At 45.6% G+C, this 57,671-nt stretch carries 51 protein-coding genes (1 of these 51 running past the window's edge); 38 read left to right on the top strand and 13 right to left on the bottom strand.

Features of this window, described 5'->3' with window-relative positions; genetic code table 11:
- Positions 1–420: the end of a bifunctional 2',3'-cyclic-nucleotide 2'-phosphodiesterase/3'-nucleotidase gene (locus BLT53_RS20920; RefSeq protein WP_090238239.1), read on the top strand. It extends 3,078 nt beyond the left edge of the window; the window shows 420 of its 3,498 coding nt (coding positions 3,079–3,498); the start codon falls outside the window, past its left edge; it ends in the stop codon at positions 418–420.
- Positions 421–550: 130 nt separating this feature from the next.
- On the top strand, positions 551–2,137 hold the full coding sequence (locus tag BLT53_RS20915) for a two-component system sensor histidine kinase NtrB (protein ID WP_170834459.1): 1,587 nt from the start codon (positions 551–553) through the stop codon (positions 2,135–2,137).
- A gap of 42 nt (positions 2,138–2,179) precedes the next feature.
- Here the strand turns inward: BLT53_RS20915 and BLT53_RS20910 are convergent, their stop codons facing one another.
- On the bottom strand, positions 2,180–2,749 hold the full coding sequence (locus tag BLT53_RS20910; RefSeq protein ID WP_090238233.1) for a beta-class carbonic anhydrase: 570 nt from the start codon (positions 2,747–2,749) through the stop codon (positions 2,180–2,182).
- A gap of 381 nt (positions 2,750–3,130) precedes the next feature.
- Here BLT53_RS20910 and BLT53_RS20905 point away from each other — a divergent pair, with 381 nt between their 5' ends.
- Together BLT53_RS20905 and BLT53_RS20900 are read left to right on the top strand one after the other, a co-directional pair.
- On the top strand, positions 3,131–3,364 hold the full coding sequence (locus tag BLT53_RS20905) for a hypothetical protein (RefSeq protein ID WP_090238230.1): 234 nt from the start codon (positions 3,131–3,133) through the stop codon (positions 3,362–3,364).
- Between the two features lie 315 nt (positions 3,365–3,679).
- The gene (locus BLT53_RS20900) at positions 3,680–3,958 is read left to right on the top strand and encodes a YwdI family protein (protein ID WP_090238227.1); all 279 of its coding nucleotides are present in this window, start codon (positions 3,680–3,682) and stop codon (positions 3,956–3,958) included.
- Positions 3,959–3,997: 39 nt separating this feature from the next.
- Here BLT53_RS20900 and BLT53_RS20895 read toward each other — a convergent pair whose 3' ends face one another.
- A complete protein-coding gene (locus tag BLT53_RS20895; protein ID WP_090238224.1) occupies positions 3,998–5,617 on the bottom strand; it encodes a glycoside hydrolase family 13 protein in 1,620 nt (539 codons plus the stop codon).
- A 150-nt stretch (positions 5,618–5,767) separates the two neighbouring features.
- On the opposite strand from BLT53_RS20895, the gene BLT53_RS20890 reads away from it, so the two are divergent.
- The 3 genes from BLT53_RS20890 to BLT53_RS20880 all read left to right on the top strand — a co-directional run bounded on the left by BLT53_RS20890 (position 5,768) and on the right by BLT53_RS20880 (position 7,756).
- Positions 5,768–6,952, top strand: a complete 1,185-nt coding sequence (locus BLT53_RS20890; protein WP_170834458.1) for an MFS transporter — start codon at positions 5,768–5,770, stop codon at positions 6,950–6,952.
- Positions 6,953–7,096: 144 nt separating this feature from the next.
- Positions 7,097–7,333: a YvrJ family protein gene (locus tag BLT53_RS20885; RefSeq protein WP_090238217.1), complete on the top strand. Its 237-nt coding sequence runs from the start codon at positions 7,097–7,099 to the stop codon at positions 7,331–7,333.
- 51 nt (positions 7,334–7,384) lie between these two features.
- The gene (locus BLT53_RS20880) at positions 7,385–7,756 is read left to right on the top strand and encodes a DUF423 domain-containing protein (RefSeq protein WP_090238215.1); all 372 of its coding nucleotides are present in this window, start codon (positions 7,385–7,387) and stop codon (positions 7,754–7,756) included.
- Between the two features lie 48 nt (positions 7,757–7,804).
- Here the strand turns inward: BLT53_RS20880 and gerQ are convergent, their stop codons facing one another.
- From gerQ to BLT53_RS20865, 3 genes are all read right to left on the bottom strand, one after another.
- A complete protein-coding gene (gene gerQ / locus BLT53_RS20875; protein WP_090238212.1) occupies positions 7,805–8,377 on the bottom strand; it encodes a spore coat protein GerQ in 573 nt (190 codons plus the stop codon).
- Between the two features lie 228 nt (positions 8,378–8,605).
- Positions 8,606–9,352 (bottom strand): hydrogen peroxide-dependent heme synthase, encoded by a 747-nt coding sequence (gene hemQ / locus BLT53_RS20870; RefSeq protein WP_090238210.1) that lies wholly within the window; start codon positions 9,350–9,352, stop codon positions 8,606–8,608.
- A 117-nt stretch (positions 9,353–9,469) separates the two neighbouring features.
- Positions 9,470–10,234, bottom strand: a complete 765-nt coding sequence (locus tag BLT53_RS20865) for a sporulation protein (RefSeq protein WP_244520530.1) — start codon at positions 10,232–10,234, stop codon at positions 9,470–9,472.
- Between the two features lie 222 nt (positions 10,235–10,456).
- On the opposite strand from BLT53_RS20865, the gene pta reads away from it, so the two are divergent.
- Positions 10,457–11,428: a phosphate acetyltransferase gene (gene pta / locus BLT53_RS20860; protein ID WP_090238206.1), complete on the top strand. Its 972-nt coding sequence runs from the start codon at positions 10,457–10,459 to the stop codon at positions 11,426–11,428.
- A gap of 23 nt (positions 11,429–11,451) precedes the next feature.
- On the opposite strand, the gene lipL is transcribed toward pta, so the two are convergent.
- Both lipL and BLT53_RS20850 read right to left on the bottom strand, forming a co-directional pair.
- Positions 11,452–12,285: an octanoyl-[GcvH]:protein N-octanoyltransferase gene (lipL, locus tag BLT53_RS20855; RefSeq protein ID WP_090238203.1), complete on the bottom strand. Its 834-nt coding sequence runs from the start codon at positions 12,283–12,285 to the stop codon at positions 11,452–11,454.
- 3 nt (positions 12,286–12,288) lie between these two features.
- Entirely contained in the window at positions 12,289–13,089 is an 801-nt protein-coding gene (locus tag BLT53_RS20850; protein ID WP_090238200.1) for a class I SAM-dependent methyltransferase, read from the bottom strand.
- Positions 13,090–13,243: 154 nt separating this feature from the next.
- Here BLT53_RS20850 and BLT53_RS20845 point away from each other — a divergent pair, with 154 nt between their 5' ends.
- The 5 genes from BLT53_RS20845 (at position 13,244) to BLT53_RS20825 (ending at position 20,706) form a co-directional block, all read left to right on the top strand.
- Positions 13,244–13,567, top strand: a complete 324-nt coding sequence (locus tag BLT53_RS20845; RefSeq protein WP_090238198.1) for a hypothetical protein — start codon at positions 13,244–13,246, stop codon at positions 13,565–13,567.
- Positions 13,568–13,655: 88 nt separating this feature from the next.
- Positions 13,656–13,892, top strand: coding sequence for a hypothetical protein (locus BLT53_RS20840; RefSeq protein ID WP_139168446.1), 237 nt, complete (start codon positions 13,656–13,658; stop codon positions 13,890–13,892).
- 198 nt (positions 13,893–14,090) lie between these two features.
- A complete protein-coding gene (locus BLT53_RS20835; protein WP_090238191.1) occupies positions 14,091–15,392 on the top strand; it encodes an HD domain-containing protein in 1,302 nt (433 codons plus the stop codon).
- 11 nt (positions 15,393–15,403) lie between these two features.
- Positions 15,404–15,910 (top strand): YwgA family protein, encoded by a 507-nt coding sequence (locus tag BLT53_RS20830; RefSeq protein ID WP_090238187.1) that lies wholly within the window; start codon positions 15,404–15,406, stop codon positions 15,908–15,910.
- Between the two features lie 458 nt (positions 15,911–16,368).
- Positions 16,369–20,706 carry a S8 family peptidase gene (locus BLT53_RS20825; protein ID WP_090238185.1) on the top strand — a complete coding sequence of 1,446 codons (4,338 nt, stop codon included), beginning with the start codon at positions 16,369–16,371 and terminating at the stop codon, positions 20,704–20,706.
- Positions 20,707–20,757: 51 nt separating this feature from the next.
- Here BLT53_RS20825 and BLT53_RS20820 read toward each other — a convergent pair whose 3' ends face one another.
- Positions 20,758–21,177 (bottom strand): TetR family transcriptional regulator C-terminal domain-containing protein, encoded by a 420-nt coding sequence (locus BLT53_RS20820; protein ID WP_090238182.1) that lies wholly within the window; start codon positions 21,175–21,177, stop codon positions 20,758–20,760.
- Between BLT53_RS20820 and BLT53_RS20815 the strand changes: the two genes are divergently transcribed.
- The gene (locus BLT53_RS20815; protein ID WP_090238180.1) at positions 21,176–21,448 is read left to right on the top strand and encodes a hypothetical protein; all 273 of its coding nucleotides are present in this window, start codon (positions 21,176–21,178) and stop codon (positions 21,446–21,448) included. The genes BLT53_RS20820 and BLT53_RS20815 overlap by 2 nt on opposite strands.
- Before the next feature lie 22 nt (positions 21,449–21,470).
- Here the strand turns inward: BLT53_RS20815 and BLT53_RS20810 are convergent, their stop codons facing one another.
- Complete coding sequence (locus BLT53_RS20810; RefSeq protein WP_090238177.1) at positions 21,471–22,784, bottom strand: NCS2 family permease; 1,314 nt, start codon at positions 22,782–22,784, stop codon at positions 21,471–21,473.
- Positions 22,785–22,995: 211 nt separating this feature from the next.
- On the opposite strand from BLT53_RS20810, the gene BLT53_RS20805 reads away from it, so the two are divergent.
- A complete protein-coding gene (locus tag BLT53_RS20805) occupies positions 22,996–23,523 on the top strand; it encodes a YwhD family protein (RefSeq protein WP_090238174.1) in 528 nt (175 codons plus the stop codon).
- 566 nt (positions 23,524–24,089) lie between these two features.
- Here the strand turns inward: BLT53_RS20805 and BLT53_RS20795 are convergent.
- The gene (locus BLT53_RS20795) at positions 24,090–26,156 is read right to left on the bottom strand and encodes a transglycosylase domain-containing protein (protein ID WP_244520527.1); all 2,067 of its coding nucleotides are present in this window, start codon (positions 26,154–26,156) and stop codon (positions 24,090–24,092) included.
- 126 nt (positions 26,157–26,282) lie between these two features.
- Between BLT53_RS20795 and BLT53_RS20790 the strand changes: the two genes are divergently transcribed.
- From BLT53_RS20790 to BLT53_RS20750, 9 genes are all read left to right on the top strand, one after another.
- Positions 26,283–27,572 carry an amidohydrolase gene (locus tag BLT53_RS20790; protein ID WP_244520526.1) on the top strand — a complete coding sequence of 430 codons (1,290 nt, stop codon included), beginning with the start codon at positions 26,283–26,285 and terminating at the stop codon, positions 27,570–27,572.
- A 511-nt stretch (positions 27,573–28,083) separates the two neighbouring features.
- A complete protein-coding gene (locus tag BLT53_RS20785) occupies positions 28,084–29,019 on the top strand; it encodes a ketopantoate reductase family protein (RefSeq protein WP_090238165.1) in 936 nt (311 codons plus the stop codon).
- 132 nt (positions 29,020–29,151) lie between these two features.
- The gene (gene speE / locus BLT53_RS20780; protein ID WP_090238162.1) at positions 29,152–29,979 is read left to right on the top strand and encodes a polyamine aminopropyltransferase; all 828 of its coding nucleotides are present in this window, start codon (positions 29,152–29,154) and stop codon (positions 29,977–29,979) included.
- Between the two features lie 141 nt (positions 29,980–30,120).
- Positions 30,121–30,999, top strand: a complete 879-nt coding sequence (gene speB, locus BLT53_RS20775; RefSeq protein ID WP_090238495.1) for an agmatinase — start codon at positions 30,121–30,123, stop codon at positions 30,997–30,999.
- Positions 31,000–31,129: 130 nt separating this feature from the next.
- Entirely contained in the window at positions 31,130–32,884 is a 1,755-nt protein-coding gene (locus tag BLT53_RS20770; RefSeq protein ID WP_170834457.1) for a PAS domain-containing sensor histidine kinase, read from the top strand.
- Between the two features lie 172 nt (positions 32,885–33,056).
- Positions 33,057–33,500: a YwiB family protein gene (locus tag BLT53_RS20765; protein ID WP_090238156.1), complete on the top strand. Its 444-nt coding sequence runs from the start codon at positions 33,057–33,059 to the stop codon at positions 33,498–33,500.
- Positions 33,497–35,167: an arginine--tRNA ligase gene (argS, locus tag BLT53_RS20760; RefSeq protein WP_090238154.1), complete on the top strand. Its 1,671-nt coding sequence runs from the start codon at positions 33,497–33,499 to the stop codon at positions 35,165–35,167. The genes BLT53_RS20765 and argS overlap by 4 nt, the downstream gene beginning before the upstream one ends.
- 115 nt (positions 35,168–35,282) lie before the next feature.
- Positions 35,283–35,453 carry a XapX domain-containing protein gene (locus BLT53_RS20755; RefSeq protein WP_090238151.1) on the top strand — a complete coding sequence of 57 codons (171 nt, stop codon included), beginning with the start codon at positions 35,283–35,285 and terminating at the stop codon, positions 35,451–35,453.
- 18 nt (positions 35,454–35,471) lie between these two features.
- The gene (locus BLT53_RS20750; RefSeq protein ID WP_090238148.1) at positions 35,472–36,227 is read left to right on the top strand and encodes an alpha/beta fold hydrolase; all 756 of its coding nucleotides are present in this window, start codon (positions 35,472–35,474) and stop codon (positions 36,225–36,227) included.
- Here the strand turns inward: BLT53_RS20750 and uvsE are convergent.
- Together uvsE and cls are read right to left on the bottom strand one after the other, a co-directional pair.
- Complete coding sequence (uvsE, locus tag BLT53_RS20745) at positions 36,220–37,173, bottom strand: UV DNA damage repair endonuclease UvsE (protein ID WP_090238145.1); 954 nt, start codon at positions 37,171–37,173, stop codon at positions 36,220–36,222. The two genes, BLT53_RS20750 and uvsE, sit on opposite strands and share 8 nt — an antisense overlap.
- A 65-nt stretch (positions 37,174–37,238) precedes the next feature.
- Positions 37,239–38,435, bottom strand: coding sequence for a cardiolipin synthase (gene cls, locus BLT53_RS20740; protein WP_244520525.1), 1,197 nt, complete (start codon positions 38,433–38,435; stop codon positions 37,239–37,241).
- A 204-nt stretch (positions 38,436–38,639) separates the two neighbouring features.
- Here cls and BLT53_RS20735 point away from each other — a divergent pair, with 204 nt between their 5' ends.
- The 10 genes from BLT53_RS20735 (at position 38,640) to pyrG (ending at position 52,825) form a co-directional block, all read left to right on the top strand.
- Positions 38,640–40,781: a (Fe-S)-binding protein gene (locus BLT53_RS20735; protein ID WP_090238489.1), complete on the top strand. Its 2,142-nt coding sequence runs from the start codon at positions 38,640–38,642 to the stop codon at positions 40,779–40,781.
- 109 nt (positions 40,782–40,890) lie between these two features.
- Complete coding sequence (locus BLT53_RS20730; protein WP_090238142.1) at positions 40,891–42,072, top strand: acetyl-CoA C-acetyltransferase; 1,182 nt, start codon at positions 40,891–40,893, stop codon at positions 42,070–42,072.
- Positions 42,073–42,092: 20 nt separating this feature from the next.
- Positions 42,093–42,944: a 3-hydroxybutyryl-CoA dehydrogenase gene (locus tag BLT53_RS20725; protein WP_090238139.1), complete on the top strand. Its 852-nt coding sequence runs from the start codon at positions 42,093–42,095 to the stop codon at positions 42,942–42,944.
- Between the two features lie 31 nt (positions 42,945–42,975).
- The gene (locus BLT53_RS20720; protein WP_090238136.1) at positions 42,976–44,118 is read left to right on the top strand and encodes an acyl-CoA dehydrogenase; all 1,143 of its coding nucleotides are present in this window, start codon (positions 42,976–42,978) and stop codon (positions 44,116–44,118) included.
- An 18-nt stretch (positions 44,119–44,136) separates the two neighbouring features.
- Entirely contained in the window at positions 44,137–45,279 is a 1,143-nt protein-coding gene (locus BLT53_RS20715; protein ID WP_090238133.1) for an acyl-CoA dehydrogenase, read from the top strand.
- Between the two features lie 10 nt (positions 45,280–45,289).
- Positions 45,290–46,243, top strand: a complete 954-nt coding sequence (meaB, locus tag BLT53_RS20710) for a methylmalonyl Co-A mutase-associated GTPase MeaB (protein WP_090238131.1) — start codon at positions 45,290–45,292, stop codon at positions 46,241–46,243.
- A 5-nt stretch (positions 46,244–46,248) separates the two neighbouring features.
- Complete coding sequence (locus BLT53_RS20705; RefSeq protein WP_090238129.1) at positions 46,249–46,881, top strand: TetR/AcrR family transcriptional regulator; 633 nt, start codon at positions 46,249–46,251, stop codon at positions 46,879–46,881.
- A gap of 34 nt (positions 46,882–46,915) precedes the next feature.
- Entirely contained in the window at positions 46,916–50,176 is a 3,261-nt protein-coding gene (gene icmF, locus BLT53_RS20700; protein ID WP_090238126.1) for a fused isobutyryl-CoA mutase/GTPase IcmF, read from the top strand.
- A gap of 198 nt (positions 50,177–50,374) precedes the next feature.
- Complete coding sequence (gene rpoE, locus BLT53_RS20695; RefSeq protein WP_244520524.1) at positions 50,375–50,959, top strand: DNA-directed RNA polymerase subunit delta; 585 nt, start codon at positions 50,375–50,377, stop codon at positions 50,957–50,959.
- Positions 50,960–51,223: 264 nt separating this feature from the next.
- Positions 51,224–52,825, top strand: coding sequence for a CTP synthase (gene pyrG / locus BLT53_RS20690; protein WP_090238120.1), 1,602 nt, complete (start codon positions 51,224–51,226; stop codon positions 52,823–52,825).
- 322 nt (positions 52,826–53,147) lie between these two features.
- Here the strand turns inward: pyrG and BLT53_RS20685 are convergent, their stop codons facing one another.
- On the bottom strand, positions 53,148–53,675 hold the full coding sequence (locus BLT53_RS20685; protein WP_090238117.1) for a DUF2529 family protein: 528 nt from the start codon (positions 53,673–53,675) through the stop codon (positions 53,148–53,150).
- 148 nt (positions 53,676–53,823) lie between these two features.
- On the opposite strand from BLT53_RS20685, the gene BLT53_RS20680 reads away from it, so the two are divergent.
- From BLT53_RS20680 to murA, 4 genes are all read left to right on the top strand, one after another.
- The gene (locus BLT53_RS20680; RefSeq protein WP_425284726.1) at positions 53,824–54,192 is read left to right on the top strand and encodes a response regulator; all 369 of its coding nucleotides are present in this window, start codon (positions 53,824–53,826) and stop codon (positions 54,190–54,192) included.
- Positions 54,193–54,400: 208 nt separating this feature from the next.
- Positions 54,401–55,264, top strand: coding sequence for a class II fructose-1,6-bisphosphate aldolase (fba, locus tag BLT53_RS20675; protein WP_090238111.1), 864 nt, complete (start codon positions 54,401–54,403; stop codon positions 55,262–55,264).
- A gap of 199 nt (positions 55,265–55,463) precedes the next feature.
- A complete protein-coding gene (gene fsa / locus BLT53_RS20670; RefSeq protein WP_090238108.1) occupies positions 55,464–56,114 on the top strand; it encodes a fructose-6-phosphate aldolase in 651 nt (216 codons plus the stop codon).
- Positions 56,115–56,268: 154 nt separating this feature from the next.
- Positions 56,269–57,561 (top strand): UDP-N-acetylglucosamine 1-carboxyvinyltransferase, encoded by a 1,293-nt coding sequence (gene murA, locus BLT53_RS20665; RefSeq protein WP_090238105.1) that lies wholly within the window; start codon positions 56,269–56,271, stop codon positions 57,559–57,561.
- Positions 57,562–57,671: the final 110 nt, after the last annotated feature.

Raw genomic sequence — 57,671 nt, 5'->3', positions numbered from 1 at the left:
GCGGGTGATATCACGTGGAAGGAAGCTTTCACCGTGCAGCCTTTCGGCAATGACCTCGTAACCATGGATTTGACGGGCGCACAGGTAAAACGCCTGCTGGAAGAGCAATGGTCGGATCCAACCCGTGCTAAGATATTGCAGATTTCCGGATTGAAGTTTACCTATGACGATTCAAAGCCGGCAGGTGAGCGCATTGTAAGCATTACGCTTCCGGATGGAACAGCTGTGGATGCATCTAAAACGTATTCCGTTACGGTGAATAACTTTATGGCAGGCGGCGGAGATGGGTACACAACGTTACTTGAAGGAAAAAATGCAAGTGTAAACATTGTGGACCTTGACGCTTTGGTCAAATATATTAAAGCCAAAGGAAGCGTTGATCCGAAAATCGAAGGAAGAATCACAAAGCTTAACAAATAATTTTCATCAAACATTGAAACCAGCTCAGCACCCGAGCTGGTTTTTTCTTGTCTGTGCAGTAAGTACGCTCTGTAACTTGTGATATAATCCAGTTATTGGCGCACTTTTCGTATACAAAGGAGTCATGATTGTGAATGATTACCGTTCAGAGCAAATCGATGTAATAAAAGGAAGAAATCATCTTTTGTATAAGGTGTTGTGGGGCTTTTTTATCGTGGATCTACTTATCGATTTTTGGGTTGATCCGGAAATCGCCTTATTTATGCTGCCGCTGGGTGCCGTTGTCTTTAGTATCGTTACATATCTTTCGATCAGTAACCGGCATCCTGTCTTTACCATGTATTTTACCGTTTCGAGTTTTTACTTTTTTTTGTTTTGCCTTTTATGGGTGCAGCCCATTATGGTGAATTACCTCTATATATGGTTTTGTTTTATGTTGAGCACCATTTATCACCAGTACCGTGTGATCGTCTATGCCGGATTGCTGTCGATTGCCATGTCCTCCTATTTCTTTTTAGCCGATAGAGAGCTTTTTGCCAATGTGGAAGACTATGATCTTATTTTTATCATCCTGTTTTTTGTATTCGTGACACTTTTTTTCAGCCTGTCTTCCCAGTTCACGGAATCGCTCCGTCTGAACTCCGAGAAACGTGAAAAACAAACTGCAAGTAAGCTGACAGAAACAAGAGAATATTTTCATTCGATCATCTCGCAAACCGCGGATGCCATTCTGGTGCAAAGTCAAAAAGGCGTTGTAATGACGGTAAACAGAGCATTTTTCGAGCTGTATGGATGGAACGAGGAGGAAATGAAAAACATTCCCTTTCAGCATATTCCCGCCACCCAAAAGATGGTGTTCAACGAGGTATTAAGCAAAATTGTAAAAGGAGAAGCCGTTTCGGGTTATGAAATGGTCAATCAAAAGAAATCAGGCGAGCTTTTCCCTGTTTCAGTTACCTTTTCCCCTATTCGGAATGGAGATGGCTCCATCAGGGCTATTGCAGGGATATACCGGGACATTACAGAAGCAAAAAGGACAGAAGAACTAATTATACAATCTGAAAAATTATCGGTGATCGGCCAGTTGGCGGCAGGTGTGGCACACGAAATCAGGAACCCGTTGGCCATCCTGTCAGGGTTTGTGCAATTTATGAGGGAGGAAAAAATCTCAGAAGAGTACACAGGAATCATGCTGACGGAAATCAACCGGATGAATCAAATCCTCGAAGAATATATGCAGCTGGCTAAGGCTAAACCGTTTACCGCAAGCGAGCTGGATCTCACTGCTCTTGTTAAAGAAACACTTGTATTAATGGAAGCTTTCGCAAGCCTTTCAAATATCTCCATCCATTACACAATGCAGGCTGATAACTGCATGATTAAAGGAGATGCCAATTCCCTGAAGCAGGTATTAATCAATCTGATTAAAAATGCAGTTGAAGCCTCCGAGCAGGGCAGCAAGATTGAGGTGTCCGTTAAGCGGACGAGTGGCTATGCCACCATTGAAGTAAAGGACGAAGGCCAGGGGCTTGCTCATGAAGACTTAAAAAGACTGGGAGAGCCATTCTTTACGAAAAAAGAAACCGGAACTGGTCTCGGTTTGATGGTGAGCTTTAAAATTATCGAGCTGCATCAGGGGGAAATTACGGTGACGAGCGAACCCAATACAGGCACCATCTTTTCCGTTATGCTCCCAGAACTTAATAATAACAAGTGAAAAAGGAACAGCCGGCACATGCAGGCTGTTCCTTTTCCTTCGTTATTCGTTGTTTTTGTAGCCATCGATGACCACATCAAGCTTTCCTGTCTCAGGGTCGATGACAAGACCGTGGACGGCGACTGATTTGGGAAGCAATGGGTGGTGCTTCACAAGATTAACACTGCTTTCCACCGCATCCTCCACGTTATCAAATCCTCGAAGCCACTGATTGAAATCCATACCTGAATATTTCAACGTGTTAAGCGTTTCCTCAGTGATGCCCTTGTCTTTCATTTTCCCAATAAAATCGTCCGGGTTCATGGCACTCATTCCACAGTCATGATGGCCGATTACACACACTTCAGAAGCTTTTAAAGCGTAAATTGCAACCAGGATGCTTCTCATAACGCTTCCAAATGGATGAGCGATGATAGCTCCCGCCGTTTTAATAATCTTTACGTCACCGTTTTTTACATTCATAGCCTGAGGAAGCAGTTCCGTAAGCCTGGTATCCATACATGAAATGATGACCAGCTTTTTCTCTGGATACTTTGTTGTTTCATATTTTTCATACTCTTTATTCGCCACGAATTTTTCGTTAAACGATAGGATTTCATTTAGAATTGCCACGTCTGTTTTCCCTCCATTACTTTATACTGTTATCTATTTTAGCTGATTTTCCGTGTAAATCAAAATTTCTATTGTTTTTATTAGACGAAACAAGCCTGTTATCGATAAAAAAACAGGGAGTTGGAGCGCTTGTTTGCGGGCTAATCATTAAATTCCTTCGTTTTTTGTAGGACAACCAAAACATATGTAGGAAAAAAACAAGCAATCCAAGCACATTGTGACAAACATTTCTATTGTCCCTCCGTATAATCAAACTATCAAGAACATAAGCATATAGGTTATTCCAACATCATGTCAGGAAGGAAGGGGGACAGGCAGAAGGGAAGGCGGAAGATCATCCATTTAAAATAGATGGACTAATTAAAAGGGGGATAAACGGATATGGAATCCATGTATTTACTTGCTATTATTCTATTTACGGTGAATGTGATGTTTCAAAAAGCGGTTGCTTTGATGGTGACGAGAGTAGAACAGGCTGTTCTGGTGAATGAGCAGAAATTCAAGCTGGCGGGCTTGCTGGCCAAGATGGTGAAAAAGAAGGAACGACCTTTGCTAAATAAGATCAATGTCTTTACTCGGGAACGACGCAATGTGCAATGGGTGGATACCTCTTAACCAACTGAAAAGTGAATAAAACATGAGGGGAGAGGGTAAATGGCAAATGATATTACTTAGAATGGCTAGATATTATTTAGTAATACTCAAACAGTTTGATCAACAAAAAGGGCATTCTGCTGGCAGATCCAAACGTCTTATAAAACGAATAATTCATATTGTTTTGCGGCCTGGATCACCGTGAGCCTCTATGAATTAAATAATTATGCGCGGAGTATGTCGGGCAGTCTCTTTAGGGCTGTCTTTTTTTCGTGCGCAAAAAATATGGTAGAATAAAAATACCATTAAAGGCTACTAAAAAAAGGAGAACAAACTATGAGTATTTCTCTCCGTCATATTATCAATCAGATGGAAAAGCATGTGAATGAATTAAAACAGCTGCCGGAACGGTCTTCCAAAGTAAAAGAGCATGCAGCTGCAATTCGTGCGCTGAGTGACCTGATGCTGGATGCCGGTGAAACGGCTGATGAGAACCAATGGACACCCCCCTCCCAAATTTCCGCTCCGCCAGGTTTTACAGGAACTTTGCCAAAAAAACCGCAGAAAATAGACGATGATGAGGACGGCAATGGTGAATCCATCTTTGATTTTTAAAAAGGCTCATCCCGAAATAAGAAGGGATGAGCTTTTTCTTTATAACTGATAAATTCTGGCCTCGTGAGGCTGCAATGTATTAAGCTGCTGAATTTCTTGATAGTTCCCAAGAATAAGTTTTTTGCCGCTGATGGACAATGTATCGGGTAGCGATACGGTGTTCGGCTCATTGCTGTGGTTCAAAAGGATAAGCCAGGTTACATCCTCAAGGCTTCTCGTATAGGCGTAGATGTGCGGGTCCCCTTTGGAATGGTCTTGATAGTCGCCATAAACCATCACATCATGCTCTTTACGCAGAGAAATAAGTATTTGATAAAAGTAAAAAACCGATTCAGGATCCTTTAACGCGTCTTCTACATTAATTTCCGTATGGTTCGGATTGACAGAAATCCATGGATCTCCACTTGTAAATCCTGCATTAGCACCAGCGTTCCACTGCATAGGAGTACGTGAATTATCACGGCTTAAAGGCTGCAATTCCTCTAATACTTCTGAAGCTTCTCTCCCCTTCTGGGTCTCTTCTTCATACTTGTTTTTCATGGCGATATCCTGGTAGTCTTCGATCGATTGAAATCTGACGCCTGTCATTCCGATTTCTTCACCCTGGAAAATGTAAGGCATGCCGGGAAGTGTATGGAGCATGGTTGCAAGAAGCTTGGCCGATTCCTGACGGTACTCCTGGTCATTACCGTATCGGGTTACCTGGCGGGTATGATCGTGGTTATTCAGAAATTGAGAGTTCCATCCTTTTCCGTGTAATCCCTCATACCAGGTCTGCTGAATTTCTTTGTATCGAAGCATATCCCAAGTTGGCATATCATCGGCTACCTGGAAATGAAATAGTGTATTTAATTCATGGCGGTCCTCTCCTACGTACTTTAAGCCGTCTTCAGGCGTCACAAATGGAATTTCCCCGACCGTCATAACATCATAATGGCTCAATACCTTTTCATTCATTTCTTGAAGATACTCATGAATGCCCGGGTTATTTCCCAGGTAATCGATCTTTTCCGGCTGTTCAGCGTTGGAAAATCCCTTTTGTTTGGCCAAAAGATTGATTACATCCATGCGGAAACCGTCAATTCCTTTATCGAGCCAGAACCTCATCATGCTGTATATCGCTTCCCGTACCTCTTTGTTCTCCCAATTTAGATCAGGCTGCTGAACGGCAAAGGAATGCATATAATATTGGCCGGTAGGCTCGTCCCATTGCCAAACAGATGGGGTGAAATAAGAGCGCCAGTTGTTCGGTTTCTCTCCATTTACAGGATCTTTCCAAATATACCAGTCGCGTTTGGGGTTTTCTTTGGAGGAACGGGACTCAAGAAACCATGAATGCTGATCTGATGTATGGTTGACCACCAGATCCATAATCAGTTTTAAGCCGCGCTGATGGGCTTCGTCCAGCAGCCGTTCCCATGTTTCCATGGCGCCTGCCTTTTCCATAATGGACTGATAGTCTGAAATGTCATAGCCGTTATCCAGATCCGGTGATTCATATATTGGATTCAGCCAGATGACATCCACGCCCAGTTTTTTTATATAATCAAGCTTCGCGATTACGCCCTCCAAATCACCAAATCCATCACCGTCTGTGTCATAGAAGCTTCGCCAGTATACCTGGTAGACCACTGCTTCTTTCCACCATGTTCGTTTCATGTGCTCCATCCTCTCTTTTTTCTTTTATTATGAAGCAAGTCTTCTTTACTTGAAAGAGTAAAGGGGGGAGCATGTGCCCGGATTTAATGTGAATGTTTTAGGGAAATGGGGTTCAAAGCAAGGATTCTATTAAACAAGGACGTGATAATCATGAAAAGAAGCGGCAATATCACGGCATTAATTATTATGGGGTTTACGATGTTTGTTTTGGGAGGACTTTCAAGTACAAAGGGCATTGTGCTTGATGAGGTAAAAAAGGATATCGGACTGGACTTAAATCAATTCGGACTGGTTGTATTTATTTTTCAATGGGGGTTCACCCTGGCCAGTGTTGTAATCGGTTACCTTGTCGATAAAAAGGGGCTGAAACTGATGATTATCATCGGCTCAATCATCATGGGGGCAGGCCTGTTTGGAACAGGGTCAGCACAAACCATTCTGTTTTTCCTGGGCTTTTATATGATTGTTGGGTTTGGGCTGGGGGCAATGACCGTGGCTTCAAATGCCATTGTTCCTTCAGTCTATCCGGACAAGCAAGGGCTGATGTTCAACTTGACCATGGGTGTTTACGGTTTGGGCATGTTCGCTACACCACTGGTTCTCCGCTGGATGTTCTCTTCCAATATTTCCTGGCGTTTCTTCTATATTGGGATTGCCGTTCTTCTCATCGGCTTGATCATCTTTGTACTGCTGGTTAAGGTTCCGGATGGAAAGGCAGACCGTGCAAGTTTGTCTGCGTTTAAAAACATGTTAAAAAACGCCCAGTTTATCTTTGTCATGTTTATTCTTATTTTCTATGTATCTTCTGAGGTCTCCTTTTTAAATTTTTTTCCAAGTTATTTAAAGTCATTACATCTAAGTGGGATGAGCATGTCGGAAAAAGGAAAGCTGGCCACAACGATCCTTTCCATTTTCTCGCTGCTTTTCACGGTTGGAAGACTCGGTGGAGGCTGGATCGCCGAAAAGATTGGTGAGAAAAAGACCATTCTGATTTTTGCCTTTCTATCCGTGGCAACGGTTGTGATCAGCAAGTTTTTTGCAGATCAATGGGTTTACCTGTTTGCGGCGGCAGGGCTTTTCTTCTCGGTTTTGTTTCCTACTGCAACAGCCATCGGAACGAAGCTTTCTGAAACGGGAGGCTCTGCATTGGGGCTTGTATATGTTGCTTCGGGTATCGGAGGAGCATTTGCAGGCTGGCTCGTTGGGGCAGTTTCTGAAAAATTTGGATCCGCAGCAGGGTTCAATCTCCCCATTATTTTTTTGGCAGCACTTCTCATCTTCTCCTTTTTCTTGAAAGATGTACCTGATGACAAGGCAAATACGACCAATGCTTAAGGAGGAAAGCATTTGCTATCTGGGTCTTTTAGCCTGTTTTTAAAAACGGTATAAGGTATGATGGTAAATTTTCCTGTTCGGGTTTATACTATTTTTACGAACAAATGTTCGCAAAAATACATGGTAAAGTGAGGGAGATCCAAAATGAATACAGCTAATGATTGGCTAGGGCTTGTTAATCTCCTAGGGAACGTAGGTTTTCCGGTCTTGCTTGCTGGTTATTTAATGCTACAGTTTGAAAAGAGGATTCAAAGTCTTGAAGGGGTCGTTAAAGGATTGCGGGATGAACTGGTGGATAGAGAGGAAATGGAAAAAAAGATAGAAGAGTACGGAAAAAAGCTGAAGGAAAAAGAAGAGGCAAAAAAAACCGATGTTTCATAACTTCCTTTCGTTTCTGGTATGATAAAAGAAAACTAGAGGAGTGGGTTAGACATGAAGCTGTTTTTGATTTTGGGGGCAGCCAACGCGGCGGTTGCTGTTATGCTGGGTGCGTTCGGCGCACATGGGCTGGAAGGAAAGCTGTCAGAGCGCATGCTTGAAGTATATAAAACGGGTGTTCAATACCACATGTATCATGCAATTGGCTTGCTGGCGGTTGGTCTTCTCACAGGAAAAATAACTGGATCCGGGCAGTTGCACTGGGCTGGATGGCTGATGTTCATCGGTATCATTCTGTTCTCGGGAAGCTTGTATGCATTAAGCACAACAGGCATTTCCAAGCTTGGCATCATTACACCATTTGGCGGTGTTGCGTTTATCGCCGGATGGGTGTTATTGATTGTTGCTGCAGCAAAAGGATTATAATAGGAAAAGAGCTTTGCGTCAAACAAAGCTCTTTTTTTTGTATAGTCGTTACCTTGGACTGTACGTAGCCATTCCTTGTGATTGTCCCTGCCCTTGTCCCTGCGACTGCCCTTGCTGCTGGCTCGACTGGCCGCCGAATGGATAGGTGTATTCAATAGGTTCATCAAACGTAATGTAATTGACAAAGACCATCAAGAGTAGATAGCGTTTCCCGCTCTGAGGATCGCTTAGAATGATATGATCCCGGCCTGCAGCCTCGATGGTTCCTCTGAAGACTTTGGAATTCCATTTGTCACTGCCTTCAAAGGTTTGATAGATCGTAGCGACTTTGCCCTTATTCAGCCGCAGGATGTTCTCAATGTACGATTGCTCAAGCGGAAGCTGGCCGGGAGCGGCAATATCCGTGGGAGCCTGCCCTGAAGCTGAGCCAAGTCCAAACCCCTGTGGAGGCATTCCCATGGACATGCCGGGTCCGCCAAAACCTCCGCCCTGTCCCTGCTGCTGTCCCTGCGGCATTTGCCCTTGCTGTCCCATCGGGCCGGACTGCGGCATGCCGTAATAAGGTGGCATACTGCCGCCCATTTGTCCCTGCTGCCCTTGCGTTTGCCTGTAATTACTCATGATGTTGATCCCCCTTGTAAAAAGGTTTTGTTATCCAAAACAGTCTTGTTTTCCTTCCTTGCCTGTATAAGTGCATAACTTTTCACGCGAGAAATAATCAGGAAGGAGCCCCAAAAACTACAATTTATCATATGTAAACATGCAGAAGCTTAGACCAAAAAAAGCTGGCTCTCTGCTGCCTGAAAACACACAGCATTAGAACCAGCTTACGTTATTATGTGGTAGAAATTATACGTGCAAATAGCCTGGCACTGCCTCGCGGGTCAATTGGTTCCCTACATAGAATGAACCAAATTCACCGTAGCGGGCACTCACTTCATCAAATCTCATTTCATATACGAGTTTCTTAAATTGAAGCGCGTCATTTGCAAAAAGGGTAACGCCCCATTCCCAGTCATCGAAACCAACAGAGCCGGTAATAATCTGCTTCACTTTCCCTGCATAGCTGCGGCCAATCATGCCGTGGCTGTACATCATCTTCTTTCGTTCTTCCATCGGAAGCATATACCAATTGTCGTTTCCTTCGCGGCGTTTGTCCATTGGATAGAAGCAAACATGCTTCCATTTTGGAAGCTCAGGTTTCAATCTTCCCTGAATCATTGGATCCGTTTCCGGGTCCACATTATTGGAGGGGTTGTAGTTGCTCAATTCAACGACAGATACGTAGGAATAAGCCGGAATCGTGAATTGGGCAAAGGTTGTTTTATTAAAGGCATTTTCAATTTCATTCAAGTCTTCCAGTGTGGGGCGCAGCAGCATCAGCATAAAGTCCGCCTTTTGGCCAACGATGGAATAAAGAGCATGGCTGCCTTCCTTCCTCGCTTCAGCACCTTCCCATTTTTCCAAAAATGCCGTAAATTCCTTGATGGCAGCTTCGCGTTCATTACCTGAAATGGCTTTCCATGCAACCCAATCGATACTGCGGAAGTCATGCAGGCAATACCAGCCTTCTAGCGTTTGTGCAGCTTCACTCATGTATTGTCACTCCTTGGAATAAAATAGTACGTTCACTCTTAATCAATATACCATAATGGATGCAATAAAAAAAAATCCCCGTCTGTTTAGATCAGACGGGGCCTCATGCCGTTTGAATTATATATATTGCTGAATGGCAGCAGTAAGTTTCCCGGTTAAATGGGACGTATTCTGCAGTTCACGTTCCGTAAAAGAAAGGCGGATATGTTTTTCATCCATATCCATGGCCTCTTCCAGCAGTCCAAAAAGTCCGTTTGCTTTCTTGTCAATTTCAAGCAAGATCTCCAATGTTGTCCCGTCGCTGAAGAATACGGCTTCCAGTTCATCCAGTTTGCCCCTGAACATGCCTGTTGGAACATACTCAAATTCCTGGACGAACGGAAGGCGCCTCCTGTTGTACCTGGAAACCGCTTCACACTTTGCTTTGCGGAGGACGAAATCCAGCCCTTCGATCGCTTCCATCGCTTTGCTGACAAGCGGATCGGGATTCACAGTAATGTAATCCTTGTCTTCCGGGTCAACGGCATTTTTGATATCCACCCCTGTTTTCAGCCATACCGGTGTATGTCCGATGCTAAGCGGCACATCCAGAGGAAGATGAAAGGAAAAAGGAATTCTTTTTGTTTCGCCCGGTTGAATGATCAAGTGATCCGTTACTTTATGGCGGACGATTACAGCGTGCTCGTGAATTTTTTTGTCGTCTGTTTCTCTTATGTATTCTGTCATCAAAAACAGTGAAACAGAATCAATAGGCTGTGCCACTTTGCCTCCGACAATCTGTACGGTACCGGTTATTTCCCCGCCTGGAGTAAAGCGGTTTGAGTTAAGGATGGTATCCACCGTTGCCGCTCCAATCCCTATACTGGCCAGCATTTTATTCATGAATGACAAATCCAACATCTCCCTTGGTTTGATAGTACGTTATACGTGGTTTAGTGTAAAAGGATTCAAAAGAATTTACAAAATTAACCTCTATCCAACAAGCCAATTTTCGAAAAATAATAACTTTTTGGCAGAAACGCTTTCAATTTTGGGTATAGGTTTAAAACCCACCCAAAGTAGAGTACCCTAGTATGGAATGCAAAGGAACAGGAGGCTACTCGCATGAGCGATTTATTTAAAGAACTAAAAGAAAAAGTCCAACAGGAGAATCCGGCCATTGTTTTTCCGGAAGGAACGGATGAGCGCATTTTGAAAGCTGCAGCCAGACTGGCAGATGAAAATGTCATCCGCCCCATCCTGATTGGCCATACAGGGGAGATTGCAGCAAAGGCTGAAGAACTCGGTGTGAAGCTTGGTGAAATTCAGCTGATCGATCCAAAAGATTATTCCGAATTTGAAAGTCTTGTTTCTTCATTCGTGGAACGCCGCAAAGGGAAAGCCACGGAAGAACAAGCCCGTCAAATTCTTTTGGATGAAAACTACTTCGGAACGATGCTTGTTTATACAGGCAAAGCACACGGACTGGTAAGCGGAGCAGCACACTCAACAGCAGATACTGTTCGTCCGGCGCTGCAGATCATTAAAACAAAAGAAGGCATTAAAAAAACATCAGGAGCATTCATCATGGTTAAAGGTGATGAAAAATATGTGTTTGCCGATTGCGCGATCAATATTGCTCCTACAAGTGAAGACTTGGCAGAATCCGCTATTGTCAGTGCCCATACGGCACGCGTATTTGGTATTCAACCAAAGGTGGGTCTCCTGAGCTTTTCAACCAAGGGTTCTGCGAAATCACCGGAAACAGAAAAAGTGGTGGAAGCTACGCAAATGTTGAAAGAGAAAAACCCTGATTTTCCTTTTGACGGCGAACTGCAATTTGATGCAGCGTTTGTTCCTTCCGTTGCTCAAAAGAAAGCACCAGAATCCGCACTAAAAGGAGAGGCAAATGTCTTCATCTTCCCTGGCCTTGAAACAGGAAATATTGGCTACAAAATGGTTCAGCGCCTCGGCGGCTATGAAGCGATCGGTCCGATTCTTCAAGGATTGAACATGCCGGTGAACGACTTGTCCCGCGGCTGTAATGAAGAAGATGTATACAAGCTGGCATTGATTACTGCAATGCAGGCGCTATAACAAAAAAAGCACTGTGAGATGGTTTATATCTCCAGTGCTTTTTCATTTCGTTCCCAGACGCGCTGATAATTATAATCGTAAAGCTGAATCTCATTAAGGGACAGCGGTGAGGAAACAAGATGACTGCATTCTTCCTGCAGAACATAGAGAAGGCGGGTCATCAAATCGCTGACCGTTAAAGGCTGGCCGGTGAGCTCAGACAGGGACGCCATCACTTCAGGATGTATGTCAGGGTACGTGAATTTCGTTGTTTCTCCCTGAGCGCCCCGCTCGTAAAATTTCCTTATCGCTTCCGCTCGTTCCGACCCGCTGCCATTGACACACAAGTAGATTTGAACGGCTGCCCCATTGCGGATCCGGCGCTGCGAGATGCCTGCAAACTTCTTGCCGTCGACACTCAGGTCATAGCTTCCCGGGCAATAGGAATGGACAATTTCTCTTGCTTCAAATGAAACATTATAAGGACTCAGCATTTTTTGAATCAGTTCGACCATCGTGTCGTACCCTTTATTGATTTCAATGCTGCTGTCTTTTTCGGGCAGAACGATGGAAATGTTCAGTACGCCTTCATCAAGAACGACGGCAAGGCCGCCGGAATTGCGTACAATGACCCGATAGCCTTTGGATTTAAGAGCAGCTACTCCATCTTCCAGATGTGGGAGCCGCGTATCCTGGATCCCGAGAACAATCGTTTGATGGTGTACCCACGTGCGGACGGTGGGAGAGGATTCCCCATTCCCAACGGTGGTGCACAGTGTGTCATCCATCGCAAAGGAAGACAACGCGTCAAAGGAGGGCCCCAGACTTGATTGATCGATAATACGCCATTTTGGCTGAAATAAAAGTGATGTGGTCATGTTTCACCTTTTCTCCGCTTCAATGATAAATGTTTTGGGAATACCATGATCGAAATCGCCGGGATGCGGCTCTTCCTTAAGTTCGGCAATAAACAGACCGGAAGCTCCGAGTGCGGTTACTATTTCACCGATCGTCCATTTGCGGATTGCCACTTGAAACGGCTTGCGCTCTTCTTCTGTTGCATAACGAAGTTCGGGAAGGAACTTGGAATAGGAAACATCCACTGTCTCAAGTTCTGTGCTGAAATAATCACCGGTTACTTTATGCTTTCTGACCGCCTGGCTTTTCCCTTGTGAGGTGATCAGTTTGGTAGATACCGGGTGAAAGTCCTGCAGTACAAATTTGCCTCCGGGAGCAAGGAGGCCATGGACGGTCGAAAAAAACGGTACAAGATCTGAAAAATAGTGCAGAATTCCGTTTTCCGTTAATACGATATCGTAATCCCCGGTCAGCTCTTCTTTTGGCAGCGCCAGAACATCGCTTCGTACATACCTGAGCGGCACTCCTGCCTCCTGTGCCAGCTCTTTGGCGTACCGCTCGTTCGGCTCTGACAGATCGATCACGGTTGCCTCGGCGCCCAGCAAAGCCATGGCTACCGCTTTGCTGCCGTGAGAACCAAGCAGGTTACAGACTTTTTTGCCTTTCACATTTCCAATGTATGATTCAAGCGGGCTCAACCGCTTAAGAGGGTCTTTTTTTATTTTTGCGGCCGCTTTTGCCGGCTCGCCAAATCGATGGGTCCATGCTTCGTACGACTTTTCGTTCCATGCCTGGCCATTTTGGTCATTCTGAAATTGATCCACGAGTTAACCTCCTGATTCTATCGTTCACTCCTTAGTATAACGCAACAGTGAGCCATGCTTCCATGCCATACTATTTTATTGCAACTTTTTGGAATGTAATTACGTATGTTTAGGTATAGTGAATGGAACGAATGAAGAATGGGAGGAAAATTCTTTGAATAGAAACTTATCGAAAACGTTAAAATGGATCTCGGGAGGATATGAAGCATTGCTGGGCATTCCGTTTGTCGGCGGGACAATTGTCCTCTCCTTTGCCTGGACGCCTCTGGCCCTTGCTCTTGCCCTCCATATCGTAACCCTGATTTTCGCTTCAAAAGAAGGAAATGCAAAACACGGAAGCATCATGGGAATTGTCACCTCATGTATCGCCTGGATCCCCTTCGTCGGCATGATCATGCACATCATCACCGCCATCCTGCTTATGGTCGACGCCTATAAACAAGAAGACACCGATGACCAGGTCGTAGATACCCAATAAAAAAGAAGGCGCCCATGCCTTCTTTTTTTGCTCTATTCAAAGAGTATTCTTGCAAAGGACTTCAATGATAGGTTAATTGGAATGCAAGGTGCGAGACTCCTCGAAAACGAATATCACAATTTCTTCGTGCGATGTATCGCTGCCGAAGCGTTCCTTGTCCCACGGAATTAGCGGGTCAGGAGAGACTAGGCAGGCGTTTACGCCGGTAAAAGCGAGCAGCCTGGAACGGAAATTAACAACTTTCAAAGACAGCATTGATTATACGAAAAGTTCCTTCTTTTTGATTACAGCAGAAAAAGAAAGCATGCCAGCGAAAAAGAAATAAAGATGTCACAAACCGTTTCTTTTGTTTGTTGTTTCATGGTTCGAAACCGCGTAGAATAGGGTATACTTCACATGAAAACATTCTAATAACCTACACGATTATCCTTCTTTCGACAATTTTGCCTGAGAAGGGATTTTCTATTTTTAGCAGAAATTTTAAACATAAACTAATTGCGGCTGAAGGAGCATTTATTAAGATATGGCGAAAGAAATGGGTCAATTAAATGAAGAAAAGGTGTTCAAGGATCCGGTTCACCGTTATATACACGTAAGAGATGAGCTGATCTGGAGACTGATCGGCACGCGCGAGTTTCAGCGGCTTCGCCGGATTCGCCAGCTTGGCACGACCTATCTGACGTTTCACGGAGCTGAGCACAGCCGATTCAGCCACTCTCTTGGTGTATATGAAATTACAAGACGCATCATTGAAGTTTTTCATAAACGGCCTCATTGGAATGAGGAGGAACGAATGCTGGTGCTCAGTGCAGCACTGCTGCATGATATTGGCCATGGGCCTTTTTCGCACTCCTTTGAAAAAGTGTTCGGGGTGGACCACGAAGATTATACAAGAGCGATTCTGTTGGGCGAGACGGAAGTGAACGAGGTTCTTCGCATGCAAGGAAGCGATTTTCCGAAAAAGGTAGCGGAAGTCATTGAAAAGACCTATCATGATAAGCTCGTGGTAAGCATGATTTCGAGCCAGATCGATGCCGACCGGATGGACTATCTTCTCCGGGATGCCTATTTTACCGGGGTGAGTTACGGAAATTTTGACCTTGAACGGATTTTACGGGTGATGAGGCCCATGGAAGACGGAGCGGTAATCAAGGCGAGCGGCATGCATGCCGTTGAGGACTATATTATGAGCCGTTACCAAATGTACTGGCAGGTTTATTTTCATCCGGTCACTCGAAGCGCTGAAGTCATTTTAAGCAAAATCCTTCACCGGGCAAAAGACTTATATCAGGAAGGATACACGTTCAAGCAAGATCTCACTCATTTCCGTTCTTTGTTTGAAGGGGAAATTACATTAGAAGATTACATAAAGCTGGATGAGGGAGTCATGCAATATTATTTCCAGATATGGCTGGAAGAAGAAGACGGCATTCTTCGTGATTTGTGCCGCCGATTCCTTGACCGAAAGCTTTTCAAATACTCGGAGATGGTTTCTGTCTCGGAAGTCCTTAAGCTGTCCGGTTATCTGGAAGAGGCAGGAATTGATCCAAAATACTACTTAGTTATCGACTCTTCCTCCGATTTGCCCTATGACTTCTACCGTCCGGGGGAAAAAGAAGAAAGGCTGCCCATTAACCTTTTAAAGGCCAATGGTGAAGTGCGTGAACTTTCAAGGGAATCGGATGTGGTGGAGGCCATTTCCGGAAAAAGAAGAACCGACCACAAGCTGTATTATCCGGCAGATCTTATTGAAAAAATAGATGACAGTCAATTGAAGCGAAAAATAAAACACATACTGAAAAAGGATGAAAGAGATTTACGTTAGGGGGAAAAAATGTGTTTGATGATCATTTAAAGGTCATAACCGTTATTAAGGAAGCAGGAGAAGTAGTTGGCCGAAAAAAGCTGCAAAAAATGATTTATATTGCAAAGAAGCTTAACTTTCCTTTTCAGGAAAAATACGAGTTTCACTTTTACGGACCCTATTCCGAGGAGCTGACACTGCGCGTAGAGGAGCTCTGCAATCTGGGCTATCTTTTAGAGAAAAAGGAAAAAGTGAGCGGCTATTCGCAATACCGCTATTCCCTGAATGAAGAGGGAGAAGGCTTTTTGGCAAGCTACGGAACATCCATACCGAAGCTCGGAGAATGCATCAGGACAATGAACGAACAATCTTCCCGGTTCCTGGAATTGGTTTCTACGATTCTGTTCTTTTACCATCTGCCTGTAGAGGAAGTTACAGACAAGATTCATACGTTAAAAGCCAAGCAAAAATATACGAAAGAGGAAATTCAGGAAGGCTACCAGTTTATCAGCCAACTTGAAGGTTGTATCATGCAATAGCTCTTTATTCCTTTTGACGATAGTAAAATCAACTGACTTTCTTGAGAGAAGGTCAGTTTTTTTGTGCTTAATAAGCGAAAAGAAATGGTCCTTCGTACCCGAACGGGCAGGGTCGGGTCCTTAGACCTGGATAGAAGGATGTAAGAAATGTTTTGAAATTCGGTAATAGTAAATATTTACCTGGAAAAATACTGGATAAAGTTTGGTGTGAAAATTCATAGATATTTTACATTTTTTCTCTAAAAGCCAGAGAGTGCCTGTGAAGAAGTGCCTATATCACAATTCCTTCTTTTTACTTATTTTTACAAAAATGGTAACTTTCAAGTGGTTTCCATATTTTTCTTGCCTTATTATTAAACTAACTTCCAGACTCTTGCGCAAAAAAATTCTAAGCAGAGGAGGGTAGTTTTTTTATTGTTTAGGTTCGGTGGTAAATACGAAGGGAGGACGTTCAACAAATGAAAGTCAAACATCTTCGCTTATTCAGTATCATCATGTGCCTGAGTCTGCTGATTCCTTTGATGCTTCCAAAACAGGCGGCTGTGTCCGCAGAGACGAAGCCTTATGTCTCTGTGAACAAGAGTAAAGCCTCTGGGGGGGTTAAAGTCAGCAGCAAACTAAAAAAACAGTTCGACGATAAGGATCAGGTAACGTTCCTGATCAAGTTCAAAGAGCAGGCGGATACACAAAAAGCTGCAAAAGAAGCTTCACAGCTTGCGAAGAAGCAAAAGCTTAGCGCCTTTAAAACAGAACTGAACAAACGATCTGCGGTAGTCTCTTTGTTGAGAGCGACGGCAGACCAAACACAGAGTGGCGTTAAAGAATACTTAACTAAGCAAAAGAAGGAAGGGAATGCGAAAAACATCCGCTCCTATTTCATCGTGAACGGCATGGCGGTTACAGCAACCAAAGAAGTCATGGAGAAAGTAGCGTCTTTTCCTGAAGTTGACAAAGTCCTTCCAAATGAAATCAGACAGATTCAGCCGGCCAAGGAAACGAATGCAAAGCCGATTCCTACCGTAGATGCTGCAAAAGCAGCTAAAAAGAGTGAAAAGCAAAAAGAAACAAAAGCTGATACAGCTTCGGTGGAATGGAACATTGACCGGGTTGGAGCACCGCAGGTTTGGGCAATGGGCATCGATGGTGCGGGCACAGTGGTGGCCAACATTGATACCGGCGTGCAATGGGACCATCCGGCATTGAAAGAAAAATACCGTGGCTATAATGCAGCCAACGGCTCAGTTAACCATGAATACAACTGGTTTGATGCGACAGCAGGACGCGCGGCGCCTTATGATGATGACAGCCACGGAACACATACCATGGGCACCATGGTCGGCAGTGAGGGCAGCAATCAAATTGGTGTTGCTCCAGGCGCCAAATGGATTGCAGTAAAAGCGTTCACTCCGGCAGGCGGAACGGACGCTGACCTGCTCGAAGCAGGACAATGGATTATTGCTCCGACTGATGCTCAAGGAAACCCTCATCCAGAAAAAGCGCCAGATGTGGTCAACAACTCCTGGGGAGGCGGTCCTGGACTTGATGACTGGTACCGACAAATGGTACAAAACTGGCGTGCAGCCGAAATTTTCCCCGAATTTTCTGCAGGTAACACTACATTAACGAACCCGGGGGGCCCTGGATCTGTGGCCAACCCTGCCAACTACCCTGAATCCTTTGCCACAGGTGCAACGGACATCAACAATAAACTTGCTTCCTTTTCTTTGCGAGGACCATCTCCCTATGGCGGCATCATGAAGCCGGAAATTTCTGCACCGGGTGTTAATATCCGTTCTTCTGTTCCTGGCGGGAACTATGAAGGAGGATGGAATGGTACATCCATGGCCGGACCGCATGTGTCAGCAGCTGTAGCGCTTCTAAGGCAGATAAATGCCAGTCTTTCGGTAGCTGACATTGAACAGATACTTAAAGAAACATCTGTTCCTTTAACAGATAATGATTATCCTGAAAGCCCGAACAATGGATATGGACACGGACTTCTGAACGTGTTCGATGCTGTATCTTCCATCATCAGCGGGCTCGGTAAAGTAAAAGGAACCGTTTTAAAAGAGGGAGTGGATTCAGAAGCACCAACCTACACGCATGAAGCCCCTCAAGAAACTTATGCGGGTATGGATCTTCCGCTCACCATCACAGCGAAAGACAACATCAGCATATCCTCTGTAACTCTCCAATATCAAGATCGTGACGGAAATTGGCAGTCTATTGAAGCGGATCGATCCGGCGGGAATTATGAGGAAGGCACCTATACCGCAATCCTTCCTGGTGATGCGATTGCTGTCCCATCCATGACATACCGATGGAAGATTGTTGACTTTGGCCAGCATGAAGTAACGACTGATTCCTATAACGTAAATGTACTTCCAGGAATCAGTGTCGGTTATTCGGCTGATTTTGAATCAGAGCCGGTGGGATGGACGTCTTCAGGTACTCTTAACACCTGGGAATGGGGAACACCAACTTCAGGACCTGGTAATGCTGCATCAGGCACAAAAGTATACGCGACCAATCTTGACGGCAATTACGACAACAGCGCAAACATGGCGCTGAAAATGCCGCCTATCGACCTGGGAGACGGTCCGGCATACCTACAGTTCAAACATTGGTACGACATTGAAAACAACTATGACTATGCTCAAGTATTCGTTTCAACCGATCAGCAAAACTGGACAGAAAAAGCACGATTCACGAACAAGAGTAATGCATGGATTAACGGGCAGGTTGATTTATCTGCATATGCCAATCAGCGTATCTATGTGGCCTTCAACCTAAAAACGGATGGCAGTGTGGTCAAGCCAGGCTGGTATTTGGATGACGTTAAACTTGCTGCTGCTCCAACTACACTGAAAGATACGGGCAAACAGAAAACAGAGGCAGATGTGAAGGCATCAGCGAAAGAACAAGTGGATCCAAGCAAGATTCAGCCTGTCAACACGCTGAAAATCAAGAAAGCTGAAGGAAAAGGGCTAGTGGCTGCACCGAACGGCCTTCCAATTCCAGCTGTTGTCAGTGTGCTGGAAACCGGACGTTCAACAACAACCAACCCTGCAAACGGCACCTACTCTCTGACCCACGCAGCAGGTGATTATACCCTTGTTGCCGAGTCCTACGGCTACCGTTCGGCTCAGCAAAATGCCAGCATTCCTGCGGATGGAGAAGTGGTTAAGAACTTCGTACTCGAAGAGATCCCTAAAGGTACGATCTCCGGTACGGTAACGAATGAACAAACGGGTGCACCGATTAAGGATGCCACGGTTTATGTGGTGGAAGACGCTGCTGTTCAGCCGGTAAAAACTGATGAAAATGGCAATTACAGCTTAACAGCATATGAAGGAACCTATACCCTTAAAGTTATGGCTACTGGATATTACGGAGAAGATACCCAGGTAACCGTTAAGGGAAATGAAACCACAGACAAAGATTTCGCGCTTAAACCGTTTATTACAGCACCTGGTGGAGAAATCGCCTATGATGATGGCACAGCAGAAAACGCTCATGCCTTCTATGACGCTGGTAACGGCTGGGCGGTTAAAATGTCACTGCCTGCCGGCAAGGACCAGGCGGTAGTAACAGGCGGTAAGTTCCGCTTCTGGGATACGGAATGGCCGGTACCGGGCGGAAATAAAGCACAAGTGGCTGTTTATGATGCGAGCGGCCCTGAGGGCGCCCCTGGTAAAAAGCTTGCCGGTCCAATCAATTTCTCTGCACAAAGAAACGGTGACTGGACGACGGTTGATCTTTCCAGCTACGGCATTCAGGTGACAGGCGACTTTTATATGGTCTACTTCCAGGCGGACCCGAATCCAAATGCCCCTGGTCTTGGAACCGATGAAAACGGAACAAATGCTGGACGAAGCTGGCAATATGTTGGTGGAGCCTGGTCGCCATCCCCGGCTGATGAAGGAAATTACATGATTCGTGCCCTGGTGGACTATGAAGTCACTGCTCCGGTGATTACCTCTCCGGCGGACGGCAGCTTTACCAACCAAGACACTGTAAAAGTAGAAGGGCAAACCGTTCCTGGCGTTAATGTCCATATTTTGAAGGACGGTAAGAAAGCGGCAGAAGCAACAGCTGGTGAGGACGGCAAATTTGCAGGTGATGTGACGCTTTCAAACGGGGAGAATGTGCTGACCGCCAAAGTTGTAACAGACCGCGGAAGCACGGATGAATCCGCTCCGGTAAAAGTTACACTGGATCAGAAAAAACCGGAGTTGACCATCGACAGCCCTGCAAACGGATTAAAGACAAATAAAGAAACGGTTACAGTAAAAGGGAAGGTTACAGAGGAAAACCTTGATTCTGTGAAAGTAAACGGAAAGAAAGTAACCGTGAAAGATGATGGAACCTATTCTTACCGCATGATGCTTGATCTTGGTGAAAATGTAATCAAGGTAAAAGCGACAGATAAAGCGGGCAATGCAGTAACCAGAAAGGTCACCGTCTACGCCCAGTATGAAGAGCTGGTCCTCGAGAATGTAATGCCGGATAAAAATAAGAGTCTGAAGGTCGGCCAATCCGTTAAAATCGAGTTTGACAGTTCAGAAGATCTGGATGCGACATTTGTAATCCACATGCCTTTGACAAACACGAAGGCAGCTACAAGCAACGCCACAGAGCTGCCAATGCGCGAAACGTCTCCTGGCCACTATGAGGGGTACTACACAGCAACGTCCAACGTAAGGGCAACGGGAGCAACGGTGGAAGTCAGAGCGAAAGACGATTACGGCAACACGGCAAGTGAGATAGCAAAAGGAAAACTGAATATCAACTAGCATTTTTGCACAAAAAGAAGCCCTGCTGCATGGTGATCAGCAGGCTTCTTTTTATGTTTGTGTCCGGCATAGGGACTTCAAATGCCCTGTAACCATTTCTTCACAATAGTCAAGAGGGTAATGCGATGGATGAAGGATCATATGCAGCGCCAGGCCGTCGATAAACACCATCAGCCTGTCTGCTTCCAATTCCGCATCAAGTCCTGGCCGGGCCAGCTCAAGTTCCTTTAATCCTTGGGTGATTTGGAGCATCCCCTCTCTCATTTCATGAAAAAACCGGGTTCCAAGCTCGTGCAGAGCGGGGTCGGAGAGCGATCTGGCCATAAATGCGAACCACACCTCCATTTCCAATTTTCTCTCCTCATCCACCGGCAGTACTTCGAGCAGTACCGCCTTCATCGCTTCAAGAGGCGGCCCGCCATATGTCGATTTGCTGATTCTTTCTTGCACCCGGTCAGATACTAGCTCCATGGAAAACGCAAGAAGCTGTAAACCGGAAAAGGTGAAGTATGGCCGTGACCATGCGAGACAAGAGCGGGAGGGCTGGCTGCGCCATCTCCTTTTGTGGAGTATCGGTTGTTCCCTGCTTGGCTTAATGATTCTGTTGATTGGAGATCCGGCACGAACAGAAGTGCTGGCAAGAACCATTTATCTTTGGTCGATCGTTTTAGCTGATGACTTTGTCATCAGCTTTAGCTATACGGTTTGGCCGAAAAAAGAAAAAAAGCAGGCCTCCCTTTAGGAAGCCTGCTTTTTTTGTTGGATTAATGAGGTAAAAATGCGAGCTGATAGAAAAACAATACAGCAAACAAATAAACAAGGAATGGAACTTCTCGCCACTTCCCGCGGGCAATTTTTAGCAGCGGGTAGGAAATAAAGCCAAATGCAATTCCGGTTGCGATGCTTGATGTCAGAGGCATAGTCAAAATAATGATAAACGCAGGGAACGCTTCGTCCAGCTGTTCCCATTTAATTTTACCAAGCGCTCCGAGCATCAGGCTGCCGACGATAATCAATGTCGGTGCTGTGATGGCTGAAAGACCAGAAATGGCACTTACCAGTGGCGAGAAAAAGGCCGCAATTATAAAAAGTACAGCAACGGTTACCGAAGTTAATCCAGTACGGCCGCCGACCGCAACGCCTGAAGTTGATTCAATATAGGCGCTTGTCGGGCTTGTCCCGAGCGCGGCACCTACTGTTGTTGCTACGGAATCGGCAAGGAGTGCTTCACGTGCTTTCGGCATTTTGTTATTTTTCATTAAACCAGCCTGTTCGGCGACACCGACCATTGTTCCTGTTGTATCAAAAATGGTGACGAGCAGGAAGGAGAAAACCACTGCAAACAGTCCATACTGAAACACATCAGCAAAGGCGGTCAGCGGGTTGCCGAAGATAAATAATTCTTTCGGCATTGCAGGGACAGACATAAAACCATTAAATTTTAACTGATGTGTAAAATATGCAATAATTCCAGTAATGATCATTCCGAAGAAAAGAGCGCCGTTGACATTGAGTGCCATCAGAATAAGCGTAATCGCCAAACCTGCCAAAGCAAGCATAACAGATGGAGAATGAAGATCACCGAGCGCCACCAAATTTTCTTTATGGGCGGTAATAATACCGGTCATTCGCATGCCGATAAAGGCGATAAAAAGGCCGATTCCTGCGGTAATCCCGTACTTTAAATTGGCGGGAATGGCTTCAATCAATTTTTCGCGAAATGGTGTCAGTGACAAAATAACAAAGATAATACCAGCGACAAAAACTGCTCCAAATGCCGTCTGGTAGGAAATGTTGGTGTGCGTGCCTACCACGGAAAAGGCGAAATAAGCATTCAGTCCCATACCGGGAGCAATGGCAATCGGCAGGTTGGCGAACAGGGCCATCCACAAGGTTCCGACCACAGTAGCGATGATGGTTGCCATAAAGACTGTATTAAACGGAACACCAGCTGAATGAAGCACGATCGGATTGACGACAACAATATAGACCATGGTCAAAAAAGTTGTGATTCCTGCAATCACTTCTTGTTTTGCGGTTGTTCCGCGTTCTTTTAGTTTAAAGAAAGAAGAAAACATGGATGTACCTCCAAAAATACGAACGATTTTTAAATACTTAATTATAATATTCGTTTTTAAGTTTCGATGCAACCCATTTATTCGCTTTATCCTTATGTATTCTTGCCCCTTTTAAGGTATGTGATACTAGGCGGGAGAGGCTTGGGGACTTAAAACGGAGAGATTTGTGGTAAAATAAAAACAGAATTGATGTGATCTCGGGAGGTTTATGATGAAGGATATTTTCGGATCTAATCCAGATAAAAATAAAAAAGGAATGGGCTTCACTATATTAAGCGGAGATTCTACCAGTGGCCATGGCGGCTATGGTGTAGGTGCATTAAGCCTGGACCATATGACTCCGGTCATCGTGGATCCTGTAGACGGTGACGCCTATGTCGATATGGGTGCCATGCACGCCAGAAGCGACATCGAAAAACGGATTAAATTTACACCTGACCGCTCCAATACACCAAACCCACGGCCGTACTGGCTCGTTTGGGTAACGATCAACAGAAATGAAGAAGGCCCATACTACTATGGTGTAACCGGTTGTGAAATGCAGATTGACGCCGAGGCGCGCCGGGGCTATAAAAGCCTGCCGGAGCATGTAAACCGTATGGATAAATCGCTGAAAGGCCATGTCATGGTGGACGATATGGATGACAAGTCCAAAAAGCTGCTTGGAGAGTTTCTAAAAAATCACGATGAAGCGATGTTTAATCGTTCTTCTGCCGAAGTCAGGAAATTATTGCCATAAAATTGGAAGAGTTATGAACTCTTTTTGAACATTTTATAAATAACTTGTGACAATTCTCGTTCATACAGTAAACTGAAGCTAGCATTGCACACACAATGTTGCTAGGACAATAAGCAGCCCGGGAGCTCTTCGTGAGCACCCGGGCTGTTTATTTTGTGTTGGCTTTGTGAGGTTTAGTAAGCTGAGAAGTAGTTGATTTGCGTTCCAGGATGCTCGCTTTTACCGGCGTAAACGCCAACTTTCGCAGGGCGGGCGCTCTGCCCATCAGGCACAAGCGCCTTCCTGGTCCCACCTGTCCCGCATCTCCTGCTGGAGCCTCGCACCTTGTACTACAATCACCTGTTCAATGAAGTCTTTTACGTCCTGAGCACCTTCTCTTAGATAAACATTTATGAAAATGATGTGATATGCAAGTAAATCGTGTCGAACCGCAACTAAATGGCCAATTACCGCAACTAAATGGTGTCGAACCGCAACTAATTGAGCCGATACCGCAACTAAATCATGTCGAACCGCAACTAATCTGCCCCCGCATACGCAATATTCACCCAAAGTCCACCCGATTTCTAATGCCACCAAGGGAAGACTTTCTGGAACCAGCCTTTTCGTTTATGATCAAGGCCGTCTGAGCCCATTGGAAGATCGCCGGCATGCTCATTGCAGTATTCGGTCGGTTCGGTCCCCTTAATATAATATGTTTTCCTTTTGATCGGGCAATTTTTCGTCGCAAGCTTCCCGTTTTTCGGGTTGATCATCACCCCTGCTACCCCTTTTGGCTTCTTGAACGCCATGGCGGGTTCATCTTTTAAGGCATCTTCCATATAATGCACCCAAATTTTCTTCGAATAGCTGCCGTCATTAATCCGGTTGATCTCTTTCCCCTGGTCGTATCCAATCCAGACACCGGTCGTGAGCTGTGGCGTAAATCCGACCATCCAGCTGTCAGTCGGTGTAGAGCCCGATTTTCCGGCCGCCGGGCGGGTTAAATATTGATCAATGCTCGCGCCCGTAACCTTAGCGTAATCATTCAGCTTTTCATCAAACATTCCTTTCATCAGATCGGTCATGACGAATGCTGCTTTTTTGTCGAGCACTTGTTTTTGTTTGTAATGATGCTCATATAGAACGCGTCCTTTATTGTCGGTGATTTCCTTGATAAAAACAGGTTCCACCCTTTTGCCGCCATTGGCAAAAAGATTGTAAGCGTTGGTCATTTCCATCACGCTTACGTTTTTTGTACCAAGCGCAAGTGACGGAACACTGGCAAGAGGGCTTTTGATGCCAAACTGCCGTGCCGCCTTCACCAACTTTTTGGGGCCTAGAAAAAGGTTGGTTTTTACCGCATAGATGTTGTCCGATAACGCAAGTGCCTCGGACAAGGTAATAAAGTCGTAGGCATACAGGTTATTGTAGTTTTTCGGTTCATAATCCTGCTGCCCGTCTCCCATGGCAAAGGAGGTGGGCTCACTTTTAATGGCAGTCGACGGTGTATAGCCGTTTTTCAGCGCCGTATAGTACAAAAATGGCTTAAACGTAGAGCCTGGGGCGCGTTTTGCCTGGATAGCCCGGTCAAACGGGCTTTCGGCATAGTTTCTTCCTCCAACCAGCGCTTTTACATCACCGTTTCTTGGATCCATGGACACCAGAGCGGTTTGGATCGAAGAATCTGGATCGATTCTCTCTTCAATCTCCTTTTCTGCCGCCTTTTGCATGGAAACATCGAGCGTTGTATAGATGTGAAGGCCGCCAAGCTCGATCTGTTTGGAATCCATTTTTAATTTTTTTTCGAGTACTTTCATCACTTCGGCCTGGAAGTACGGTGCAATTTTCGGCTTTTGCATCTCTTTTTCGGCAACTATGGTAAGCGGTGCAGCGGCTGCTTCCCGTACTTCTTTTTTGGACAGGTAACGATTGTTCTCCATCGCTTTTAAAATGATCGCCTGCCGCTCTTTTGCCCGGTCCTCATGATAAACCGGTGAGTAATAGCCGGGTCCTTTTGGCACCCCGGCAAGCATGGCTGCCTCGGAAACACTGAGGTGGCTCGCATCCTTTCCGAAATAAAAGGCGGAGGCGCTCTGAATTCCATAGGTGCCATGGCCGTAATAGATGGTATTTAAATAGCCTTCAAGGATTTGATTCTTGGAATAATTCATCTCCAGCCGGATGGTATAAAACGCCTCCATCCCTTTTCGCAGCCAGGTCTTCTCATGTGTTAAAAAGAGATTCCGTGCGAATTGCTGGGTGATGGTGCTTGCTCCCTGTACTTTTGCCCCTGCCCTCAGGTCCGCCAAAAGGGCTGCTGCAATCCGTTTAAAATCAAACCCGTGATGATTATAAAAGTTTTTGTCTTCAATGGAAAGCGTAGCTTCGATCAAAGCAGGGCTCATCTTATTCAGAGGCACCCATGTCCGCTTTTGCCCGGAGTTGCTGATTTCCCCGATTTCTTCCCCGCTGCTCGAATGGATCACGGTGGTTTGCGGTACAAGCAAAGGAGGTGGTCCCATAAATTTAGCCAAAAGAAGTACACCTGTCAGACAAACAGCCATGGCTGCACACAAAATGGCAGCCGCTTTGCCCGCCAATTTTACTTTTTGTAATCTGTTATACTCCTTCCAGTGTTTAAGCCAGGACACAAAAAACCCCTCCTTATGATGATCTGTTTCTAGTATGGGAGAATGAGAGCTCTTCTAAACGTGGGAAGAGGGGGAAAATGTTATACTAGTTCCATAACGAACGAAGGAAAGCAGGAGGGTTACACATTGATTCTGAAGAATGCACGCTATTTTATAGAAACTAACGGAACGTGGAGCGAACGGCAGGAGGATTTGCTCATAGAAGGAAACACGATTCAAGACATCGGAAATCTTGAACCGTTATATGGCCAGCATGAAGTATGGGATGTGAAAGATTATTTAATCCTTCCCGGCCTCGTCAACGGACATCAGCATACGCCGATGTCGCTGCTTCGCTGTTATAGTGATGATCTTCCGTTAATGGAGTGGCTGAATAAAAAAATGCTGCCCGCGGAAATGAAAATGACAAGTGAGGACCGGTACTGGGGAGCAATGCTGTCCATTGCTGAAATGATAAAAAGTGGAACTACGGCATATGCAGACATGTACATTGATATGGATACCATTGCAGCCGCTGTGCAGGAAACAGGCATTCGCGCCTCCCTTTCCCGGGGTATGATCGCCATGGATTCGAATTACAGTGACCGTATCGAGGAATCTCGCAATCTTGTGAAGAAGTGGCACAAACAGGCCGATGGAAGAATCACAGTAATGATTGCGCCTCATTCTCCTTATATGTGTCCGCCAGACTTTTTGAGGGATGCGGTAAACCTGGCAAAAGAACTCGACGTACCACTGCACACCCACCTCGCAGAAACGGCGGATGAGCGGAATATGATCCAGGAGCGCCATGGCATGAGTCCGGTCCAATATCTGCAGCAGGCTGGTTTTTTTGATCATACGAGTGTCAATCTTGCTCACGGCGTGCATTTTACGGAAGACGACCTGTCCATACTGGGAGGGCTCACGGGTGGAATTATTCATAATCCGGTGAGTAATGCAAAGCTCGCCTGCGGCACGGCGGATCTTGTGGAGCTCGCCAAAGGGGGAATTAAGGTTGGTCTCGGAACAGATGGACCGGGCAGCGCGAGTACACTGGACATGTTTATGGAGATGAAGGCTGCCGCCTGGATGCAGAAGCTGCTGCAGGAAGATGCTTCCGCATTGACGGCTCATGAAATCTTGACGATGGCAACGAAAAATGGAGCAGAAATTCTTGGAATCGGGCAAGAAACCGGAAGCATTGAGGTGGGTAAAAAAGCAGACCTGCTGTTTATGAACATGAACCAGCCCCACCTTGTTCCTGCCCACCAGAATCCTTCCCTTTTAGTGTACGCGGCCGCAGGACAGGATGTGGATTCAGTCATGGTAGATGGAAAATTGATCATGAAGCATCGTGAACTGCTGACGATGGATGAAGAAAAAGTGATGTTTGAAGCGAAGCGTTGTGCGGAAGACCTAATCGCCCGTATTTAAACGGACGGACGCTGACAAAATTTGAAAAAAGTAGTATGATATAAGCAGAAATGCTGCAAAATAAAACCGCTGGCATGCAGGCCAGCGGCGGGCAATAGTCGGTCTTCCCCAGGATGATCGGCTACCATTTAACCAAAACGAAAAAAGATAGACCGTTTCCGTGAGTTGGGGCTCGAGGGCGGTCTATTTTTTATGCGACAAAACAGAAACGATCAGCGACGCAAAAGCGACGGCAAACATCAGCGCTTCAAATATCGTCAGAGGCATCACCCCCTTTCGTGCAAAGCCTGTACACGATTGGTTGCAGCTTGCTAAAGAGAGTGCGCCGACCACCCAAAGGACCTGTACTATTGTCTTCCCAGTATACCATCTTGTGAGCGGTTGCATTCAACTTCAGAAAAGATAGAAAAAAAGACGGTTGTCTGCCGGGCGGTTCTTTTGGGGATCACCGGTTTCTTGCGTTACTATGAAAGAGAGAAATTTCTGACTATAACAAAGGCAGGGTGATGGTATGAATATTGTAATGTTTGGAGCAGGAGCGCTTGGCGCGTATTATGGTGGCCGATGGGCGGAAGCGGGACAAAATGTCTCTTTTTTGGTACGGGAAAAAAGGAAAAAGCAAATTGAGGAGCAGGGGCTTATCATCCATAGTGTAGCCGGCGATTATCAGCTGGACCACCCCAAGCTGATCGTTGATCCCGACGAGGCAGAAGCATGTGATCTTCTGGTGCTTTCGGTGAAAGGCTACCATTTAAATGAAACACTTCCTGTTTTAAAAAAGTTTGTTGCCAGGGGAGCACGTGTCCTGCCGTTATTGAACGGGATCGAACACATTTACAGGCTTCAGGAGGAACTCGGTGAAGAGGCCGTGCTTGGCGGATTGGCATTTATCATTGCGACCCTCAATGAAAAGGGGCATGTCGTACATACGGGCGACTCGCATGATATTGTTTACGGGCCGCTCCATCCATCTCAGGAAAATCTGTGCAAAAAATTGGCGCAGGTGATGCAAAACAGTAACATGAACGGAAACCTGAGCCGCACGATCAGTAAAAGTCTTTGGCAAAAATATATGTTTATCACTGCTTTTTCAGGAGTAACAACGGCAGCCAACCTGCCGATCGGAAAAATAAGAGAACAAAAGGATACACTGTTGCTGTTCCGTTCGGTGCTTCAGGAAATGAAAAACCTGGCAAACACATTCGATATCGATCTGAGAGACGAGGACATAGAAGAAACGATGAGCAGGGTCGGCGGCCTCTCCTTTGAGGCTACTTCCTCCATGCATCAGGACAGGCGAAAAGGCTTGAACCTTGAAGTTGATCATCTTCAGGGAGGAGCGCTCCGGCTGGCCAAACAAAGCGGGCTGAGCCTTCCCCATATCGAAACACTGCATGCATTGATCAAGCCTTTTGAATCAGGCAATTTCACAACGGGAACAAAGTAAGCGGCCTTTCAAAAGGCACGTATAGGGTTTAGCATAATTTGCGTGTGGAATAACAAAAAAGTAAATGCTATAATCGTAATGTTTGTTAAAAGAACAACGATGCCTGGCATTTCAAATAGAGGAGTGATGACTGTGGAACTATGGTTCACGGAAAAACAGACGAAAAACTTTGGAATTACTGCTAAGATCAAACGTACATATGTGACGGAGCAAACAGAATTCCAAAAGCTTGATATGGTAGAAACAGAAGAATTCGGAAACATGCTTATTCTGGACGGAATGGTTATGACCACCCAGAAAGACGAGTTTGTTTATCATGAAATGGTTGCCCATGTGCCTTTGTTCACCCATCCGAACCCAAGACAGGTGTTGGTTGTTGGCGGCGGAGACGGCGGCGTAATCCGCGAAGTATTGAAGCATCCTTCTGTTGAAAAAGCAACCTTGGTTGAGATTGATGGAAAAGTGATCGAGTATTCCAAGCAATATCTTCCGGAAATTGCTGGTGAGCTGGAAAACTCCCGTGTGGAAGTTAAAGTGGATGACGGCTTCATGCATATCGCAATGAGTGAAAATCAATACGATGTCATCATGGTGGATTCTACTGAGCCAGTAGGACCTGCAGCCAAGCTGTTTGAAAAAGGATTCTATGAAGGAATCTCCAAAGCGTTAAAAGAGGACGGAATTTTCGTAGCGCAAACGGACAATCCTTGGTTTACTCCTGAACTGATTTCTAAAGTATTCAAAGACGTTAGCGAGATCTTCCCGATTACCCGTCTCTATACTGCGAACATCCCAACGTATCCAAGCGGACTTTGGACATTTACAATTGGTTCAAAGCAATACGATCCACTTGAAGTCAACGAAGATCGCTTCCATGACATCGAGACGAAATACTGGACAAAGGAACTTCACAAAGCATCCTTCGCGCTTCCGAAGTTCGTTGCAGATCTTATTAAATAAGCAATTTGAAAAAACAGATTGTTGCCTTAGGAGATGATCTTCATTGATCAGTTGATTGCAGTGGAAGGTGCGAGATCCTTGAAATCAACCACTCCCAAGAGCAACAAAGGTCTGCAGAAAGAGAAAGGGGCAGATGACGCCATGAGATTTGAAGAAGCCTATTCCGGCAACGTATTTATTTTAAGCAACCCCCATTTTGAAACAGCTGATGCTGTACTTTATGGAATGCCAATGGACTGGACAGTATCTTTCCGACCTGGTTCCCGCTTTGGTCCGGCAAGAATCCGCGAAGCTTCCCTGGGGCTTGAAGAGTATAGTCCTTATGCGGACAAGCACTTGGAAGAAGTGAACTATTTTGATGCAGGAGATATTCCGCTTCCATTCGGAAATCCGCAGCGAAGCCTGGATCTCATTGAGGAATACATTACAACTCTGCTGGATGCCGGGAAATTTCCTCTTGGCATGGGCGGGGAACACCTTGTATCATGGCCGATTTTTAAAGCATTGAACAAAAAATACGATGATTTTGCTATCATCCACATTGATGCACATGCTGACCTTCGTGAACAATATGAAGGCGAGCCGCTTTCTCACTCCACCCCGATCCGCAAGGCGTGCGGCCTGATTGGAGCTGAGAATGTTTATTCGTTTGGCATTCGTTCCGGAATGAGAGAAGAATTCCAGTTTGCCAAAGAGTCAGGCATGCACATGTACAAGTTTGATGTGGCAGAGCCGTTACGTAAGGTATTGCCGACACTGGCGGGCCGCAATGTTTATGTCACCATTGATATAGATGTCCTTGATCCCGCTCATGCACCGGGAACAGGAACAGCAGAAGCAGGTGGAATTACGTCAAAAGAACTTCTTGAAGCCATTCAGCTGATTTCTGAATCCGATGTAAAGGTCATTGGAGCGGATCTGGTCGAAGTCGCTCCGATTTACGATCCTTCCGAGCAAACCCCAATCGCAGCCAGCAAATTCCTTCGTGAAATCCTGCTGGGATGGGTGAATAAAAAGTAACGTTTCGATAAAAGACGAAAAACCGGATGACCGGGCTTTCGTCTTTTTTTGTCGAAAAAAGTTACAGATTTGTGTCAATTTTGGTATAGTTAAACCAAATGAACGCCGGACATGGAAAGGAATGGGAGGAATGGAAAACAAGCTTATACAATCTCCAATGCCATTTATGGATCAATTGTCCGATGCCGTATTGGTATTAACCAGGGACTATTTGATACAGGAGATGAATGTGGCAGCACAGCAACTGACCGGTAAATCAAAAACAGAGATGCAAGGCCTCCCGATTTCGAAACTCCTTCCAGATTTTAATGGGCAATTACAGGAACAGCGGGTTGTCGTACCGGAAAATTTGCAGCAGGTGGTTGTCAAACTTGATGAGCTTGGTACAGACAGCGACTATCTGGTTTGCATTCTCAAACCCTGCATGCAGGATGACGATCTGGAAACCCAGTGCGATCCCCAAAAAGATTTGCTTGTCAGCCTGACCCATATCGTGCCCGATTTTATCGGGATAAAGGATGGAAGTGGCAAGTTTGTCTATGCCAATAAATTTGCAGGTGAACTGTTTGGCTACTCTCATGTCGGATTTATCGGAAAAACAGATGCGGACCTTGGACGATTGATTCCCTGCTTCAAACCTGTATTTGACTATTGCATTCAAACCGACGAAACCGTGTGGCAGGAACGGAAATTGAAGCGGTGTCTCGAAAAAATCCAGATGCCTTCAGGTGACCGGGTATTTGACGTGTACAAAATACCTATGTTTACTGAGGAAGGAAAACGGAAAAATCTGCTGGTCTTTGGACGGGAAATCACAGACCAGGTTTCTTCCCACGAAAAGTTGCTGGAAAGCGAATCGCGATACAGATTGCTCGCAGAGAATTCGACAGACATGATTTCCACGCATACGATTGACGGTAATATGCAGTATGTTTCTCCTGCCTGCGAGCAGTTGCTTGGATATACATCGCAGGAACTGCTGAAGAAGAAAGCATTTGCCCTTTTTCATCCGGATGATATACGCCGTTCGCTGGAAGCACATGAGCAGCTCCTTGATGGCAAAGAGATTGGCAACTTTCAATTAAGACTGAAACATAAAAATGGGGAATTTCGATGGGTGGAAGCTGCCTGCCGCGGAATCAAGGATGAGAAAACAGGAGAAGTGATTGAAATCATCGCGGTTACCCGTGACATTTCCGAGCGACTGGAAGCGGAAGAACTGTTGAGAAACTCTGATAAGCTTTCCATCGTTGGCCAGCTGGCGGCTTCGGTGGCCCATGAGATCCGCAATCCGCTCACCGCGTTGAAAGGATTTATACAGCTTTTCCAGTCAAAAGGCATCGTGGATTGTGACAAATACTACGGAATTATGCTCGATGAACTAAACCGTATTGAACAGATTATTACGGAGCTTTTGATTCTTGCTAAACCCCAGTCAAAGACAGTGGAGAATAAAGACATTAAAGAGCTGATCCATTACGTTGTCGCACTGCTCGACCGCCAGGCGCTCATTCATAACGTGCATATTGTGTGCGAATTGGAGGAAAGGATGTCCCTCGTTCAGTGTGTGGAAAATGAGCTGAAGCAGGTCTTCATCAATCTTGTGAAAAACGCAATAGAGGCGATGCCGGATGGAGGCATTATTCATATCGACTGCGTGCAAAAAGGAGCAGAAATTGAAGTGACAATCCAGGACCAGGGATGCGGCATACCGCCGGAGAGCCTTGAAAAGCTCGGTGAACCGTTTTATTCCACGAAAGAAAAAGGAACCGGGCTCGGGTTAATGACCAGCTTCAAAATCATTCAGGAGCATCAGGGGAAAATTGATATTCAAAGCCATTCGGGCAAAGGGACGATCGTAAGGATCATACTTCCGACCGCTTAATGCACTTTTCGTATAGAGAAGTGCATTTTTTCGTTCTAAATGACAGGGTAAGGTTGAAGAATTAGGGAAGAATCCTTTATAATAGTTGAGTTATATATAATGAAGCGTGATGCAGAGGCTATTGAAAGCTCTCTGTTTGAAATAGATTTTAAATTAAAAGGACGGATCCGATATGGATGGACAAGGTGCAGGTATTGCGGTCAATTTAACACTTGAAACCGTCATACAGCATGCGCATGAAAAAGACGTACATACAGGGGAGGCTGATGGGACGCTGTATAAAAAAGGAGACAGCACCTATCTCAGGTATTCCGAAGTTATAGAGGGGGCTGGATCGGTCAACAATGTGATTAAAATGAATCATGAAGGCATTGTGATCCTGAGAAGCGGCAGTGTAACCATGAAGCAGAAGTTTCTGATCGGACAGACCACCCAGGGAATGTATGATACGCCTTATGGCCAGCTGTGGATGGAGACCACCACACATCAGATGAATTTCCGCTGGAACCAGCAGGCAAAAAAAGGTGACTTAACCCTGAATTACGGGCTTGTATTACAGGGAGAGGATACAGGAAGATATACAATAAAAATAAAATTTCAGGAGGCAGAAGCATGAACGTTGTAGATCAGGTAAAACTCCTTTTAAAGCAGGAGATTGAGGAAGCGGTAATAAAAGCGGGATTGGCGGAAAGAGAGCAGCTTCCTGAAGTCGTTTTGGAAGTACCCAAGGATAAATCACATGGGGACTATGCGACCAATATGGCCATGCAACTGGCGAGCATCGCGAAAAAAGCGCCTAGAGTGATCGCGGAAGAAATTCTTCAAAACTTCGATAAAAGCAAAGCGTCCATCAGCAAGCTTGAAATTGCAGGGCCTGGATTCATTAACTTTTATATGGATAATGCCTATTTAGCTGATTTGATTCCTGCGATTCTGGGAGCAGGAGAGAATTACGGAAGAACGGATTACGGGCAAGGCAAAAAAGTACAGGTCGAGTTTGTATCGGCGAATCCTACGGGCAATCTTCACCTTGGCCATGCGCGTGGAGCGGCTGTAGGTGATTCTCTGTGCAATATTCTAAATACTGCCGGGTTTGAAGTTTCCCGTGAATTTTATATCAATGATGCAGGAAACCAGATCAATAACCTGGCCTATTCCATCGAAGCGAGATATTTTCAGGCGCTGGGGCAGGAAAAGGAAATGCCTCAGGATGGTTATTTTGGAAAAGACATCATTGAATTTGGGAAGGACCTGGCTGCGGAATACGGAGATAAGTGGGCAACAGCGGACGAGAAGGAACGGTTTGATTTCTTCCGCAAGTATGGTCTTGAAAAAGAGCTGGAGAAGATCAAAATCGACCTCGCCGAATTTCGGGTGAATTTTGATGTCTGGTATTCTGAAACCTCTTTGTACGAGTCCGGCAAAATTGACAAAGCACTCACGAAGCTGAAAGAAGCGGGTGTGGTCTATGAAAAAGACGGTGCAACCTGGTTTAGAACGACCGACTTCGGAGATGACAAAGACCGTGTATTGATCAAGAATGATGGTTCCTATACCTACTTGACTCCTGATATTTCGTACCATCAGGACAAGCTCGACCGCGGATTCGAGAAATTAATCAATATTTGGGGAGCTGACCACCATGGCTATATTCCGCGTATGAAAGCAGCGATTGAAGCGCTCGGGTATAGCCGTGAGCAGCTTGAAGTATTGATCATTCAGCTTGTATCCCTCTTCCAAAACGGGGAAAAAGTAAAAATGAGCAAGCGGACCGGTAAAGCTGTTACGCTGAAAGACTTAATGGAAGAAGTAGGCGTGGATGCGACTCGTTACTTCTTCGCGATGAGAAGCTCTGACACGCATCTTGATTTTGACATGGATCTCGCGGTTTCAAAATCTAACGAAAACCCTGTATTTTACGTTCAATATGCGCATGCCCGCGTATGCAGTATGCTGCGTCAGGGAGCTGAAATGGGCTTATCCTATAATGGGGAGCTCGACCTGTCCCATATTTCTTCTGAAAAAGAGTTTGAACTGCTAAAAAAGCTTGGAGAATTCCCGGCAGCGGTTGAAGAAGCAGCCGAAAAAATGCTGACACACCGAATGACCAATTATGTTTTCGAGCTGGCTTCCGCCCTGCACAGCTTTTATAATGCGGAGCGAGTGCTGGATGCCGATAACAAAGAAAAATCCACTGCCCGGTATGCTCTGATGAAAGCCACGCAAATTGCAATTAAAAATGCTCTTCGCATGGTTGGGGTTTCGGCACCGGAAAAAATGTAAATCATAAATGTTCTTAAACCGGCTGTCATCGCAGCCGGTTTTTTATTGACCTCTTTAGGGAATAGGGATAAAGCCTCCGCTCACAGTACACGCTAGAACAGAGGAGGGATCGAACGTGAAACTGGTCATTTTATCACTTATAACCGGTGCAGTTGTTGGCATCATTTTTGCTCTGTTCAAACTGCCGATTCCTGCACCACCTGCACTTTCGGGTATCGCCGGGATTATTGGGATTTATATCGGATACCAGCTGTATCAATGGGCTCTTTCCCATTTCATAAGGTAAACCGAGGAGGACACGGCAGTGGAACAACGAGTGTGCACCTTTTATGAAGATTCAGGATCAGGCCAGCCGGTTGTCTTTATTCATCCTCCGGCGCTGACATCGCGAATCTTTACGTATCAGCATCAATTTTTAAGCACTTCTTCACGGGTAATCACGTACGATTTGCGCGGACACGGAAATACGCCATCCCCGAGTGATGTGGTATCCATCCCTTTGCTGGCGGAGGATTTGCTGGCATTGATGGATCAATGCGGTGTGGAAAAAGCGGTAATCTGTGGATATTCGGCGGGAGGATCCATTGCTCAGGAATTTGCCTTGCGGTATCCTGAACGCGTCAAGGGACTTGTGCTTTCAGGCGGCTTCCCCCAAGTGGCTTCATGGCTGCTGCAAAAAGAATTCCGGCTTGGAATCTACTTGGCAGAACACCACCCCGGCGTATTGGTGAACGGGCTGTCATGGACGCATCAAGTCACTTCTCAGGACGGCAGGGAAATTAAGGCTGAATGTAAAAAAGGCAGCCCAAAACTTTGGCGCCGACTTTATGAAGAAAGCCTGCATTACAGCTGCACAAAGCGGTTGCCTCATTTGAAAATGCCGCTTCTGTTATTTTATGGATCACGTTCTTTTTATTTTCTGCCGTTTCGCAAGGTGTATCAGAAACTTGTCCCTCACGTGAAAACCATCATTGTTCCAGGGGCATTTCACCAGATCCCGGTAAAGCAGCACCAATACTTCAACAGTGAGCTGTCACGATGGCTGACAGAGATTAAATAAGGAGCGTGCCGCCCGTCAATCTCTTGATTCCGCGCACCTTGCTCAAATCCTGAAGCAGCTGAATGAGAGCCAAATCCTTTTGTTTGGCTTCAATCATCACATCGAGCTCGTCGGTATAGTCTTTCACCATTTTCAAAAAGGGCAGCACATATTCAGGGCTTACGAAGTCATGGTGGCTTCTGTAGGCCTTTTCTGTTTTTGGTGAGGAAAGGTGAACTTTGGGCGGGCGTCCCGTTCCCTTCCACGTGTCGATAAAACGTGGAAGGAGCTCCTCTAAAGGCACAGAGCTTGGATTGGCCATATGATGATGATAATCAAACATCATTGGAATGCCTTCCTTCTCACAGATATCCAGAGTTTCTTCAGTGGTATAGGTTTTATCGTCATTCTCCAATGTCATCGCTTTTTTTACAGGAGCCGGAAGTTTTTTGATATTTTCATAGAATCGTGCGATAGATGAGTCTTTATCTCCATACGTTCCGCCAACATGAATATTGATTCGTGCTTCCTTTTCCAATCCCATGGCTTCGAACATTGCATAGTGATATTCCATGTCTTTAACGGCATTGTTGGTCACCTGATCCCTTTCACTGGTAAACAGCGTAAACTGATTAGGGTGCATGCTCACCCGAAGGCCATTGGCTTTCACAAGGTCACCGATGGCCCTGAATTCCTCACGGGTATGCTTCAAATAATCCCAATTAACCTCAGGGTGAGTGGCGAGTGGAACAATCGAAGACGACATCCGGTACAAGGGAAATTCGGAAGCAATATTATAATGAACAATCCGGAGTGTGTGTTTTAAGTTGGTTTTTGTTAGCTGAATCAGCCGCTGTTTCCGTTCTTCTTTTTCCAGCTTGGACCAGGTGGCAAAGGTCATCGTTTTGGATGGCGATGAATCGAAAAGGGTAAGAGCGGTAGATACGTAGCCGAAAGATGCAATCATTAGAGCAGCTCCTTAACTCGAGTAGTACTAATTCATTCACCAAATCAGAATTCAGTAAACAAAACTTATAAAAAAGGTGAAAAAACTTTAGAAAACAGGATTTTTGCTTTTTTCCAATACGACATCCGCTCCCAGACGGTCATAGTGAGGGTCTCCGAACGGTCCAGATCTTCTTTGATTGCCTTTTTTGCTTCCTCAATCAGACCACGGTCTTCAAATATGCAATTGACCTCCGAATTGGTAAAAAAACTTCTCTGATCAAAGTTGGCTGTTCCAATATCGCAAATTTTATCATCCACCAAAAAAACTTTCGCATGAAAAAAACCTTCATAATATTCTTCAATGATGCAGCCTGCCTCCAGCAGGTCTTTAAAATAAAAATACGAAGCTTCCTTGACCAGCAGATGATCTGACTTCATGGGCACAAGCAGGGTAACCTCTACCCCGCGCTTTATGGCATCAAGAAGCGCATTCTGAAGTGCTCGGTCAGGAATAAAATAGGGAGAACCGATGGTGATGCTGATTTGAGCCTGATTAATTTGCTGCAGACAAAAAGAATAAATATCTTTGGCTGAAAAAAGGGCGGTGATTTTGACTGGACCTTCTTCAAGCTCTGGAAAATACCCGCTGCCGCTGATTTTTTCACCGCTGGCTGTTTCCCAGTCCATCATAAATTGTTGTTGAAAGGTATGCATAACCGGTCCGCTCAGCTGCAAATGATAATCCCTCCAATAGCCAAGTTTCGGATCCCTGCCTAAATATTCATCTCCCACATTGAATCCGCCCATAAACCCCCTGTTTCCGTCGATAATTGTAATTTTCCGGTGGTTTCTGCGGTTCAGCTTATAAAAAAAGTAGGGAAAACCAGGCGTAAAGCTGTAGGCAAATTGAACGCCGGCCTTTTTTAATTCCCGAATCGCCTTCTTTTTAAGAAAAAAACTGCCCATATAATCCACCAAAAGCCGGACATTGACGCCTTCTTTTGCTTTTTTCTTCAGAAGAGTGGACATCTCCTTACCGATGCAGTCCTCGTGGTAGATATAAAACTGAATATGCACATGATGGCGCGCCTTTTCAACTTCCTCGAACAGCGTATCGAAAAATTGTGTGCCTGTGGTCAGCAGTGCGGCATTTCCGCTGCACGGGGAAGGCGTTTTGATCTCATGCCGCTGAACGTTTTTTCTTCCCAGGTAAAAGTCGAGCCAGATAAAAAAGAACAGAAACAGTAATAGGATAAGAACAATAACAATAACAGCAACCACAATTTCCCTCCTTTTCATAGGATCAGTGGTGTTTAGTCTTTCCAAAAGGCACAGAAAAAATTTTTTAAATAATATTGACTGAATGCTCATTCATTTCTTTTTTATGATATAATGGGTTCAGAAAATTCAACCCTTTTTGAATAATAAATCAAGATGTGCCATGGAAAAGGGGAAGCTACAGACAAAGGTGAAGGGAGCATAATGATGAACGGCCTGCTGATTTTAAACTGGATTGCCTTTATTCTTGTAACCGCTTACGCCATTTATTTATTTGCCTATGTGGTCAAAACGCGGTATGAATTCATCAAAATGGGAAAAAAAGTGGAATTCGACCATACTGTCCAGGAACGCATAAAAGCGGTGCTGGTTAATGTGTTCGGTCAGAAAAAGCTTTTAAAAGATAAAAAGAGCGGTGCAATCCATGTCATGTTTTTCTATGGATTTCTCCTCGTTCAATTTGGTGCGATTGATTTTATTTGGAAAGGGCTTGCGCCTGGATCGCACCTGCCGTTGGGACCGGTTTATCCTGCTTTCACGTTTTTCCAGGAAATCGTTACGTTTGTGATCCTGGTCGCAGTCGTATGGGCGTTTTACCGCAGATATGTGGAAAAGCTTGTCCGTCTGAAACGCGGATTTAAGGCAGGGCTTGTCCTGCTTTTCATTGGCGGTCTCATGCTTTCGGTACTTCTTGGCAATGCCATGGAAATTCTTTGGCACAATCTCGAGCTTCACTGGACCGCACCCATTGCCTCAGGCCTGGCCTCTCTTTTTGGCTGGTTGCCGGAGCCTGCAGTTGTAACTGTGTTTTTTATCGCCTGGTGGGTTCACTTGCTGTTTCTGCTGACCTTCCTCGTCTATGTTCCGCAGTCAAAGCATGCGCACTTGATCGCGGGCCCGCTCAATGTGTGGCTTGGGCGAAAAGATAAAGTAGGAAAGCTGTCATCCATCAATTTTGAGGATGAAACGCAGGAAGTGTTCGGGGTTAACCGAGTGGAAGACTTTAACCAGAAGCAATTGGTTGACCTGTATGCCTGTGTGGAATGCGGACGCTGTACCAATGTATGTCCGGCGACCGGAACAGGCAAAATGCTTTCGCCGATGGATATGATTATAAAAATAAGAGATCACCTTACAGAAAAAGGAGCAGCTGTCACCTCACGCACACCATGGATGCCTGCATTTGCTTTTTCAAATACGAGAGGCAATCAAATTGCTTTTGAAGCAGCAGGAAAAGGTGCTGCAGCGAAAGAAATGGCTGCAGCCACTGAAGGCAGCTCAGCCCTTAAATTTGAGTACAATATTGAACTGATCGGGGACGTCATGACCGAGGAAGAGATCTGGGCATGTACAACTTGCAGAAACTGTGAAGATCAATGTCCTGTTATGAATGAGCACGTGGATAAGATTATTGATATGCGGCGCTATCTTGTTCTCACGGAAGGTAAAGTGGATGCTGACGCCAAACGCGCCATCCAAAATATCGAAAAACAAGGAAATCCATGGGGAATCTCGAAGAAAGAAAGAGAGAACTGGAGGGAGCTTCGCGAAGACGTTGCCATTCCGACAGTTAAAGAAGTGGAGAAGGCCGGGGAAGAGTTTGAATATCTGTTCTGGGTCAGCTCAATGGGAGCTTATGATAACCGAAGCCAAAAGATTGCCCTTGCTTTCGCGAAGATCATGAATGAAGCAGGTGTGAAATTTGCCATCCTCGGCAACAAGGAGAAAAACTCAGGAGACACACCAAGACGAATCGGAAACGAGTTCTTATTCCAGGAAATTTGCACCAGCAACATCGCACTGTTTGAAAAACACAATGTAAAGAAGATCATTACGATTGATCCTCACGCGTACAATACGTTTAAAAATGAGTACCCTGAATTCGGTTTTGATGGAGAAGTATATCATCATACCGAGCTTTTGGCAGAGTGGGTCAAGGAAGGACGGATTACGCCGAAGTTTGAAGTGGATGAAGTCATTACCTACCATGATTCCTGCTATCTCGGCCGCTACAATGAGGTTTATGAGCCACCGCGTGAGATTTTAAAAGCCATTCCGGGTGTAAAGCTCGTTGAAATGAACCGCAATCGCCAAAACGGCATGTGCTGCGGCGCCGGCGGAGGCATGATGTGGATGGAAGAGAAAGCCGGCCAGCGTGTAAACGTGGCCCGAACCGAACAGGCGCTTGAGGTAAATCCGACCATGATCGGAAGCGGCTGCCCGTATTGCCTGACCATGCTAAGTGATGGTACAAAAGCCAAGGAAGTGGAAGATCAGGTACAAACGCTGGATGTCGTTGAGATTCTTGAACGTTCCCTATTCCAGCCTGAAAAACAAGTCATCCAATAAAAAGAGCAACCTGCTGTCCTTTGGGCTGCAGGTTACTCCTTGGAAAAGGATCGACCGAGCGTTCGCTCAGTACAAGTTGAAAGCGTTTACTATAAGGGAGGTAATCAGAATGGCGAAAACCGTAATTGTCAGTGGTGTCCGTACACCCATTGGAAAATTTGGAGGAGGGTTAAGAACACTGTCGGCTTCCGATCTTGGCGCAGTGGCCGTTAAGGAGGCGCTAAAGAGAGCGAATGTTAAAGCAGATCAGGTGGGTGAGCTGATCATGGGCTGTGTGCTTCAAGGCGGACAGGGGCAAATTCCTTCACGCCAGGCTGCCCAAAAAGCAGGACTGCCCTGGGAAGTAAAGACAGAAACCATCAACAAAGTCTGTGCATCGGGGATGCGGAGTGTCACCATAGGGGATCAGATTATACGTGCGGGAGATGAAAACCTGATTGTGGCAGGTGGAATGGAATCCATGAGCAATGCACCATATATTCTTCCAAAGGCGCGTTGGGGTTACCGGATGGGAGATGGCCAGGTGAAAGACTTGATGACGCATGACGGCCTTACCTGTTCTTTTACAGGCGTACACATGGGTACCTATGGAAACGATGTGGCAAAGGAACTGGAAATCTCCCGGGAAAAACAGGATGAGTGGGCATTGCGCAGTCACCAGCGGGCCGTAGCCGCTACAGATAACGGAACGTTTGCTGAAGAAATAATTTCTGTTGAGGTCCCTCAGCGAAAAGGAGATCCGGTTGTTGTTTCAGCTGATGAGGCACCAAGAAAGGATACTTCTCTCGAACGGTTATCCAAGCTGGCTCCAGTTTTTTCTGCTGATGGAACCATATCGGCAGGAAATGCTCCTGGCGTAAATGACGGGGCGGCGGCACTTGTTCTTATGTCAGAGGAACGGGCCAAAAAAGAGGAAAAAGAAATTATGGCCACCATTCTTGGTCATACAGCCATTGCGGTGGAAGCGAAGGATTTTCCGAAAACGCCGGGTCTGGTTATCAATGAATTGTTGAAGAAAACAGGGAAATCCCTGGAGGATATTGATTTGTTTGAAATTAACGAGGCGTTTGCGGCTGTTGCATTGACAAGTGCGGAACTGGCCGGGCTTGATTTGGAGAAGGTTAATGTAAACGGCGGTGCGGTGGCACTGGGACACCCGATCGGAGCCAGCGGCGCAAGAATCATTGTGTCATTGATTCATGAGTTAAAACGCCGGGGAGGCGGACTCGGAATTGCATCGATCTGTTCAGGAGGCGGGCAAGGCGACGCAATCCTGCTTGAAGTGAAGTAAATAAAAAGGGGGAATTATTTATGAACGTTCAAACCATCATGGTCATCGGAGCCGGACAAATGGGCTCAGGCATTGCGCAGGTTTGCGCCATGGCCAATTATAAAGTGTATCTTCATGACCTGAAGGAAGAATATGTCCAAAAGGGAATGTCATCGATCGGATCCCAATTGTCCCGTCAGGTGGACAAAGGCCGAATGACGCCGGAAGACAGGGATGGTGTTTTAAACCGTCTCCTTCCATCCACCAGCATCCAAAACGCTGCAGAAGCCGATTTGATCATCGAGGCTGTCGTGGAAAACATGGATGTGAAAACACAGGTATTTAAAATGCTTGATGAAATGGCACCGGAGCACGCAATCCTTGCGAGCAATACCTCCTCCCTGCCGATTACTGAAATTGCAGCGGTTACGAAGCGGCCGGAGAAAGTCATTGGCATGCACTTTATGAATCCGGTGCCGGTCATGAAACTCGTAGAGATTATCCGCGGGCTGCAGACAAGCGATGAAGTATACGAAACGATAGAATCCATCACCCAAAAAATCGGCAAGGTTCCTGTGGAAGTACAGGATTTCCCCGGTTTTATCTCCAACCGGATTTTAATGCCGATGATCAATGAAGCTATTTTTGCTCTATATGAAGGTGTCGCGGAGCCTGAAGCTATAGATGAAATTATGAAACTGGGAATGAACCATCCAATGGGACCGCTCACATTGGCTGACTTCATCGGCCTCGATACCTGTCTTTATATCATGGAAACCCTTCATGAAGGGTTTGGGGACGATAAATACCGCCCATGCCCGCTTTTGCGTAAATATGTAAAGGCAGGCTGGCTCGGAAAGAAAACCGGCAAGGGGTTTTACACGTATAACTGAGGGCAGAAAAGCGTGACAGGGGGAATGAAACGTGAATCTCACGTTTACAGAAGAACAGCTCATGATGCAAAAGATGGTGCGGGATTTTGCACAGAAAGAAATTGCACCGATTATCGATGAGATGGATGAAAAAGATCAGTTTCCAACAGCGATTATAAAAAAAATGGCAGGCCTCGGCCTGATGGGCATTCCCATTCCCGAGGAATACGGCGGAGCAGGCATGGATTACACCTCCTACATCATCGCTATTCATGAGTTATCGAAGGTGAGTGCCTCGGTTGGAGTTATCCTTTCCGTGCATACAAGTGTCGGAACCAACCCAATTCTTTATTTCGGAAATGAAGAACAAAAGAAGCGGTTTATACCAAAGCTTGCGGGCGGTGAATACCTCGGGGCTTTTGCCCTGACCGAGCCTGGAGCAGGATCTGATGCGGCTGCTCTCAAAACAAAAGCCGTAAAAAAAGGTGATAAGTACATCCTGGACGGCTCCAAGATCTTCATTACGAATGCAGGGGCTGCAGATACGTATATCGTATTTGCTTCTACCTCGCCGGAGGCAGGATCGAGAGGAATCTCCGCCTTTGTGGTTGAAAAAAATACCCCGGGCTTCTCCATAGGAAAAAAAGAAAAGAAAATGGGGCTGAACGGGTCCAATACCTGTGAAATTATCTTTGAGCAGGCAGAAGTACCTGTGGAAAACCGTCTTGGAGAAGAGGGCGAAGGTTTTAAAATTGCCCTGAGCAATCTGGAGGCAGGAAGAATCGGCATTGCTGCCCAGTCACTGGGAATTGCGGATGCAGGACTTCAATACTCCGTTGAATATGCAAAACAGCGCAAGCAGTTTGGAAAACCAATCGGTGCCCAGCAAGGCCTCGCCTTTATGCTTGCCGATATGGCTACAAAGGTGGAAGCAGCTAAACTGCTGACCTATCGCGCGGCACATTTGCGTAATCTCGGCATTCCTTGCAAAAAAGAAGCGTCCATGGCCAAACTTGTCTCTTCACAAACGGCCATGAAAGTAGCCATTGATGCCATACAGGTTCATGGCGGCTATGGCTACACGAAGGAATATCCTGTGGAACGGCTGTTTCGGGATGCAAAAGTCTGTGAAATTTATGAAGGAACGAGTGAAATTCAACGAATCGTACTAAGCAAGCAACTATTAGAAGATTAAACCGGGAGGCACGAGAACATGCAGTTTCAACTTTCTGAAGAACACGAAATGATCCGTAAAATGGTGCGGGACTTTGCGAAAAATGAAGTAGAGCCGACAGCGGCAGAACGGGATGAAGAAGAGCGTTTTGACCGGCATCTTTTTGATCAGATGGCAGAGCTTGGCCTGGCAGGCATTCCTTGGCCGGAAGAATACGGCGGGATCGGCGGCGACTATCTCGGCTATGTGATTGCGGTTGAGGAGCTTTCCCGCGTATGTGCGTCAACCGGGGTAACGCTATCCGCCCATACCTCTCTTGCAGGATGGCCCATCTTTAAATTTGGATCAGAAGAGCAGAAGCAGAAGTTCCTGCGTCCGATGGCAGAAGGCAAGAAGATGGGAGCCTATGGACTGACTGAGCCAGGATCGGGATCCGATGCATCCAATATGAAAACCACCGCCCAAAAAGACGGTGATGACTACATTATCAATGGTTCTAAAATTTTTATTACCAATGCTGGTGAGGCTGAAATCTATGTGGTGTTTGCCATGACAGATTCTTCTGCAGGGCACCGCGGCATCTCCGCTTTTATCATTGAGAAGGGAACACCTGGTTTTTCGTTTGGCAAAAAGGAAAAGAAACTCGGCATCCGCTCTTCGCCAACACTGGAACTGATCATGGAGGATTGCAGAATTCCTGCAGAGAACCTTCTTGGCAAAGAAGGAGAAGGCTTTAAGATCGCTATGATGACATTGGACGGCGGACGCAACGGCATCGCTGCCCAAGCTGTTGGAATCGCCCAGGGCGCATTGGATGCCGCAGTCAACTATGCCAAAGAAAGAAAGCAGTTTGGCAAGTCGATCGGCCAGAATCAGGGTGTCGGCTTCAAACTGGCCGATATGGCCACCAAAGTGGAAGCGGCAAGACTTCTGACCTATCAGGCGGCATGGCGTGAGAGTCAGGGATTGCCCTATGGAAAAGAATCCGCCATGTCCAAACTTTATGCCGGTGACATTGCGATGGAAGTTACGACCGATGCTGTACAAGTATTCGGTGGATACGGGTATACAAAAGAGTACCCTGTTGAACGGTATATGCGTGATGCGAAAATTACACAAATTTATGAAGGAACACAGGAGATCCAGCGGCTGGTCATTTCCAAAATGCTGCTGAAAGATTGAGGAGGAAACCATGCATCCTTTGGCCGAACGCATACAAAATAAAGATGAACGGGCACTTGCGAGAGCCATTTCCTACGTCGAAAACGATCATGCTGAAAAGCTGGATCTGTTAAAAGATATTCATGGGATGCAAAAGAAGGCCCATTATGTGGGTCTGACTGGATCACCCGGTGCGGGCAAAAGCTCTCTTGTTAACCGGCTGATCACCTATCTTCGCAGGCAAAACCTGACCGTCGGAGTCGTGGCGGTTGATCCGACCAGCCCGTTCAGCGGAGGTGCGATTTTGGGGGACCGGGTCCGCATGAGTGAGCACTTTACAGATCCTGATGTTTTCATTCGCAGCATGGGAACGCGGGGGAGCCTCGGCGGCCTCGCGAGAACGACAAAGGAAACCGTTCGGCTGATGGATGCATTTGGCTTTGATATCATTTTGATTGAAACGGTCGGAGTCGGCCAGTCAGAGCTTGATATCATGAAGATTGCCGACAGCATTGCCGTTGTTTTAAACCCCGGAAGCGGGGATGTGGTCCAGGTTTTCAAAGCAGGGATTATGGAAATTGCCGACTTGTTCATCGTGAATAAAGCGGACCTTCCCGGAGTGCCCAAACTGCTGTCCGAAATTGACAGCATGCTTGATCTGGTTAAGCATGATGCGCCTTACCGGCCTCCTGTGGTCCAGACTATTTCTGTACAGAACAAAGGCCTTGAAGAAGTTTGGGGCGAGCTAAAAGCGCATCGTGCCTATCTGGAGGCGAGCGGTGAGGGAGACGAGCGGCGGGCGCGCAGCCTGAAGCAGGAAGTGATTGAAGTTGTTCACTATGAACTGATGCGGACCCTTCTTTTAAAAGAAGACGCGGATGGCTACCGGTGGGTAGCAGACGTGCAGGATGGAAGGCTCGATCCTTATACTGCCGCAGAGAATATCCTTAAACGATGGGATAAAAACCAGGAAGGAAAGGAGTGACCCCATTGGCAAGAAAGGAAGTACCTTCGCTGGTTAAGGATGAAAAACTCATCCAAAAAAGGCGGGGTGAAATGATCAAAGCAGCGGTCAATCTGTTTAAAGAAAATGGCTTCCACCGGACGACTACAAGGGAAATTGCAAAAGCGTCCGGCTTCAGCATTGGTACGCTTTATGAATATATACGGTCAAAGGAAGATATTTTATACCTGGTTTGTGACAGTATCTATGAAGGGGTCAGGGAAAAGCTGAACGAGCAGATCGGAATGACAGAAGGCAGCATTGATCATGTGAAAAAAGCGATTGCCGTTTATTTTAACGTGGTGGATGAAATGCAGGATGAAGTGCTGGTCATGTATCAGGAAGTCAAATCGCTGTCACGCGAAGCATTGCCTTATGTATTGAAAAAAGAGCTGGAAATGACAGCGATTTTTGAGGAGCTCATCAAGCAGACCGTGGAACAGGGAGAGCTTGATCTGTGCGAAGAGGAAGTCAAACTGCTGGCTCACAACATATTGGTTCATGGCCAGATGTGGACGTTCCGCCGCTGGAGCCTCAGAAAAGAATATAGTTTGGAAGAGTACACAAAAATGCAGACCCATCTGCTTTTGTATGGTGTCAAAAGTAAAAGTTTCACTTGAGAGGGTATAAAGTGTCAGAGAGGAGCAGGGGTAAATGAGTAGTCCGGAAGTATATCAACCGAAAAATCATATCCGATTTGTAACCGCTTCCAGCCTGTTTGACGGGCATGATGCGTCCATTAACATCATGAGGCGCATTTTGCAGTCGAGCGGTGCAGAAGTTATTCATCTCGGACATAACCGGTCGGTGGATGAAGTCGTAAGCGCAGCCATTCAGGAAGATGCCCAGGGCATTGCGATCTCCTCCTATCAAGGGGGGCATGTGGAATATTTCAAATACATGATCGACCTTTTGAAAGAACGGGGAGCAGGCCACATTAAAGTGTTTGGCGGAGGAGGCGGTGTCATTATTCCGCCGGAAATAAAAGAGCTGCACAGCTACGGCGTGACCCGCCTCTTCTCACCGGAAGACGGCAGGATCAACGGCCTGCAGGGCATGATTAATTTGATGCTGCAGGAATGTGATTTTCAGACGGTTACCGAGATTACGGATGAACTGGAGAAGCTTCCTGAAAAAGAGAGCAGAGCAGTTGCCCGTTTGATCACGGTGGCTGAAAACAGCGAAATGGCTCCAAAAGAAACGGCAGCCACAGCTGAAGAAGTGCTTCAGCAGGTGAAAACCTCACAGCAAAACGTACCGGTACTCGGGATCACCGGAACAGGAGGGGCCGGCAAGAGCTCCTTGACGGATGAACTGGTCCGCCGTTTTGTGAATGAATTCGAAGATAAGACAGTGGCCATTATCTCCATCGATCCGACCAAGCAAAAAACAGGAGGCGCTTTGCTGGGTGACCGTATCCGTATGAACTCCATTTACAATCCAAGGGTTTATATGCGGAGTCTGGCTACTCGTGGTTCGCGCTCCGAACTGTCAGCAGCCATCAGGGATGCACTGTCGATCGTCAAGGCTGCAGGGTATGACCTGGTGATCGTGGAAACAAGCGGAATCGGCCAGGGAGATGCAGGGATTGTCGATATTTCAGATGTCTCCATGTATGTGATGACCAGTGAATTCGGTGCGCCTTCCCAGCTGGAAAAAATCGATATGATTGATTATGCCGATCTTATTGCGATAAATAAATATGAGCGCAAAGGTTCTGAGGATGCGCTTCGTGATGTGAGGAAGCAGTACCAGCGCTCCCGCCAGTGGTTTGAAAAAGAGCTGGATGATATGCCGGTCTATGGCACGATCGCCAGCCAGTTCAACGACCAGGGGACAAACACATTATTCCGTGCGTTAATCGAAACGTTAAATGAAAAATGCACATTGGGCTGGCAGTTGAAGCCGTTGGCAGAAGAAACCGTCGCTAAACGAAATGTCATCATTCCCGGCGAGCGGAGCCAGTATTTAAATGATCTGGTCTATACGATCAGAGACTATTACAAAACAATGGATGAACAAGTGAAATATGCCCGCAAGAGCTATCAGCTGAAAGGCTCCATTGAAACCATTCAGGAATTTAACAGCGATGGTGAAGTGATTCCGGTCCTGGAGGAAACAAGAAAGCAAGTGGAAGAAAACCTTCTTCCGTTTTCCAAAAAGACGCTTGAGAACTGGCCGAAGCTGAAGGAACAGTACAGCGGTACAGAATTTGTAACGAAGATCAGAGACAAAGAAATCGTAACAGAGCTTACGACCAAAAGTCTTTCAGGCTTACACATTCCGAAAGTCTCCCTTCCCAAGTATGAAGACTGGGGAGAAATTCTTAAGTGGACCATGAAAGAAAATGTGCCTGGTGCTTTCCCGTATACAGCAGGTGTATTCCCGTTCAAACGAAAAGGAGAGGATCCGAAGCGGCAGTTTGCAGGAGAAGGCACGCCTGAGCGGACGAACCGCCGATTCCATTATCTATCCAAGGATGATGACGCCAAACGGTTGAGCACGGCGTTTGATTCTGTGACCCTGTACGGGGAAGACCCGGATTACCGGCCGGATATTTACGGAAAAGTAGGTGAAAGCGGAGTCAGCATCTGTACACTGGACGACATGAAAAAGCTGTATGACGGTTTTGATTTGACTGCACCGAGCACGTCCGTTTCAATGACGATCAACGGGCCTGCACCTATTATTTTGGCCATGTTCATGAATACGGCGATTGAACAGCAGCTGCAAAAATTTGAGAAAGAGCATGGACGCAAGCCTGATGAAAAGGAATTGTTGGACGTAAAGGCGAGAACGCTCGCAAGCGTCCGCGGGACCGTGCAGGCGGATATCCTGAAAGAAGATCAGGGGCAAAATACGTGTATTTTTTCAACGGAATTTGCCCTCCGGATGATGGGGGATATCCAGCAGTATTTTATTGATCATAACGTACGAAACTATTATTCTGTTTCCATTTCGGGCTATCATATTGCGGAAGCGGGAGCGAACCCGATTACCCAGTTGGCCTTTACACTTGCCAACGGATTCACCTACGTGGAATATTACCTCAGCCGCGGCATGAAGATCGATGATTTTGCGCCAAATCTATCTTTCTTCTTCTCCAACGGACTCGACCCGGAATATGCGGTCATTGGCCGTGTTGCCCGAAGAATTTGGGCCACTGTCATGAAGAATAAATACGGAGCAAGCGAACGAAGCCAAAAGCTGAAGTATCATGTGCAAACCTCCGGTAGATCGCTTCATGCGCAGGAAATTGATTTTAACGATATCCGCACAACGCTGCAGGCGTTGATGGCGTTGTACGACAATTGTAATTCCCTGCACACCAACTCCTATGATGAAGCGATTACGACGCCAACAGAAGAATCAGTGCGAAGAGCTATGGCTATCCAGCTCATTATTACAAAGGAACTTGGCCTTGCCCGCAATGAAAACTCTCTTCAGGGCTCCTTTATCATCGAAGAACTGACAGACCTCGTAGAAGAAGCGGTTTTACAGGAGTTTGAACGGCTGAATACGAGAGGCGGTGTTTTGGGCTCTATGGAAACTCAGTATCAGCGCGGAAAAATTCAGGAAGAATCGATGTACTACGAAATGAAAAAGCATAATGGAGAGCTTCCGATTATCGGGGTCAACACGTACCTGAATCCTAACCCGCCGAAAGATGAGGAGTTTAACATGCAGCTGGCCAGGGCAACAAAAGAAGAAAAAGAGCAGCAAATCGCTCATTTAAATGATTTTAAACAGAAAAATGCAGACCGCTCGGAAGAGGCGCTTCGCAAGCTTCAGGAAACCGCACTGAACGGCGGAAACATCTTTGAAGAACTGATGGAGACCGTCAAAGCAGCCTCCCTGGGCCAAATCACCACTGCATTGTATGAAGTAGGCGGCAAATACCGAAGAAATATGTAAGCCGAAGTCGGAAAAAGAGGACAATAGCATCCTCTTTTTCTATTTTTTTAACCAGTTGCACTGATTTGGAAAAAAAGATATCATTCATCTAGCATATCCTTGGAAGATTTGTTTATAATGAAGAGTATAATTCTTCTAGAACTAAACGTATGCACCCATAACATAAATAGATTTATTGATTTGAAAGGAAGTGCCAACTTGAGTTTAATCAAAACGTATTCAAAAGAAGAAATCATGGAGATGGCCATGGTTGAAATTGCTTTTGAAATTTTGAAAGAGGAAAAAGAGACCGTTTCTTTTTATGAGCTAGTACAGCGCATTAAAGATTTGAAAGGTATTTCTGACGCTGCAGTGCAGCGCCGTCTTTCTCATTTTTATACGGATATGAACATCGACGGGCGATTTGTTTCACTTGGAGATAACAAGTGGGGCCTCAAAGCCTGGTATCCGATCGAAAGCAGTGAGGAAGAACTGGGGAATACGAACAAGCCGTCCAAACGCAAAAAAGTCGTTGCTGAAGATGAGGACTTCGATGAATACGATGAAGATTTCGAAGATGAAGACTTTGATGCACTTGATGTGGATGACGAATTTGCCAAAGCAAGCAGCAGCGATGATGACGACGATGATGACGATGAAGATGAAGACGAAGACTTGGATGAGGACTTCGACAATTTCGCAGACAGCGATGAAGAGCTGGATGAAGATATAGAGGACGAGGAAGACGAAGCCGCTGAAGAGGAATTATACGAAGTAGAAGAGGAAGACGAAGAAGAACGCTAGTTAGCAGAACCGGCTGTGCAGATGCACTCCGGTTTTCTTTATTTGTTCTTGACAAGTTTCGCGAAAGCCGATAGAATCATTTTTGGGCTAAACGTATATATAATTCGATTATTGCAGATAAAAACAAAAGTGCCCCCATTATTGGGGAGGCGTCACTTTTGTTTTTTTTTATTTTATAGCTTCTTTTTTCTTATTCGTTTATTCTGCTTGAAACAGAGGCGGAGGGGAATACTTACTAGTGATTATCCAGAGGGGGAATAAAGAATGGCAAAGTATATTTTTGTAACAGGCGGAGTGGTTTCGTCTCTTGGAAAGGGAATTACAGCGGCATCGTTGGGCCGCTTGCTAAAAAATAGAGGAGTCAAGGTTACAACTCAAAAGTTTGACCCGTACATTAACGTCGATCCCGGAACGATGAGTCCTTATCAGCATGGCGAAGTGTTTGTAACGGATGATGGTGCGGAAACAGACCTTGACCTTGGCCATTACGAGCGTTTTATCGATATCAATTTGAATAAATTCAGCTCCGTTACAACCGGTAAGATTTACTCTACCGTTTTGCGTAAGGAACGACGGGGAGAGTATCTGGGTGGTACGGTTCAGGTTATCCCGCATGTTACCAACGAGATCAAAGAGCGCGTTTTCCGTGCTGGCCGGGAAACAAACGCTGATGTTGTTATTACTGAAATCGGGGGAACCGTCGGCGACATCGAAAGCCTGCCGTTCTTAGAAGCAATCCGCCAAATCAAGAGTGACGTAGGTTCTGAGAATGTGATGTATATCCATTGTACGCTCATTCCTTATATTAAAGCAGCAGGTGAACTGAAAACCAAACCAACACAACACAGTGTTAAAGAGCTTCGAAGCCTTGGAATTCAGCCGAACATTATTGTTGTCCGTACGGAAATGCCTGTTTCCGATGATATGAAGGAAAAAATCGCGCTGTTCTGTGACATCAATCCAAAAGCTGTCATTGAGGCACGTGATGCAGACACCCTATATCGTGTTCCAATGGATCTGCAGGAACAGAAAATGGACCAGATTGTATGTGACCATCTGAAGCTGGATTGCAAGGAAGCGGATATGGGCGAATGGAAAGCACTGATTGACCGTGTGCTGAACCTTTCCGGAAAAGCGAAGATCGCACTTGTAGGTAAATATGTAGCCCTTCAGGACGCTTATATTTCGGTAGTAGAGTCTTTAAGGCATGCAGGATACCATCATGATGCAGATATTGATATCGAATGGATCAATTCAGAAGATGTGACAAAGGAAAACGTCAACGACATTCTAAAAGATGTGGATGGAGTTCTTGTTCCTGGCGGATTTGGTGATCGCGGTGTTGAAGGGAAAATTCTTGCCATTCAGTATGCCCGCGAAAACAAGGTCCCTTATCTGGGGATTTGTCTTGGCATGCAGCTTGCTTCAGTAGAGTTTGCCCGTAACGTGCTTGGAATGGACAATGCTCATTCGACTGAGCTGCTTCCAACGACTGATTTTCCTATTATTGACTTGCTTCCTGAACAAAAAGATATCGAGGATCTTGGAGGAACGCTCCGTCTCGGACTTTACCCTTGCAAGCTGAATGAAGGAACAAAAGCTTATGATGCTTATCAGGATGAAGTGGTTTACGAGCGTCACCGCCATCGTTATGAATTTAACAACGAATATCGTGAACAAATGGAAAAGCAGGGCTTTGTCTTCTCTGGAACAAGTCCTGATGGACGCTTGGTAGAAATTGTGGAGCTCAAGGACCACCCTTGGTTTGTAGCATCCCAATTCCATCCTGAATTTATTTCACGTCCAACCCGTCCGCAGCCTTTATTCCGTGAGTTTATTGGAGCGGCGCTTCAATTGAAGAAATAATAAATCCTATACAAAAACCCCCGGCTGTTCTGAGCCGGGGGTTTTATCAGTTGATCAGCAAGCAGGCCATTGGGGTTAGCTGCAGTTTTTTTGAGAGAGGGAAACTGCAGTGTATAAAGGGCCTCGTGCTTTAGTTGTGCCAACCTGTTTGGTGAACCCTGTTGCAGGCACAGAGTTTCGGTGGAGTTTGTATGAGGTTATGACTTATGAGGAAACAAAGGTGCCATAAACAAAAGGGCTGGTGAAGTTTAGGACCTTAGTCCCACTTCTATTCAAAATTTCGCCAATAGCTGACAATATCCTTCAAAGTTTTTAAATTTTTTTATTCATACTCCTCCAATATTTCTTTTGCTGTCAAACAGATCACATGGAAAGCAAAAAGACCCGCCATGGCAGATGGAATGCCGTAACGTTCGCCATTTTCAAAAGGGACGAGGCCGCCTCTCAAAGGTAAACGAATAAAGGCATCCCATTCCACTGCTTGTGATTCTCCCTCTTCATTAAGGCTGGTAATAAGGATGACAGGAGTTTCTGTCTGGTCTTTCACTTTTCGTGCAAGGCCAGGCAGCCCCTCATCGTCCAGAAAGCCGTTTGCTGCAATGACAATATCTGTACTTGTTAACATAGGAATATCTGAATCGGAAAGCTCTTTGGCGGCAGGAAAAGCTTCAGGTCCGTTCATTCCTTCAGCAGCGATGGCTTTCATCTCACTCTTTGTCGCAAAATAAACGGTACCCCGGGACATTAGAGTCTGGGCAAGCAAACGCGCTGCATCTTCAATGGCATACTCGCTTTCCTGCTGTATTTTTGTGAATATCCCATTCAGCTGGGTGGAAAATATTTTTTGCATAAAATCTCCTTTTTACAGGTTTTTGTATGAATGTAGTATATCTTATTCATTTTTTTATTTCACTTCAAGCAGCAGGAAATTGGCAAACCTTGACGAATAAGGTTTAAAATAAGAATCAGGAACGAAAAATATGGCAGAGGTGAGCAGGTTGGGTAAAATACTAATTGTTGATGACCAGTACGGGATTCGAATTCTTCTTAATGAAATTTTTCAAAAGGAAGGATACCAGACATTTCAGGCAGCAAACGGCGTGCAAGCTTTGGCAATTGTTGAACAAGAAAGTCCTGACCTCGTGATTTTGGATATGAAAATACCTGGAATGGACGGGTTGGAAATTCTTCGCAGAGTTAAAAAGCTGGATGCTTCCATACAAGTCATCATCATGACAGCATATGGTGAGCTGGACATGATCCATGAAGCGATCAAGCTTGGGGCAATTACTCATTTTGCAAAGCCGTTTGACATTGATGAGATCCGGGCAGCTGTTAGGAAGGAATTACCAATTAATGCCGGGTAATGCAAAATTCCTTTAAACATTGACATATCGGGAATGGTAGCGCTTGCACGCAAAAAGCCTGATTTATTGCGGTTTTCAAGCGCTATTGGTATGCTATAATGGATTTGAAAATATACTATGCATGTTTAACATATGGCATTTTCGGAAAGAGAGCGAAGATGGTTCTTTTCCGTTTTTTTGTGCCAATAGTAAAGGGAGGACATGAAAGATGCCTTTAGTTTCAATGAAGGAAATGCTCGAAAAAGGAAAAGCCGAAGGATATGCAGTCGGTCAATTCAACATCAACAACCTTGAATTTACCCAAGCAATCCTAAAAGCTGCCCAAGAAGAAAACTCTCCAGTTATTCTTGGGGTATCAGAAGGTGCTGCTCGTTACATGGGTGGTTTTAAGCTTGTTGTCAGCATGGTTAAAGCACTCATGGAAGAATATAAAATTACCGTTCCGGTTGCTATCCATCTTGACCATGGTTCCAGCTACCAAAAATGCGCAGAAGCAATTCATGCTGGATTTACTTCTGTCATGATCGACGGATCTCACTTCCCATTGGAAGAAAATATCGAATTAACTAAAAAAGTAGTTGAGCTTGCTCACTTCCACGGCGTATCTGTTGAAGCGGAACTTGGCCGCATCGGCGGACAGGAAGACGACCTTGTGGTGGATGATGCTGAAGCTGCTTATGCTATTCCTTCTGAATGTGACCAGCTTGTTCGTGAAACAGGTGTGGACTGCTTTGCTCCTGCACTTGGAAGCGTACATGGCCCTTACAAAGGGGAACCAAATCTTGGTTTTGACCGCATGAAAGAAGTTAACGAATTAACTGGTGTGCCTCTTGTGCTTCACGGCGGGACAGGCATCCCAACCCACGATATCCAAAAAGCGATTTCTTTGGGAACAGCAAAAATAAATGTAAACACCGAAAACCAAATTGCGTCTTTCAATGCAGTAAAAGAATTTATTGCTGCTAACCCAGACAAATACGATCCTCGTAAATACCTTACTGCAGCCCGTGATGCGATCCAGGAAACAGTTAAAGGTAAAATGCGCGAGTTCGGTTCTTCAAACAAGGCGTAAGTAATATAGGGAAGCAAAAAAGGTATTCGTTTTTTTGCTTCCTGCTATGAAACCGCCTATACATGATAGGCGGTTTCATTTACAATAAAAAGTGTTAAAAGCGTTAAATTCGGGTATGAAAGTTGTTGTGTGGAAAAGACTAAAGAAGATTTTAGACTGACGTCTGCCAACACTTAAATTTTTAGGAGTGAATAAAATCATGAAATTTTTTATTGATACAGCAAATATTGATGAAATCCGGGAAGCACATGACCTTGGTATCTTATCCGGGGTTACAACCAACCCAACATTAGTCGCAAAAGAAGGCGTGGATTTCCACAGCCGAATCAAAGAAATCGCTGAGCTTGTTCCAGGTTCTGTAAGTGCGGAAGTTGTATCCTTAAATGCTGAGGAAATGGTTGCAGAAGGTAAAGAGCTTGCTGCCATTGCTCCAAACGTTACCGTTAAAGTGCCCATGACGACTGAAGGTCTAAAAGCAGTTAAAGCTTTCAGCGACATGAACATCAAAACAAACGTTACTTTAATCTTCAACGCAAACCAGGCATTGCTTGCAGCACGAGCTGGAGCAACTTATGTTTCACCATTCCTTGGAAGACTTGATGATATTGGACAAGATGGGTTGAAGCTGATTACTGAGATTTCAGAAATCTTCGCGATTCATGAAATTCCGACCCAGATCATCGCTGCATCCGTTCGTCACCCGATCCATGTAACTCAAGCGGCTCTTGGCGGTGCACATATCGCTACTATCCCGCTTAAAGTTATTAAGAGCCTCACTAACCATCCATTAACCGATCAGGGTATTGAGCGTTTCCTTAGCGATTGGGAAGCTGTTAAGAACCGCGGATAGATCTGAATAGACCTATACAAGCACCACCTTTTGTGGTGCTTGTTTTTGGTTTTTTTCCATTAAATGAGAAAAATTAGCATGATATCCCAGTTGTCCGTGAATACTACTGCAAAAGACAACTGTTAGATATGCTTGATGCAGAAGGGAGCAGACCATGGAACAAAAGCTTATGATAGAAGGGGGTTATCCCCTAGAAGGAACCGTTCATATCAGCGGAGCCAAAAACAGTGCAGTCGCATTAATCCCAGCTACCATTCTTGCAGAATCCCAAGTCATCATAGATCAGCTGCCTAATATATCAGATGTTCACTTACTTAGAGCATTGCTTGAAGAAATCGGCGGTGAAGCCGAACTCGATGAGAATAATACATTAACGGTCAATCCAGAAAAAATGATTGCCATGCCATTGCCCAATGGCAAAGTAAAAAAGCTGAGGGCTTCTTATTATTTAATGGGTGCAATGCTGGGCCGTTTTAAAAAAGCGGTTATTGGCCTGCCTGGAGGATGCAACCTGGGGCCAAGACCGATTGACCAGCATATTAAAGGTTTCGAAGCACTGGGCGCAAAAGTGACCAATGAACAAGGAGCCATCTACCTACGTGCAGATGAGCTTATTGGAGCACGAATTTATTTAGATGTCGTGAGTGTTGGCGCAACAATTAATATTATGCTGGCGGCTGTAAGGGCCAAAGGACAGACGATTATTGAGAATGCGGCTAAGGAACCGGAAATTATCGATGTGGCCACTCTGCTTACAAGCATGGGAGCCAAAATTAAAGGTGCGGGAACGGATGTCATCCGGATCGATGGTGTCGAACATCTGCATGGTTGCCGTCATTCTATCATTCCCGATCGCATTGAAGCAGGCACTTACATGATCCTGGCTGCAGCAGTTGGCCAGCAGGTTGTCATAGACAATGTTATTCCTTTGCATTTGGAATCATTGATTGCCAAACTTCGCGAAATGGGTGTACAGATTGAAACGAAAGACGACCAGGTCTTGATTCATAGCAGCAATGGACCATTGAAAAGTGTCGATATTAAAACACTGGTCTATCCTGGCTTTCCTACGGATCTTCAACAGCCGTTCACCTCGCTCCTTACTAAGGCTGAAGGAACGAGCCTTGTAACGGATACAATTTATTCCGCACGATTTAAGCATATCGATGAATTGAGAAGAATGGGTGCGAATGTAAAAGTAGAAGGCCGGTCTGCCATTATTAATGGACAAGCCCGTCTGGAGGGAGCAAAGGTAAAAGCCAGCGATCTGAGAGCGGGAGCTGCACTTGTGGTTGCAGGTCTCATGGCAGAAGGCATTACAGAGGTTTCAGGACTTGAACATATTGACCGGGGTTATGAGTCGCTTGTTGACAAGTTGGTTGGACTCGGTGCAAAAATTTGGCGCGAGAATCTTGATATCGAAGAACTCGAAGAAGTCGAAAAATAAGGACGGATTTGGGTCAAAGCGTATTTGTGTTCAAGAGCTCCAACACTTCTCGCTATAGAACGGCCATCTCAGCATTTCACTGTCCAGCTTCGATGGCCAAAAGCTCGATT

The sequence above is a fragment of the Fictibacillus solisalsi genome (assembly GCF_900103485.1).
In the GTDB taxonomy this organism is placed as follows: domain Bacteria; phylum Bacillota; class Bacilli; order Bacillales; family Fictibacillaceae; genus Fictibacillus_C; species Fictibacillus_C solisalsi.
Note: the sequence above shows the minus strand (reverse complement) of the source record. Positions and strands in the feature narration are given on the sequence as shown.

What these genes read in the sequence shown, in the direction of transcription:
- BLT53_RS20905 (WP_090238230.1), top strand. Translation starts at nt 3,131, where the DNA reads ATGGAATCCATGTATTTACTTGCTATTATTCTATTTACGGTGAATGTG.
- BLT53_RS20900 (WP_090238227.1), top strand. Translation starts at nt 3,680, where the DNA reads ATGAGTATTTCTCTCCGTCATATTATCAATCAGATGGAAAAGCATGTG.
- BLT53_RS20895 (WP_090238224.1), bottom strand. Translation starts at nt 5,617, where the DNA reads ATGAAACGAACATGGTGGAAAGAAGCAGTGGTCTACCAGGTATACTGG.
- BLT53_RS20890 (WP_170834458.1), top strand. Translation starts at nt 5,768, where the DNA reads ATGAAAAGAAGCGGCAATATCACGGCATTAATTATTATGGGGTTTACG.
- BLT53_RS20885 (WP_090238217.1), top strand. Translation starts at nt 7,097, where the DNA reads ATGAATACAGCTAATGATTGGCTAGGGCTTGTTAATCTCCTAGGGAAC.
- BLT53_RS20880 (WP_090238215.1), top strand. Translation starts at nt 7,385, where the DNA reads ATGAAGCTGTTTTTGATTTTGGGGGCAGCCAACGCGGCGGTTGCTGTT.
- gerQ (WP_090238212.1), bottom strand. Translation starts at nt 8,377, where the DNA reads ATGAGTAATTACAGGCAAACGCAAGGGCAGCAGGGACAAATGGGCGGC.
- hemQ (WP_090238210.1), bottom strand. Translation starts at nt 9,352, where the DNA reads ATGAGTGAAGCTGCACAAACGCTAGAAGGCTGGTATTGCCTGCATGAC.
- BLT53_RS20865 (WP_244520530.1), bottom strand. Translation starts at nt 10,234, where the DNA reads ATGAATAAAATGCTGGCCAGTATAGGGATTGGAGCGGCAACGGTGGAT.
- pta (WP_090238206.1), top strand. Translation starts at nt 10,457, where the DNA reads ATGAGCGATTTATTTAAAGAACTAAAAGAAAAAGTCCAACAGGAGAAT.
- lipL (WP_090238203.1), bottom strand. Translation starts at nt 12,285, where the DNA reads ATGACCACATCACTTTTATTTCAGCCAAAATGGCGTATTATCGATCAA.
- BLT53_RS20835 (WP_090238191.1), top strand. Translation starts at nt 14,091, where the DNA reads ATGGCGAAAGAAATGGGTCAATTAAATGAAGAAAAGGTGTTCAAGGAT.
- BLT53_RS20825 (WP_090238185.1), top strand. Translation starts at nt 16,369, where the DNA reads ATGAAAGTCAAACATCTTCGCTTATTCAGTATCATCATGTGCCTGAGT.
- BLT53_RS20815 (WP_090238180.1), top strand. Translation starts at nt 21,176, where the DNA reads ATGGAAAACGCAAGAAGCTGTAAACCGGAAAAGGTGAAGTATGGCCGT.
- BLT53_RS20820 (WP_090238182.1), bottom strand. Translation starts at nt 21,177, where the DNA reads ATGGAGCTAGTATCTGACCGGGTGCAAGAAAGAATCAGCAAATCGACA.
- BLT53_RS20810 (WP_090238177.1), bottom strand. Translation starts at nt 22,784, where the DNA reads ATGTTTTCTTCTTTCTTTAAACTAAAAGAACGCGGAACAACCGCAAAA.
- BLT53_RS20805 (WP_090238174.1), top strand. Translation starts at nt 22,996, where the DNA reads ATGAAGGATATTTTCGGATCTAATCCAGATAAAAATAAAAAAGGAATG.
- BLT53_RS20785 (WP_090238165.1), top strand. Translation starts at nt 28,084, where the DNA reads ATGAATATTGTAATGTTTGGAGCAGGAGCGCTTGGCGCGTATTATGGT.
- speB (WP_090238495.1), top strand. Translation starts at nt 30,121, where the DNA reads ATGAGATTTGAAGAAGCCTATTCCGGCAACGTATTTATTTTAAGCAAC.
- BLT53_RS20770 (WP_170834457.1), top strand. Translation starts at nt 31,130, where the DNA reads ATGGAAAACAAGCTTATACAATCTCCAATGCCATTTATGGATCAATTG.
- BLT53_RS20765 (WP_090238156.1), top strand. Translation starts at nt 33,057, where the DNA reads ATGGATGGACAAGGTGCAGGTATTGCGGTCAATTTAACACTTGAAACC.
- argS (WP_090238154.1), top strand. Translation starts at nt 33,497, where the DNA reads ATGAACGTTGTAGATCAGGTAAAACTCCTTTTAAAGCAGGAGATTGAG.
- uvsE (WP_090238145.1), bottom strand. Translation starts at nt 37,173, where the DNA reads ATGATTGCATCTTTCGGCTACGTATCTACCGCTCTTACCCTTTTCGAT.
- BLT53_RS20735 (WP_090238489.1), top strand. Translation starts at nt 38,640, where the DNA reads ATGAACGGCCTGCTGATTTTAAACTGGATTGCCTTTATTCTTGTAACC.
- BLT53_RS20730 (WP_090238142.1), top strand. Translation starts at nt 40,891, where the DNA reads ATGGCGAAAACCGTAATTGTCAGTGGTGTCCGTACACCCATTGGAAAA.
- BLT53_RS20725 (WP_090238139.1), top strand. Translation starts at nt 42,093, where the DNA reads ATGAACGTTCAAACCATCATGGTCATCGGAGCCGGACAAATGGGCTCA.
- BLT53_RS20715 (WP_090238133.1), top strand. Translation starts at nt 44,137, where the DNA reads ATGCAGTTTCAACTTTCTGAAGAACACGAAATGATCCGTAAAATGGTG.
- meaB (WP_090238131.1), top strand. Translation starts at nt 45,290, where the DNA reads ATGCATCCTTTGGCCGAACGCATACAAAATAAAGATGAACGGGCACTT.
- icmF (WP_090238126.1), top strand. Translation starts at nt 46,916, where the DNA reads ATGAGTAGTCCGGAAGTATATCAACCGAAAAATCATATCCGATTTGTA.
- pyrG (WP_090238120.1), top strand. Translation starts at nt 51,224, where the DNA reads ATGGCAAAGTATATTTTTGTAACAGGCGGAGTGGTTTCGTCTCTTGGA.
- BLT53_RS20685 (WP_090238117.1), bottom strand. Translation starts at nt 53,675, where the DNA reads ATGCAAAAAATATTTTCCACCCAGCTGAATGGGATATTCACAAAAATA.
- fba (WP_090238111.1), top strand. Translation starts at nt 54,401, where the DNA reads ATGCCTTTAGTTTCAATGAAGGAAATGCTCGAAAAAGGAAAAGCCGAA.
- fsa (WP_090238108.1), top strand. Translation starts at nt 55,464, where the DNA reads ATGAAATTTTTTATTGATACAGCAAATATTGATGAAATCCGGGAAGCA.
- murA (WP_090238105.1), top strand. Translation starts at nt 56,269, where the DNA reads ATGGAACAAAAGCTTATGATAGAAGGGGGTTATCCCCTAGAAGGAACC.